General features: G+C 62.5%; 48 protein-coding genes and 1 other RNA gene. 32 read left to right on the top strand and 17 right to left on the bottom strand.

The genetic code is table 11. The annotated features are described in order from the left end of the window. The first annotated feature begins 232 nt into the window (after window positions 1-232). The 6 genes from ACVOMB_RS05680 (at window position 233) to ACVOMB_RS05705 (ending at window position 9,135) form a co-directional block, all read left to right on the top strand. On the top strand, window positions 233-1,711 hold the full coding sequence (locus ACVOMB_RS05680) for a ribosomal protein uL16 3-hydroxylase (protein ID WP_481530291.1): 1,479 nt from the start codon (window positions 233-235) through the stop codon (window positions 1,709-1,711). After that, entirely contained in the window at window positions 1,708-2,613 is a 906-nt protein-coding gene (locus ACVOMB_RS05685) for a GNAT family N-acetyltransferase (protein WP_481530292.1), read from the top strand. Before ACVOMB_RS05680 ends, ACVOMB_RS05685 begins: the two co-directional genes overlap by 4 nt. 174 nt (window positions 2,614-2,787) lie before the next feature. After that, on the top strand, window positions 2,788-5,619 hold the full coding sequence (locus ACVOMB_RS05690; RefSeq protein ID WP_481530293.1) for a 2-oxoglutarate dehydrogenase E1 component: 2,832 nt from the start codon (window positions 2,788-2,790) through the stop codon (window positions 5,617-5,619). 43 nt (window positions 5,620-5,662) lie between these two features. Then, entirely contained in the window at window positions 5,663-6,862 is a 1,200-nt protein-coding gene (gene sucB / locus ACVOMB_RS05695) for a dihydrolipoyllysine-residue succinyltransferase (RefSeq protein ID WP_481530294.1), read from the top strand. Window positions 6,863-6,991: 129 nt separating this feature from the next. After that, window positions 6,992-8,416 carry a dihydrolipoyl dehydrogenase gene (gene lpdA / locus ACVOMB_RS05700; protein ID WP_481530295.1) on the top strand — a complete coding sequence of 475 codons (1,425 nt, stop codon included), beginning with the start codon at window positions 6,992-6,994 and terminating at the stop codon, window positions 8,414-8,416. 125 nt (window positions 8,417-8,541) lie between these two features. Further along, window positions 8,542-9,135, top strand: a complete 594-nt coding sequence (locus tag ACVOMB_RS05705) for an LOG family protein (RefSeq protein ID WP_481530296.1) — start codon at window positions 8,542-8,544, stop codon at window positions 9,133-9,135. 355 nt (window positions 9,136-9,490) lie between these two features. Here ACVOMB_RS05705 and ACVOMB_RS05710 read toward each other — a convergent pair whose 3' ends face one another. Further along, window positions 9,491-12,418, bottom strand: a complete 2,928-nt coding sequence (locus ACVOMB_RS05710) for a bifunctional diguanylate cyclase/phosphodiesterase (protein WP_481530297.1) — start codon at window positions 12,416-12,418, stop codon at window positions 9,491-9,493. Window positions 12,419-12,571: 153 nt separating this feature from the next. Here ACVOMB_RS05710 and ACVOMB_RS05715 point away from each other — a divergent pair, with 153 nt between their 5' ends. The 5 genes from ACVOMB_RS05715 to ACVOMB_RS05735 all read left to right on the top strand — a co-directional run bounded on the left by ACVOMB_RS05715 (window position 12,572) and on the right by ACVOMB_RS05735 (window position 16,898). After that, a complete protein-coding gene (locus ACVOMB_RS05715; protein WP_481530298.1) occupies window positions 12,572-13,129 on the top strand; it encodes an RNA polymerase sigma factor in 558 nt (185 codons plus the stop codon). Beyond that, window positions 13,126-14,181 (top strand): hypothetical protein, encoded by a 1,056-nt coding sequence (locus tag ACVOMB_RS05720; RefSeq protein ID WP_481530299.1) that lies wholly within the window; start codon window positions 13,126-13,128, stop codon window positions 14,179-14,181. Before ACVOMB_RS05715 ends, ACVOMB_RS05720 begins: the two co-directional genes overlap by 4 nt. A gap of 46 nt (window positions 14,182-14,227) precedes the next feature. Then, entirely contained in the window at window positions 14,228-14,824 is a 597-nt protein-coding gene (locus ACVOMB_RS05725; protein ID WP_481530300.1) for an IMPACT family protein, read from the top strand. Beyond that, entirely contained in the window at window positions 14,817-16,586 is a 1,770-nt protein-coding gene (locus tag ACVOMB_RS05730; RefSeq protein ID WP_481530301.1) for an ABC transporter transmembrane domain-containing protein, read from the top strand. The genes ACVOMB_RS05725 and ACVOMB_RS05730 overlap by 8 nt, the downstream gene beginning before the upstream one ends. Before the next feature lie 99 nt (window positions 16,587-16,685). Beyond that, window positions 16,686-16,898: a hypothetical protein gene (locus ACVOMB_RS05735; RefSeq protein ID WP_481530302.1), complete on the top strand. Its 213-nt coding sequence runs from the start codon at window positions 16,686-16,688 to the stop codon at window positions 16,896-16,898. 562 nt (window positions 16,899-17,460) lie between these two features. Here ACVOMB_RS05735 and ACVOMB_RS05740 read toward each other — a convergent pair. The 5 genes from ACVOMB_RS05740 to grpE all read right to left on the bottom strand — a co-directional run bounded on the left by ACVOMB_RS05740 (window position 17,461) and on the right by grpE (window position 23,582). Continuing rightward, window positions 17,461-18,576: a prephenate dehydrogenase gene (locus ACVOMB_RS05740; RefSeq protein ID WP_481530303.1), complete on the bottom strand. Its 1,116-nt coding sequence runs from the start codon at window positions 18,574-18,576 to the stop codon at window positions 17,461-17,463. After that, a complete protein-coding gene (gene pdxY / locus ACVOMB_RS05745) occupies window positions 18,573-19,481 on the bottom strand; it encodes a pyridoxal kinase (protein ID WP_481530304.1) in 909 nt (302 codons plus the stop codon). Before pdxY ends, ACVOMB_RS05740 begins: the two co-directional genes overlap by 4 nt. Window positions 19,482-19,746: 265 nt before the next feature. Next, window positions 19,747-20,871 (bottom strand): molecular chaperone DnaJ, encoded by a 1,125-nt coding sequence (gene dnaJ, locus ACVOMB_RS05750; protein ID WP_481530305.1) that lies wholly within the window; start codon window positions 20,869-20,871, stop codon window positions 19,747-19,749. 133 nt (window positions 20,872-21,004) lie between these two features. Further along, window positions 21,005-22,921 (bottom strand): molecular chaperone DnaK, encoded by a 1,917-nt coding sequence (dnaK, locus tag ACVOMB_RS05755; protein WP_481530306.1) that lies wholly within the window; start codon window positions 22,919-22,921, stop codon window positions 21,005-21,007. Between the two features lie 145 nt (window positions 22,922-23,066). Then, the gene (gene grpE, locus ACVOMB_RS05760) at window positions 23,067-23,582 is read right to left on the bottom strand and encodes a nucleotide exchange factor GrpE (protein WP_481530307.1); all 516 of its coding nucleotides are present in this window, start codon (window positions 23,580-23,582) and stop codon (window positions 23,067-23,069) included. Between the two features lie 185 nt (window positions 23,583-23,767). Here grpE and recN point away from each other — a divergent pair, with 185 nt between their 5' ends. Next, the gene (recN, locus tag ACVOMB_RS05765) at window positions 23,768-25,435 is read left to right on the top strand and encodes a DNA repair protein RecN (protein ID WP_481530308.1); all 1,668 of its coding nucleotides are present in this window, start codon (window positions 23,768-23,770) and stop codon (window positions 25,433-25,435) included. 293 nt (window positions 25,436-25,728) lie between these two features. Here the strand turns inward: recN and fur are convergent, their stop codons facing one another. Next, window positions 25,729-26,139 carry a ferric iron uptake transcriptional regulator gene (gene fur, locus ACVOMB_RS05770; RefSeq protein ID WP_481530365.1) on the bottom strand — a complete coding sequence of 137 codons (411 nt, stop codon included), beginning with the start codon at window positions 26,137-26,139 and terminating at the stop codon, window positions 25,729-25,731. Between the two features lie 104 nt (window positions 26,140-26,243). On the opposite strand from fur, the gene ACVOMB_RS05775 reads away from it, so the two are divergent. Continuing rightward, on the top strand, window positions 26,244-26,633 hold the full coding sequence (locus tag ACVOMB_RS05775; RefSeq protein ID WP_481530309.1) for an outer membrane protein assembly factor BamE: 390 nt from the start codon (window positions 26,244-26,246) through the stop codon (window positions 26,631-26,633). 21 nt (window positions 26,634-26,654) lie between these two features. On the opposite strand, the gene ACVOMB_RS05780 is transcribed toward ACVOMB_RS05775, so the two are convergent. Further along, on the bottom strand, window positions 26,655-26,912 hold the full coding sequence (locus ACVOMB_RS05780; protein ID WP_481530310.1) for an RnfH family protein: 258 nt from the start codon (window positions 26,910-26,912) through the stop codon (window positions 26,655-26,657). Between the two features lie 3 nt (window positions 26,913-26,915). Next, complete coding sequence (locus tag ACVOMB_RS05785) at window positions 26,916-27,344, bottom strand: type II toxin-antitoxin system RatA family toxin (protein ID WP_481530311.1); 429 nt, start codon at window positions 27,342-27,344, stop codon at window positions 26,916-26,918. A gap of 56 nt (window positions 27,345-27,400) precedes the next feature. Between ACVOMB_RS05785 and smpB the strand changes: the two genes are divergently transcribed. Then, on the top strand, window positions 27,401-27,904 hold the full coding sequence (gene smpB / locus ACVOMB_RS05790; RefSeq protein ID WP_481530312.1) for an SsrA-binding protein SmpB: 504 nt from the start codon (window positions 27,401-27,403) through the stop codon (window positions 27,902-27,904). Continuing rightward, entirely contained in the window at window positions 27,904-28,323 is a 420-nt protein-coding gene (locus ACVOMB_RS05795; protein WP_481530313.1) for a GNAT family N-acetyltransferase, read from the top strand. Before smpB ends, ACVOMB_RS05795 begins: the two co-directional genes overlap by 1 nt. Here the strand turns inward: ACVOMB_RS05795 and ACVOMB_RS05800 are convergent. Next, window positions 28,320-28,994 (bottom strand): hypothetical protein, encoded by a 675-nt coding sequence (locus ACVOMB_RS05800; protein ID WP_481530314.1) that lies wholly within the window; start codon window positions 28,992-28,994, stop codon window positions 28,320-28,322. The genes ACVOMB_RS05795 and ACVOMB_RS05800 overlap by 4 nt on opposite strands. A 90-nt stretch (window positions 28,995-29,084) precedes the next feature. Here ACVOMB_RS05800 and ACVOMB_RS05805 point away from each other — a divergent pair, with 90 nt between their 5' ends. Further along, complete coding sequence (locus ACVOMB_RS05805; protein WP_481530315.1) at window positions 29,085-29,240, top strand: DUF6713 family protein; 156 nt, start codon at window positions 29,085-29,087, stop codon at window positions 29,238-29,240. Between the two features lie 163 nt (window positions 29,241-29,403). On the opposite strand, the gene ACVOMB_RS05810 is transcribed toward ACVOMB_RS05805, so the two are convergent. Further along, window positions 29,404-31,017 carry a CsgG/HfaB family protein gene (locus ACVOMB_RS05810; RefSeq protein ID WP_481530316.1) on the bottom strand — a complete coding sequence of 538 codons (1,614 nt, stop codon included), beginning with the start codon at window positions 31,015-31,017 and terminating at the stop codon, window positions 29,404-29,406. A gap of 929 nt (window positions 31,018-31,946) precedes the next feature. On the opposite strand from ACVOMB_RS05810, the gene ssrA reads away from it, so the two are divergent. Together ssrA and ACVOMB_RS05820 are read left to right on the top strand one after the other, a co-directional pair. Beyond that, window positions 31,947-32,300, top strand: a transfer-messenger RNA (tmRNA) gene (gene ssrA / locus ACVOMB_RS05815). Window positions 32,301-32,602: 302 nt separating this feature from the next. Beyond that, complete coding sequence (locus ACVOMB_RS05820; RefSeq protein ID WP_481530366.1) at window positions 32,603-33,994, top strand: site-specific integrase; 1,392 nt, start codon at window positions 32,603-32,605, stop codon at window positions 33,992-33,994. A 19-nt stretch (window positions 33,995-34,013) separates the two neighbouring features. On the opposite strand, the gene ACVOMB_RS05825 is transcribed toward ACVOMB_RS05820, so the two are convergent. The 3 genes from ACVOMB_RS05825 to ACVOMB_RS05835 all read right to left on the bottom strand — a co-directional run bounded on the left by ACVOMB_RS05825 (window position 34,014) and on the right by ACVOMB_RS05835 (window position 37,762). Then, window positions 34,014-34,220 (bottom strand): hypothetical protein, encoded by a 207-nt coding sequence (locus ACVOMB_RS05825; protein WP_481530317.1) that lies wholly within the window; start codon window positions 34,218-34,220, stop codon window positions 34,014-34,016. Window positions 34,221-35,181: 961 nt separating this feature from the next. Continuing rightward, window positions 35,182-35,718 carry a hypothetical protein gene (locus ACVOMB_RS05830; protein ID WP_481530318.1) on the bottom strand — a complete coding sequence of 179 codons (537 nt, stop codon included), beginning with the start codon at window positions 35,716-35,718 and terminating at the stop codon, window positions 35,182-35,184. 175 nt (window positions 35,719-35,893) lie between these two features. Next, window positions 35,894-37,762, bottom strand: coding sequence for a MobA/MobL family protein (locus tag ACVOMB_RS05835; protein ID WP_481530319.1), 1,869 nt, complete (start codon window positions 37,760-37,762; stop codon window positions 35,894-35,896). A gap of 469 nt (window positions 37,763-38,231) precedes the next feature. On the opposite strand from ACVOMB_RS05835, the gene ACVOMB_RS05840 reads away from it, so the two are divergent. Next, window positions 38,232-38,597, top strand: a complete 366-nt coding sequence (locus ACVOMB_RS05840; RefSeq protein ID WP_481530320.1) for a conjugal transfer protein TraD — start codon at window positions 38,232-38,234, stop codon at window positions 38,595-38,597. Then, the gene (locus tag ACVOMB_RS05845) at window positions 38,594-40,345 is read left to right on the top strand and encodes a type 4 pilus major pilin (RefSeq protein WP_481530321.1); all 1,752 of its coding nucleotides are present in this window, start codon (window positions 38,594-38,596) and stop codon (window positions 40,343-40,345) included. Before ACVOMB_RS05840 ends, ACVOMB_RS05845 begins: the two co-directional genes overlap by 4 nt. A 12-nt stretch (window positions 40,346-40,357) precedes the next feature. Here the strand turns inward: ACVOMB_RS05845 and ACVOMB_RS05850 are convergent, their stop codons facing one another. After that, on the bottom strand, window positions 40,358-40,924 hold the full coding sequence (locus tag ACVOMB_RS05850) for a hypothetical protein (protein ID WP_481530322.1): 567 nt from the start codon (window positions 40,922-40,924) through the stop codon (window positions 40,358-40,360). 342 nt (window positions 40,925-41,266) lie between these two features. Here ACVOMB_RS05850 and ACVOMB_RS05855 point away from each other — a divergent pair, with 342 nt between their 5' ends. The 4 genes from ACVOMB_RS05855 to ACVOMB_RS05870 all read left to right on the top strand — a co-directional run bounded on the left by ACVOMB_RS05855 (window position 41,267) and on the right by ACVOMB_RS05870 (window position 44,049). Next, on the top strand, window positions 41,267-42,535 hold the full coding sequence (locus ACVOMB_RS05855; RefSeq protein WP_481530323.1) for a tyrosine-type recombinase/integrase: 1,269 nt from the start codon (window positions 41,267-41,269) through the stop codon (window positions 42,533-42,535). Between the two features lie 91 nt (window positions 42,536-42,626). Then, window positions 42,627-43,376, top strand: coding sequence for a hypothetical protein (locus ACVOMB_RS05860; RefSeq protein ID WP_481530324.1), 750 nt, complete (start codon window positions 42,627-42,629; stop codon window positions 43,374-43,376). Window positions 43,377-43,510: 134 nt separating this feature from the next. Beyond that, window positions 43,511-43,708: a helix-turn-helix transcriptional regulator gene (locus tag ACVOMB_RS05865; protein WP_192288159.1), complete on the top strand. Its 198-nt coding sequence runs from the start codon at window positions 43,511-43,513 to the stop codon at window positions 43,706-43,708. Next, window positions 43,708-44,049, top strand: a complete 342-nt coding sequence (locus ACVOMB_RS05870; protein WP_481530325.1) for a helix-turn-helix domain-containing protein — start codon at window positions 43,708-43,710, stop codon at window positions 44,047-44,049. The genes ACVOMB_RS05865 and ACVOMB_RS05870 overlap by 1 nt, the downstream gene beginning before the upstream one ends. Before the next feature lie 734 nt (window positions 44,050-44,783). Here the strand turns inward: ACVOMB_RS05870 and ACVOMB_RS05875 are convergent. Then, on the bottom strand, window positions 44,784-45,620 hold the full coding sequence (locus ACVOMB_RS05875; RefSeq protein WP_481530326.1) for a surface-adhesin E family protein: 837 nt from the start codon (window positions 45,618-45,620) through the stop codon (window positions 44,784-44,786). Window positions 45,621-45,698: 78 nt separating this feature from the next. On the opposite strand from ACVOMB_RS05875, the gene ACVOMB_RS05880 reads away from it, so the two are divergent. The 6 genes from ACVOMB_RS05880 (at window position 45,699) to ACVOMB_RS05905 (ending at window position 55,919) form a co-directional block, all read left to right on the top strand. Continuing rightward, window positions 45,699-45,971 carry a helix-turn-helix domain-containing protein gene (locus ACVOMB_RS05880; RefSeq protein WP_481530327.1) on the top strand — a complete coding sequence of 91 codons (273 nt, stop codon included), beginning with the start codon at window positions 45,699-45,701 and terminating at the stop codon, window positions 45,969-45,971. Between the two features lie 546 nt (window positions 45,972-46,517). Further along, window positions 46,518-48,935 (top strand): type I restriction-modification system subunit M, encoded by a 2,418-nt coding sequence (locus ACVOMB_RS05885; RefSeq protein ID WP_481530328.1) that lies wholly within the window; start codon window positions 46,518-46,520, stop codon window positions 48,933-48,935. Then, a complete protein-coding gene (locus ACVOMB_RS05890) occupies window positions 48,926-50,146 on the top strand; it encodes a restriction endonuclease subunit S (protein WP_481530329.1) in 1,221 nt (406 codons plus the stop codon). The genes ACVOMB_RS05885 and ACVOMB_RS05890 overlap by 10 nt, the downstream gene beginning before the upstream one ends. 28 nt (window positions 50,147-50,174) lie before the next feature. Beyond that, complete coding sequence (locus tag ACVOMB_RS05895) at window positions 50,175-52,127, top strand: GmrSD restriction endonuclease domain-containing protein (RefSeq protein WP_481530330.1); 1,953 nt, start codon at window positions 50,175-50,177, stop codon at window positions 52,125-52,127. Continuing rightward, window positions 52,120-55,221, top strand: a complete 3,102-nt coding sequence (locus ACVOMB_RS05900; protein WP_481530331.1) for a type I restriction endonuclease subunit R — start codon at window positions 52,120-52,122, stop codon at window positions 55,219-55,221. The genes ACVOMB_RS05895 and ACVOMB_RS05900 overlap by 8 nt, the downstream gene beginning before the upstream one ends. Beyond that, window positions 55,221-55,919, top strand: coding sequence for a M48 family metallopeptidase (locus ACVOMB_RS05905; RefSeq protein WP_481530332.1), 699 nt, complete (start codon window positions 55,221-55,223; stop codon window positions 55,917-55,919). Before ACVOMB_RS05900 ends, ACVOMB_RS05905 begins: the two co-directional genes overlap by 1 nt. 142 nt (window positions 55,920-56,061) lie before the next feature. On the opposite strand, the gene ACVOMB_RS05910 is transcribed toward ACVOMB_RS05905, so the two are convergent. After that, window positions 56,062-56,349 (bottom strand): hypothetical protein, encoded by a 288-nt coding sequence (locus tag ACVOMB_RS05910; RefSeq protein ID WP_481530333.1) that lies wholly within the window; start codon window positions 56,347-56,349, stop codon window positions 56,062-56,064. On the opposite strand from ACVOMB_RS05910, the gene ACVOMB_RS05915 reads away from it, so the two are divergent. Together ACVOMB_RS05915 and ACVOMB_RS05920 are read left to right on the top strand one after the other, a co-directional pair. Continuing rightward, a complete protein-coding gene (locus ACVOMB_RS05915; protein WP_481530334.1) occupies window positions 56,337-56,612 on the top strand; it encodes a type II toxin-antitoxin system Phd/YefM family antitoxin in 276 nt (91 codons plus the stop codon). The genes ACVOMB_RS05910 and ACVOMB_RS05915 overlap by 13 nt on opposite strands. Continuing rightward, window positions 56,612-57,028, top strand: coding sequence for a type II toxin-antitoxin system RelE/ParE family toxin (locus ACVOMB_RS05920; protein WP_481530335.1), 417 nt, complete (start codon window positions 56,612-56,614; stop codon window positions 57,026-57,028). Before ACVOMB_RS05915 ends, ACVOMB_RS05920 begins: the two co-directional genes overlap by 1 nt. Window positions 57,029-57,092: the final 64 nt, after the last annotated feature.

A 57,092-nucleotide genomic window follows, 5' to 3' on the forward strand; every position in this document is an offset into this window, starting at 1 on the left:
ATGCTCGGCAGAGGCTTTCCCGGTAAGGCGTCTTGCCGAGCATGGCTCGGCACTACATTTGCATTGCTGGTAAGACCCCCTGCCGAGCATGGCTCGGCACTACGGGTGCATTTTCTCTGCTGAATTTGATCCAGATCAGTCGCCTACGGTGCGCATTGCCGCCAACAAGGGGACAATGGAGGTCTGCGCGCTATCCGCGCCCCTGTTCGACCTCCGTTGCAAAGGACCCCCCATGGCTGCACGCAAGCAAAAGACCTATCCGATCGAAGTCCAGGCCAAGCCCGGCCTGCCGCTGGGCATGAGCCCGGCCACCTTCCTGCGCGATTACTGGCAGAAGCGCCCGCTTTTGATCCGCGCCGCCTTCCCGAATTTCGAAACCCCGGTGCTGCCTGAAGACCTCGCCGGCCTGGCCTGTGAAGAAGGTGCGCTGGCACGCATCGTCAGCCATGACCGGGCCACCGATGGCTGGGAGCTGCGTACCGGCCCGTTCCAGGAAGAAGACTTCCCCGGCATGCCCGACCACGACTGGACCCTGCTGGTGCAGGACGTGGACAAGTGGGACCCGGAAGTGCGCGCCCTGACCTCCTACTTCAACTTCCTGCCGCGCTGGCGCATGGACGATGTGATGATCAGCTTTGCCGCCACCGGCGGTTCGGTTGGCGCCCATGTCGACCAGTACGACGTGTTCCTGCTGCAGGCCCATGGCCAGCGCCGCTGGCAGATCGATGCCAGCGAGTCGACCAAGGGCAAGCGCCCGTCGCTGGAGTTCCGCCCCGACGTGGAACTGAAGCTGCTGAAGAAGTTCAAGGCAACCCATGATTGGGTGCTGGGCCCGGGCGACATGCTGTACCTGCCGCCGAACGTGCCGCACAACGGCGTTGCCGTGAACCCCTGCCTGACCTTCTCGTTCGGCATGCGTGCGCCGTCCTCGGCCGAGCTGATCAGCGATTATCTGGACGATCTGGTCGCCGATGCCGACGAATCGATCCGTTTCCAGGACCCGGACCTGAAGCTGCCGGAAGACCCGAACGAGATCGATGCCGCCGCGATGAAGCGTGTGGTCGCTGCACTCAATGCGCTGCGCATGAACGACCCGGATCGCCTCGGCAACTGGTTCGGCCGTTTCATCACCACCTACCGCGCCGCTGGCGACATCCTGCCCTCGCAGGCACCGCCGTCGCCGGAAGAAGTGACCGCTGAGCTGGAAAACGGCGGCGTACTTGAGCGTCACCCGTGGGCCCGCCTGGCCTGGCGCCGCGCCACCCGTGGCGCCTCGCTGTACTGCTCCGGCCTTGCCTTCCAGCTGTCGATCAAGGACGCGCAGACCTTGGCCGGTACCGAACAGATCGATATCGCCCTGTTCAACAAGCTCGGCAACAAGGGCCGTGATGCGCTGATGGAACTGATCGTCGGCGGCCATTACCAGTTGCTGGACGTGGAAACCATTGCCGCCATGCTCGCCGAACAGGATGCGCTGGAAGCCATGGAAGACGTGGCCGAGGAAGATTTCGAGGACGAGGACTTCGATGACGAGGCTGATGCCCCGGAAGTCGAGATCGAAGTCATCGAGTACAGCGAGGCCAGTGAAGGCGAGCCGTCCGTTGCCAGCATCGAGACCGTCCTGGTCAACGAGGAAGGTGTCGAAGTCGTGGTGATCTGCGACGACGGCGAGGAAGAAGACGAAGACGACGCGGAAACACCGTCGGCATGAGTCAAACCGCGATCTTCCATGTAGAGATCGCCGACTACGCCGTGCAGCAGACCTTGCTGCACGGCGTGCGTCATACCGTATTTGTCAGCGAGCAGAACGTCCCGGCCGAGCTGGAGATAGATGCACTGGATCCGCTCAGCGACCACGCACTGGCGCTGGATGAGCATGGCCAAGCCATCGGTGCCGCCCGCCTTACCCCGGATCAGCGCATCGGCCGCATGGCGGTACTTGCCGCCTGGCGCGGTAAAGGCGTGGGCCAATCTCTACTGAATGCGCTATTGGCCGCTGCCCGCAAACGCGGCTGGGGCGAGGTCAGCTTGCACGCCCAGCTGCATGCCCGCGACTTCTACGCCTGCAATGGCTTTCTGCCGGAAGGTGTTGAATTTGAAGAGGCCGGCATCGGTCACCAGACCATGCGCCGGCGTCTGGACGGGGCAATGCGGGTGCAGGACCCGGATCAGGCCCGCGCCGCAACCGCAGCCGTGATCCACGCCGCACGCCGTCACCTGCACCTGCAACTGCGTGGCAATGACGCCCTGCTCGGCCAGCCATTGGTGCTGAACACCCTGCGCCGTTTTGCCACCGCGCGCCATGACAAACAGGTCAAGGTGCTGCTGCACGAAGCCGACCTGCCCGCCCTGCCCGCCGCCTTCGTCGCGCTGGTGCAGCGCCTGCCCAGTGTGTTTCAGCTACGTGAGCCGGTGGACCCGCTGGACTGCGAAGTGGTCTCGGCCGCCATCAGCAACGATCAGGGTGACTGCTACTTTCGTCCAATGGGAGCCCGCGTCGAAGGCGAACTGTCGCTGGACAGCCCCGCCCGCGCGCAGCAGCAGGAAGCGCTGTTCAAGCGCATCTGGGAGCGTTCACGTGATTGCAACGGGCTGCGCGTACTAGGTGTCTGAGCACTGACCGGGGCAGGACAAGCCGCAGTCAGGTATTAATGCGCGGGACAGTGTAGATGCCCCTTCCTGTCCAGTGAGGGGTATAATTTCGTGGTTAGAACACGCCCGCGCGGGACGCTGTAGCAGGTCCGCCGGTTCCCAGAACTACCCCACAAGTGAATCCGACTCTCCATCGTGGACAATCTACTGAAGCAGTTTGCGCAATCATCGCAGCTCGCCGGCGGCAACGCCTCCTATGTCGAGGACCTGTACGAACAGTACCTCGTCTCCCCGGACAGTGTGGACCCCAAGTGGAAGTCCTACTTTGACGGCTTCAAAGGCCGCGAAGCTGGCGATGTGCCGCACTCTGCCGCCATCGCACACATCACCGAAGCCGCAAAGAACGCTGGCAAGGTCGGCGGCAACGCCGGTTCCGGTGACGAGCGCGAGCGCAACGTCGGCCGTCTGATCACCGCCTACCGTTCGCGTGGCCACCTCGGCGCCAACCTCGATCCGCTGGGCCTGACCCCGCCGGTCAACCCGCCGGACCTGGGCCTGCCCTTCCACCACCTCAGCGATGCCGATCTCAACGACGAGTTCAGCACCGGCGGTGTTGGCGGCCAGCCGCGAATGAAGCTGCGTGATCTGCTTGCGCGCCTGAAGGCGACCTATGCCGGCTCGATCGGCGCAGAGTTCATGTATATCGCCGAAGTCGAGCAGCGCCAGTGGCTCTACCAGCGCCTCGAAACCGCCGGTGGCAACTACAACCTGGATGCCGACACCAAGCGTCGCACCCTGGAGCGCCTGACCGCTGCCGAAGGCCTCGAGCGTTACCTGCACACCAAGTACGTCGGCCAGAAGCGCTTCTCGCTGGAAGGCGGCGACTCGCTGATCCCGATGATGGATACCATCATCCGTGACGCCGGCAAGGAAGGCGTCAAGGACGTGATCATCGGCATGGCCCACCGCGGCCGTCTGAACGTGCTGGTCAACACCCTCGGCAAGAACCCGCGCAAGCTGTTCGACGAGTTCGAAGGCAAGTTCGAGCACGACGACCGCGCCGTTGCCGGTGACGTGAAGTACCACATGGGCTTCTCGGCCGACGTCGCCAGCGATGGCGGCCCGGTGCATCTGGCCCTGGCCTTCAACCCGTCCCACCTCGAAATCGCCGATCCGGTGGTTGTTGGCTCGGTGCGCTCGCGCCAGGAACGCCGCAACGACACCGCACGCAAGCAGGTGATGCCGGTCCTGATCCACGGCGACGCTGCATTCGCCGGCCAGGGCGTGGTGATGGAGCTGTTCCAGATGTCGCAGGCCCGCGGTTTCGCGGTCGGCGGCACCGTGCACATCGTCATCAACAACCAGGTGGGCTTCACCACCTCCAACCGCGACGACTCGCGCTCGACCCTGTACTGCACCGACATCGCCAAGATGGTCGCCGCACCGGTCCTGCATGTGAACGGCGACGATCCCGAAGCCGTGGTGTTCGCGGCCAAGCTGGCTTATGACTTCCGCCAGCAGTTCAACAAGGACGTCGTGATCGACCTGGTCTGCTACCGCCGCTGGGGTCACAACGAAGCCGATGAACCGGCGATCACCCAGCCGCTGATGTACCAGGTGATCCGCAAGCACAAGACCACCCGCGAGCTCTACGCAGAGCAGCTGGAAGCCGCAGGCGTCATCGCTGCCGGCGCCGGCAAGGACATGGTCGACGCTTACCGCAACAAGCTGGACTCCGGTGAAGTCACCACCGAGCTGGCCAAGGTCGAAAAAACCCCGGCCACCAGCAAGATGTACGTGGACTGGTCCAAGTACCTGTCGGGCAAGCTGTCCGATCCGGTCAGCACCAAGGTCGAGATGGGCAAGCTGACCCAGCTGGCCACCATGATCAACACCATTCCGGAAGGCGTGGAAGTGCATTCGCGCGTTGCCAAGGTGTACGACGACCGCCGCAAGATGGCCGCCGGTGAAATCCTCGGTGACTGGGGCTTTGCCGAAAACCTGGCCTACGCAACGCTGCTGGACGAAGGCAACGCACTGCGCCTGGTTGGCCAGGACGTGGGCCGCGGCACCTTCACCCACCGCCACGCGATCCTGCACGACCAGAAGACCGACAACTACTATCTGCCGCTGCGTCAGCTGGTCGAGTCGCCGGAACAGGCCACCATCATCGATTCGCTGCTCAGCGAAGAAGCCGTGATGGCGTTCGAGTACGGCTTCTCCACCACCGATCCGAACACCTTGTGCATCTGGGAAGGCCAGTTCGGCGACTTCGCCAACGGCGCCCAGGTGGTGATCGATCAGTTCATCGCCTCCGGCGAAGCAAAGTGGGGCCGCATCTCCGGCTTGACCCTGCTGCTGCCGCACGGTTATGAAGGGCAAGGCCCGGAACACAGCTCGGCGCGCCTTGAGCGCTTCCTGCAGTTGTGTGCGCTGGAGAACATGCTGGTCTGCGTGCCGTCGACCCCGGCGCAGGCATTCCACATGCTTCGTCGACAGATGCGCATGGCTACCCGCAAGCCGCTGGTCGTCATGTCGCCCAAGTCGCTGCTGCGTCACAAGCTGGCCGTGTCCAGCCTGGACGAAATGGCCAATGGCGAGTTCCAGCACCTGATCGGCGACGCCACCGCGGACGTCAAGAAGGTCAAGCGCGTGGTTGTCTGCTCGGGCAAGGTCTACTACGACCTGCTGGAAGACGTGACCAAGCGTGGCCAGGATGACGTTGCACTGCTGCGCGTCGAACAGCTCTATCCGTTCCCGCGCACTGCACTGGCTGCCGAACTGAAGAAGTACGGCAAGGCCACCGACGTTGTGTGGTGCCAGGAAGAGCCGATGAATCAGGGTGCGTGGTACCAGATCAAGCACCACCTGCAGGCATGCGTGGCCGATGGCCAGGCACTGCACTATGCCGGTCGTCCGCGTTCTCCGTCGCCTGCTGTTGGCCACATGTCCGATCACCTGCGCGAACTCGCACAGCTGCTCGCCGACGCGCTGGTCAACAAGATCGACGACAACTACGCCGAATAAGCCCCCTTTTCCACAAGAATAACGAAACCAGGAAATCAGCCAAATGGCCACCGAAGTCAAAGTACCGGTACTGCCCGAATCCGTCTCCGACGCCACCATCGCCACCTGGCACAAGAAGGTTGGTGATGCGGTCAAGCGTGATGAGAACCTGCTCGACCTGGAAACCGACAAGGTCGTGTTGGAAGTACCGGCGCCGGTTGATGGCGTGCTGAAGGAAATCAAGTTCCAGGAAGGCGACACCGTCACCTCGAGCCAGCTGCTGGCGATCATCGAGGAAGGCGCGGTTGCCGCTGCCGCTCCGGCCGCTGCTGCTGAAGCACCGAAGGCTGCTGCCCCGGTCGCCGCCGCTCCGGCTGCTGCCGCTGCACCGGCCCCGGCTGCCAAGTCGGCTGCCGACGGCCTGCCCCCGGGCGCCCGCTTCTCGGCCATCACCGAAGGCGTGAACCCGGCTGACGTGTCCGGCACCGGCCGTCATGGCGCCGTGACCAAGGAAGACATCGTCAACTTCGCCCGCAACGGTGGCGTCGGCAAGGCCGGCGGTGCACGTCCGGAAGAACGCGTGCCGATGACCCGTATGCGCAAGCGCATTGCCGAGCGTCTGATGCAGTCGAAGAACTCGACCGCCATGCTGACCACCTTCAACGAAGTCAACCTGTCCAAGGTTTCGGCTGCGCGCAAGGAACTGCAGGAAGAGTTCGTCAAGGCCCACGGCATCAAGCTCGGCTTCATGAGCTTCTTCGTCAAGGCTGCCGCCAACGCACTGCAGCGCTTCCCGCTGGTCAATGCCTCGATCGATGGTGACGACATCATCTATCACGGCTACTCGGACATCTCGATCGCCGTGTCGACCGAGAAGGGTCTGGTGACCCCGGTGCTGCGCAACGTCGAGCGCATGTCGTTCGCCGACATCGAGAAGGCCATCGCCGACTACGCCAAGAAGGCCCGTGACGGCAAGCTGTCGCTGGAAGAACTGCAGGGCGGCACCTTCACCGTGACCAACGGCGGTACCTTCGGCTCGCTGATGTCGACCCCGATCGTCAACCCGCCGCAGAGCGCCATCCTCGGCATGCACGCCATCAAGGACCGTCCGATCGCCGAGAACGGCCAGGTCGTGATCGCCCCGATGATGTACCTGGCCATGTCCTATGACCACCGCATCATCGACGGCAAGGATTCGGTGCAGTTCCTGGTGGACATCAAGAACCAGCTGGAAAACCCGGGCCGCATGCTGTTCGGTCTGTAATTGCTCTGAGCCCCTCTCCCGCTCGCGGGAGAGGGGTTGGGGTGAGGGCAAGCCTCACCCGCACCCTCATCCGGCGCTACGCGCCACCTTCTCCCGGCGGGAGAAGGGACAGGCAACAAGGAATCTCAAATGGCTGAACAATTCGACGTCGTCGTCATCGGTGCTGGTCCGGCCGGCTACCACGCTGCCATCCGCGCCGCACAGCTGGGCCTGAAGACCGCCTGCATCGATGCAGCGCTGGGCAAGGACGGCAAGCCGGCACTGGGTGGCACCTGCCTGCGCGTGGGCTGCATCCCGTCCAAGGCGCTGCTGGACTCCTCGCGCCAGTACTGGAACATGGGCCACATCTTCGATCAGCACGGCATCAGCTTCAACGACGCCAAGATCGACGTGAACAAGATGGTCGGCCGCAAGGACGCCATCGTGAAGCAGTTCACCGGCGGCATCGCCCAGTTGTTCAAGGCCAACAAGGTTGCCACCTACTACGGCTTCGGCCAGCTGCAGGCCGGCAACGTGGTCAAGGTCAAGCAGCACGACGGCTCGGAAGTCGAGCTCAAGGGCACCAACGTCATCATCGCCGCCGGTTCGGATTCGATCGAACTGCCGTTCGCCAAGTTTGACGGCAAGCACATCGTCGACAACGTCGGCGCGCTGGACTTCACCGAAGTGCCCAAGCGCCTGGCCGTGATCGGCGCCGGTGTGATCGGCCTGGAACTGGGCAGCGTGTGGAAGCGCCTGGGTTCGGACGTCACCATCCTGGAAGCACTGCCGGAATTCCTGGCCGCTGCCGATGCTGAAGTCGCCAAGGTTGCCGCCAAGGAATTCAAGAAGCAGGGCCTGAACATCCTGCTCAACGCCAAGGTCTCCAAGACCGAGATCAAGGGCGAAGAAGTCATCGTCAGCTACACCGATGCCGAAGGCGAGAAGAGCCTGACCGTCGACAAGCTGCTGGTGGCCGTCGGCCGTCGCGCTGCCAGCAAGGGCCTGTTGGCCGATGGCACCGGCGTGCAGATCAACGAGCGCGGCCAGATCGTGGTCGACGACCATTGCCACACCGGCGTTGACGGCGTGTGGGCAGTGGGCGACTGCGTACGCGGCCCGATGCTGGCCCACAAGGGCTTTGAAGAAGGCGTCGCCGTGGCTGAGCTGATTGCTGGCCTGCCGGGCCACGTCAACTTCGACACCATCCCGTGGGTCATCTACACCGAGCCGGAACTGGCATGGGTCGGCAAGACCGAAGCCCAGCTCAAGGCCGAGGGCATCCCGTACAAGGCTGGCAGCTTCCCGTTCGCCGCCAACGGCCGTGCTGTTGCCATGGTGGAGCCGGCTGGCTTCGTCAAGGTGCTGGCACACGCCGAAACCGACCGCGTACTTGGTATGCACCTGGTCGGTGCCAATGTCTCCGAGCTGGTGCACGAAGGTGTGCTGACCATGGAGTTCAACGGCTCGTCCGATGACCTGGCCCGCATCTGCCACGCCCACCCGTCGCTGTCCGAAGCAGTACACGACGCGGCGATGGCGGTCAGCAAGCGCGCCATCCACAAGGCCAACTAAGCTCCCCGGCCTGTGACCTGAAGGCTCCGCCAAGGCGGAGCCTTCTTGCTTTTGTAGTCCCCGGTCTGCATGCGCATTCATCGGCAGCAGAACGACCACCTCTTCCCATCCATCAGGAACAACACATGAAGTCCATCTGCGTCTATTGCGGCTCCAACCCCGGTGCCAAGCCCATCTACGTCGAACGCGCCACCGAACTGGGCACGCGCATCGCCAACGAAGGCCTGCGTCTGGTCTATGGTGGCGGCCGTACCGGCCTGATGGGCGCGGTGGCCGATGGCGTGCTGGCCGCGGGTGGCGAAGTCACCGGCGTGATCCCACAGCACCTGGTGGACATGGAAGTCGCGCACAAGGGCGTGACCTCGCTGGAAATCGTCAGCTCCATGCATGAGCGCAAGTCGCGCATGTTCGACCTGTCCGACGCCTTCGTCGCCCTGCCCGGCGGCTTCGGCACTGCCGAAGAGATCTTCGAGATGCTGACCTGGCGTCAGCTCGGCATCGGCCACAAGCCCTGCGCCTTCCTCGATATCGACGGTTTCTACCAGCCGCTGATCGGCATGATCGACACCATGGTCAGCGAGCGCTTCCTGCACCCGGAGCAGCGCGAAGACCTGTGGTACGGCGACGACGCGACGCAGATGCTGGAGTGGATGCGCAACTACTCGCCGGCCCAGGCCGACAAGTGGTTCGACGAGAAGAAGCGCAACGCGCTGCGTTGAGCCGCGAACGCGCTTTTGTAGCAGCGGCGTGAGCCGCGAAGCTCGTACCAACACCGCTTGCCAGTACCCCAAGCTAGCAACGACCAACGCGCATCGTGCAATCCAAGTCGATGCGCAGCCGGAAGCAACTCCGGCTGCGCGGCTGACGCCACTCCCACAAAAACCCGACCGACCGGTTGCGGAAGCGGCGTCAGCCGCGAAGCTCGTGTCCTGCACAGATCGCAGGCCTTTGAAGCAAGCAACAGCAACGGCCAACATGCATCGTGCAATTGCAGCCGATGCGCGGCGGAGACATTGCCGGCTTCGCGGCTTATGGCCCGAGGCCACCCAGCGCCGCTCCTACAAAAGCCGGCGCTTATGCGCGCTGCAGGGTCTGTTCGCGTGGGGCCGGGTAACCCAGCAGGTAACCCTGGCCGAAGTTGCAGCCCAGCTCCTTGAGCGTCTGCAGTTGGCGCTCGTTTTCGATGCCCTCGCCTATCGTCTCGATGCCCAGCGTGCGCGCAAGTGACAGCACGCCCTGCACCAGGGTGTGGGTGCTGCTACTGCCTTCATCGTGCAGGCCGGCAACAAAGCTGCGGTCCACCTTCAGCGCACTGATCGGGAAGCGGTGCAGATAGGACAGCGCCGAATAGCCGGTACCGAAGTCATCCAGCTGCACCACCACGCCACGCTCGCGCAGCTGGTGCAAGGCGCGCAAGGTGCGCGGCTCGTCATCCAGCAAGGCCATCTCGGTGATCTCCACGCGCAGACGCTCCGGGTCGGCCCCCGCCGCGTCCAGCATCCCCAGCAAACGCGGTGCAAACTCAGCCGAACGGAAATGCCGCGGCGACACGTTCACCGAAATGTAGCCGACAGCCGAAGCGGCCATGTCCTGCATCACCTGCTCGTAGATCTGCCAATCCACCTGTTCGATCAAGCCGCTTTCTTCACCGAGCGACAAGAACTCCCCCGGCAGCAGTACACCGCGACGCTCATGTCGCCAGCGCAGCAGCGCCTCATGGCCGACCACCTGACCATCAAGCAAGGACACGATGGGCTGGTAATACGGTAGGAAATCGCGCTTCTTGATCGCGCGGCGTAGATCCGCTTCCAGCTCCAGACTGCGCATGGCCTCGTCGTGCATCGCGCCATCGAACATCACGCAGCGGTCCTGGCCCTTGAGCTTGGCCCGGTACATCGCTGCGTCCGCGTCGCGTAGCAGGTCCGCGCCAGAGGTATAGCGCGGGTCCCATACCGCGATGCCGATGCTACCGGACGGGAACAGCTCGCGTCCGTCCACCCACATCGGTGCCTCCAGTGCCTTGAGCAGACGCCGACCCAGGTCCATCGCTGCATTCGAGCCGCGATCGGAATGCACAAGCAGAGCGAATTCATCGCCGCCCAGCCGCGCCACCACATCCTCGCCACGCACCAGCCCCACCAGCCGCCGCGCAACCTCGACCAGCATCTGGTCGCCAGCGGCATGACCAATACTGTCGTTGACCCACTTGAAGCGATCCAGATCGAGGAACAGCAAGGCGAAATGCGGGGCGATACCCAACTCCGCGTTCTCGATCGCACGCTCCAAGCGATCCTGCAGGTGCAGGCGATTGGGTAGCCCGGTAAGCACGTCATGCATGGCCAGGTGGGTCAAACGCTGCTCGGCACGCATGCGTTCGCCGATTTGTCCCAGCAGCTTCTGATTCACCTCGCCCAGCTCACGGGTGCGCTCGGTCACCCGCAACTCCAGGTCGGCATGGGCTTGCACCAAGCGCTGTTGATCGCGCTGGCGGGCAAGGCTGTTACCGATTGCGCGGGCAACAAACACCAACAAGCGCTGATCATCGGCAGTAAACGCGACCTCCGGGTTGTAGCTCTGCACCGCGATGACGCCCACCACTTCATCATCACTGAACAAGGGCACGCCCAGCCAGCACTGCGACTTGGCGCCGAACTCCTTCAAGGTCCCAGCCGCGATCAACGTGTCGATATCGACGCGTGTCAGCAGCACCGGTTCGCGGCGTTGCAACGCGTACTCGGTCAAGCCATCGCTGAAAATCCGGGTTGCGCGTTCGCGGTTGAAGCGATCCACTGAATAGACGAACTCGATACCGGTCGCATCCGCGGTCACCATCGCCACGTAGAAATTGCTGGCATCCAGCAGACGGCCAATGATCTCGTGTACCTGCGCATAGAAATCGCCAGTGGCTTTGCCACTCATCGCCAGCTCGGAGATGTTGAACAGCGCCGCCTGCAGCAGTTCCGCGCGCCGCCGCTCGATGATCTCGCCCTGCAGGTGATCGTTGATGTGTTCCAGATCCTGGGTGCGCTGCCAGACCCGCTGTTCCAGCTGCGCATGCGCCTGATGCCGATCCATCGCGGTGAGAATGTGCTTGGCGACAAAGTTCAGCAGCGCCAGCTCTTCCTCGCCATAACAGGCATCGGCGACATAACTCTGCACCACGATCGCACCGCACACCCGGTTGTCCCGCCACATCGGCACACCCAGCCAGTCGGTACTCTCCTCGCCTTCCGACACCTCGTACGGCTGCTCCAGATACTTGGCCAGCTCACGCGACGGCCCGCTCAGTGCCCGACCATTGCGCAGCACCGCGAAGGTCAAACTTGCCGGCATTTCCTCGTAACGATAGCGACGCCCGGGGTCAGGCAGATAGCTGTCGTGGGTATCAACGAAATACAGGAATTCCAGGCTCTGCTGATTCTCATCGCACTCAACGATGTAGCAGTTCTCGGCGTACATCAACGAACCGAGGATGCGATGGAAATGCGCCATCATCTCGGTCATCGCCAGATCGGCGCCGGCCAGATCGGCAATTTCGAACAGGGCCTTCTGCAGCTGTTTGGAGCGCTGCAGTTCTTCTATCTGGATGCGCTGGCGCATCAGTTCCATGGCCGAGCAGATCAGCACCCGCGCCGTGCCCTGCCATGCTTCGCGGCGTGCAACCGGCAATGCATCCTCGGGATCGATCAGCAGCACGTAATCCGCGTCGCTGTCGTGACTCCATTCCAGCAGATGGACGGAGCCTGGAAGATCTCTGGTGTTGCCTGCAAGGCAGTCACGCGCCATCCGGCACAGACCATCGGCTGATTCCGGGAAACTACAGCTACCCTTGCCCAGCAAACCATCGCGCCACGCCAGCGCAACCGTGCTGCCGGGAGGCAACAAGCTCTGCAATGTCGCTACCACTTTGGTGACCGGCGAAAATGTATCGGCGCGCTGGGCTTCGACCCTTGCGTCAAGCTCGCTATACGACATGTATCCGTTCTCTCTGGGTCCCGGCATCCCGGAACTCCCCCCTGAACCTGCAGCATACCTTTCGCAGCGGTCAAGAGCAGTGCGTCGCAGAAAAAGATTCCGGTTCACGATTATGAATGCGCGTTGCCGATACCTCCTGTGGAGCTAGGCAGAACCCAAGCCAGCCACTACGCTTGGGAGGTGGATACCGCTGTCCAAACCCCTACCGATGAAGTGCTGATGTTGGCCTATGCCGACGGTGACAGCGATGCGTTCTCCGAGCTCTACGCCCGGCATCGCGCGCGGCTGTTCCACTATCTACTGGGCCAGCTACGCGACCGGCCTTTGGCCGAGGAGCTGTTTCAGGACGTCTGGCAGAAGATGATCAATGCCCGCGCTGGCTGGAAGCCCGATGCGGCGTTCGCCACCTGGCTGTTCCGTATCGCCCACAACCGCCTCAACGACCATTGGCGGGCCGCCCGCCATCGTCCTTCAGCACCAGAAGACGCCGACGAGCGCACCGCGCGTCTGGCCGACAACTGCACGCCGGAACTATTGGCAGACGAACAAGCTCAGCGCCTGCAACTGCGCCAGGCCCTGGCCGAGTTGCCGCCGGAGCAACAGGAAGTCGTGATCCTGCGACTGGAACAGGAACTCAGCCTGGAGGAGATCGGGCAGATCACCGGCGTAGGCCGGGAAACCGTCAAGTCGCGGCTGCGCTATGCGATGGACAAGCTGCGCGCGAGGTTGAGCGAATGAACATCTCAGACATGCTGACTCCCGAAGAGCGTGAGCTGGCCCGACTACTAGGCCGGCCGGGCGCTGATGTCGCAGGACCCAGCGCGCAGCTGGACGCCCGGATCCTGGCCATGGCCAAGGGCAAGCCGCAGGCCCCGGCTCAACCCCAATCAGAGACACGGGCTGCGCATCGCGAAGCGCCCACAGCCAACCTGCCCCCGGCATCGCGTAACCGTGGTTGGGGACGCCGCCGCGGACTGGTGTCTTCATTCGCTGTGGCAGCGTCACTGGTGCTGGTGGTTGGTCTGGCCTGGCAGCTGCGCCCGCTGCCGCCTCAGCCAGCAATGCAGCACGCCGAAGTGACCGCGCCTGCTGCCGATATGGCAGCCGCAGAGGTAGCTGCTGTTCCGGCTGCTGCGCCAATGCCGAACCAGTCAGCCGAGGATGCTGCCGCTGCCTCGGCACCCGCAGCACCGCAAGCCCAATCCGTGGCAAGCGCGAAGGAACGTCGTGCCGATGCGCCGCAAGCTCCTCAGGCAAATGTTGCGCGCAACGACGAGACGAACGTCATCGAAAAACCCAGTACCCGCAACGCAGGGCAATCACCACGCGCCTTCTCCACCGCGCCGGCCACACCCCCGGCACCGCCCGCACCTCCCGCTCCGCCAATGCCGATGATGGCGCCGGCACCGATGGCTGCCCCGGTTCAAGCCGAGCAGACCATCAGCACCGCTGGCGCGCAGGCTGACCTCTATCGCAGCGAAGCCGCGCCAGCGCTTTCAGCGTCACAGCGCCCTGCGTTTTCTGGCGCCACACCGATTCCCCATGCCGGCGCCAAGACCGTCAGCAAGGCCGCCGAGGCGCGCCGCCAGCGTGCCGAAGCCATCGCCGCCGACAGCACTCCGGACATCGAGGCCGACGCCACGCTGTCACGCCACCAATGGATCAAGCGCATCCGCGAACGCCACGAAGCCGGTGATCTGGAAGGTGCGAAGGCCAGCCTGCGGCGCTTTGCCCACGACTACCCGGAAGCGCGCATTCCACGCGATCTGCGGCCGCTGCTCAAGGATTGAGCTGCATCTGCTACCGCTTTGCAGCGCTGCCACTAGAATGACGGCAATGCTCGACACTCTCGCCGCACCCGCCAGCCACGAACTGGAGATCAAACACAGCCGCTTCCTCGCGCAGGCGGCGCCGATCAGTGATGCCGCGGCGGCGCTGACCTTCATCCAGTCGGTCTCGGATGTTGATGCCACCCACAACTGCTGGGCTTACCGGCATGGCAATGACTACCGCTCCAGCGACGATGGTGAGCCGGCAGGCACCGCCGGGCGCCCGATTCTGGCGGCAATTGATGGCCAGGGTTACGACCGCATCGCTGTCGTGGTTACACGCTGGTACGGCGGCATAAAACTTGGTGCAGGCGGTCTGGTCCGGGCCTACGGCGGCACCGCCGCCGAATGCCTGCGGCTGGCCCAGCGCAGCCCATTGGTGCCGATGACCGAGCGCATCCTGCAATGCGGCTTTGAGGACATGGGTATCGTGCATACCCTGCTCGGTGCCACCGGTGCTGAAAAGCTTGAAGAACAATTCCTGCCCGAAGGCCTGCGCCTGCATGTGCGCCTGCCGGCAGATCAGATCGATGCGCTGGCACTACGCCTGCGCGACGCCACCCGCGACCGCCTACGCCTGAGCGAACCCGTCGACCATGACTGAAGCCCCTTCCACCCCGCCACAGCGCAAGCTGCAGAAACTCGGCAGCCTGAAAACCCTGTGGCCGTTCGTGCGCCGCCACGCCGGCCTGTTCACCGCTTGGCTGGTGGCCTTGGCGGTGTCGTCGACGGCGACCTTGAGCCTGCCGATGGCGGTCAAGCAGATGATCGACCATGGTTTCTCCGGGGGCGGCGAGATCAACCGCGCCTTCATGCTGCTTTTCATCGTTGCCGTAGTGCTGGCATTGGCGACAGCCGCGCGCTTCTTCTTTGTGTCTTTGCTGGGTGAGAAAGTCGTCGCCGACCTGCGAGGCAAACTCTATGCACACCTGATCGGCCTGGACGCTGGCTTCCACGACCGTACCCGCAGCGGCGAGCTGGTGTCGCGACTGACCGCCGACAGTGAACTGCTGCGCAGCGTGATCGGTTCAACCATGTCGGTGGCACTGCGCAGCAGTGTCACCGTGGTCGGCGCGATGGTGATGCTGTTCGTCACCAGTCCGCACCTGGCGGTGTACTCGCTGATCGGCATTCCGTTGGCGGTGCTGCCGATCGTGCTGGGCGCACGCAAGCTGCAGAAGATCTCCCGCGCCAGCCAGGACCGCGTCGCCGACGCCAATGCCCTGGCCTCGGAAACACTGGGCGCGGTACGCACCGTGCAGGCACATGCCCGCGAGCCGTACGAACGTGGCCGCTTCGAGGCCGCGCTGGACATCTCCGTGGCCACCGCAAAGCGCCGCATCCGCACACAGTCTTTTGTCACCGCCATCGCCATCGTGCTGGTGTTCGGCGCAATCGTTGCGGTGCTGTGGTCGGGCGCGCATGACGTGGTCGACGGCCGCATGACTGCCGGTACGCTGGGCCAGTTCGTGCTGTACGCCTTGATCGGCGGCGGTTCGGTCGGTGCCTTGGCCGAAGTGTGGAATGAGCTGCAGCGCGCCTCTGGCGGCATGGGCCGCATTGGTGAACTGCTGGCCGAGAGCCCGCAGATCACCGCACCCGCACAGCCACAGCCGCTGCCCTCACCGGTCCGCGGCGAAATCCGTTTCGAGCATGTGTCGTTCCATTACCCGCAACGCCCTGATCACCCGGCACTGGACGATTTCAGCCTGACCGTGGCGCCGGGCGAAACCGTAGCTTTGGTCGGCCCCTCAGGTGCCGGCAAAAGCACAGTGCTTTCGCTGCTGCTGCGTTTCCATGACCCGGACAGTGGCAGCCTGCGTCTGGACGGCATCGATCTGCGCGAACTGGACCCGGCACAACTGCGCCAAAGCATCGCACTGGTGCCGCAGCAACCTGCCCTGTTCGCAGCCAGCGCCGCCGACAACATCCGCTATGGCCGGCTCGAAGCCAGCGACGAGGAAGTTCGCGCCGCCGCCCGCTCGGCCGAGGCTGACGACTTCCTGATGCAATTGCCGGAAGGCTATGCCAGCGACCTTGGCGAGCGCGGTGCGCGCCTGTCTGGTGGCCAGCAGCAGCGCGTGGCGATCGCTCGCGCCCTGCTCAAGGACGCGCCGGTATTGCTGCTGGACGAAGCCACCAGCGCGCTGGACGCACAGAGCGAACGCGCCGTGCAGCAGGCACTGGAACGGCTGATGGCTGGGCGCACGACCCTGGTCATCGCGCATCGCCTGGCAACCGTGCTCAAGGCCGACCGCATCGTGGTGATGGATCATGGCCGGATCGTCGCGCAGGGCACGCATGCTGAACTTTTGGCACAGGACGGCTTGTATGCCGAGCTGGCGCGGCTGCAATTCATAGATTGAGAACACTGCGGTAACGCATTGCTAACAACGCCGGCGGCAAGCTCACACGGCGGTCGCACTGATGCACTGCGGCCACCTTCCCAGCATTGGAGGCGAGCTATGGCGTTCCGACAATTTCCTGCAACCACCCGCGATGGCGAAAGCTGCATCGTCATCGAGTTTCTTGATGAGCCGAGCAGCACCCAAGCCAACACCAACCGTCCGCCGCGTTATGAACTTGCCGACGGCCGGCCGCTGCTTCGTCGTGGCAGCAACCTGTTCAGTGCCGATGGCGAAGTCAGCCTGTCGATGAACCAGCCTTACCGGGCCTGATTCCCTGCTTCTGCAGCGCGCCGTGATCATTGCCGGCGCGCATCAGGAAGACCCCGCTGGGGGCTGGCCGGGTAATTCTGAATACGCTTTGCCGATCCGGCCTGCGACTGATCAATTTTTCACCAACCATCTTGACAGCCTTGTGCCCCAAGGGATGCAAGCGATTATCCACATGCTTGCACACACGCCGCTGTGGATTAAGTCGCAGCGGGTGAGACGCAGATAGAGTTGACCCCCTCCCTTTTGCGTAGCAAAGGGGGAGGGTTGGGGAGGGGTGCTTTGGCTGCCTTGGCTTTTTTGTGGGAGCGGCGTAAGCCGCGAAGCTGATGATCTCGGCCGGGAAGGGCATCTCGGCAACTGCAATGCGCTATCGGCTTCGGCCAGTGATGTGGCTTCGCGGCTGACGCCGCCCCTACAAGTGGCGGGGATTTTGTGGGAGCGGCGTAAGCCGCGAAGCTGGTGATCTCGGCCGCGGAGGGCATCTCGGCAACTGCAATGCGCTATCGGCTTCGGCTGGTGATGTGGCTTCGCGGCTCACACCGCTCCCACAAACGCTGCAGACTTATCGCTCCAGCACACGACCTATGCCGCTACTGTTGATCTCGTCGCTGGCGGCTGAAATCACTTCAGGTTCATAAGTCTGCACAAACCCCATCCGGAAATGCACTTCACCAACAGGTGTCCGCGATGAATGAATCGAAGCCAGGCTGATGCCGTGCCGCTCGAACACATGCAGCAGCTCGCGCAAGGAACCGGCGCGGTCCTCCGGCAGATGTACGCTCATCGCGCTCTGGTCGGTCAGATCCGCCAGCAGATAACCGACCCGCTCGAAGCTGTAGTTGCCATCGCGCAGGGTCTGCTCGTCCACCGCCGCCTTGTTCTCAGCCAGGTATTGCGTGCGGAACACCGCACGCGCAGCGTCGTCGCCCTGCCCCACCAGCCCACGCAGCTGCTGCAACTGCTGCAACAGGTGGTCCAGCACTTCACCGGCATGCGGATTACCGAACTGGATGTCTTCGTAGATGGCCGGATTCAACGACAGGATCCGTGAGATCACCGCCGCATCCAGTTCAAATGCGGCCGAGCGATACGGCATCAATTCGCTCAGCGAGCCCAGCATCGGCGCGTACTCCCGCAGCACGCCGGCCTGGGCCAGGTGGGTGGCATGCACCATCGCCTGCACCAGCGCCATTACCCGATCGTGATGCTCGGCAGTGCCGCGCACGCATTCGGCCTGCAGGGCGATGCACAGCTCATCCAGCCATACCTGCCAGCGCGCATCCAACCGCGCTTCGCAGACCACCATCACCCTGCCCTTCAAGGTCGGCGCCTTGGGCGGCGCAGTCATCGGATGCAGGCCGGCGACCGATGCCTGTGATTCCAGCATCGCCGCGACCGGCTCGGCCTTGATCGAGGTGACGTCCAGCCACAGCTTGCCGCGCTCACGCCCGGCCGATTGCCGGACGTAGTCACGGATCAACGCAGGCGTATGTCGGATCGGCGCAGAGAACAGCAGCACGTCGGCCTGTTCCAGCAACTGCTCCGGCGTCTGCGAGTCCGCGTCAACGGGATCGTGACCGATCACCTGCAAACCCATACGTGATTCGAAGAAACCACGCAGCCAACGTCCAAAGGCACCGCCGCTACCGACGATGCCGATGACCGGACGCAAACTCACGCCAAACGCTCGGCGCGGAAACGGTACGGCGTACCCAGCGCGGCCGGTGCAGCCGCCAGTACGTCGAACTCTTCCACACCGGTGGCCAAGGTCGCTTCCAGCGCGGCATGCACGCCGGCGATGGCGCGGCTCACACCGTCTTCAAAGCTATGGCCCTTGAGCAGGAAGGCGACCAGCAGCGACATCAACACGTCACCGGTACCAGCCACATCCACCGGCAGATGCGGTGAGGTCCAGCGCCAGATCTGTTCGCGGCCAATTGCCAAGGTCACCAGCTCGCCCGGATCGCCAGATACCGAATGTGCGATCACCCATTCCGGCCCGCGCTCCAACAACTTGCGCGAAGCGGCGATGGCGTCGTCCTGTTCCAAGGCAGGCATGCCGGTCAAGCGGCCCAGCTCGAAGGCGTTGGGCGTGACCAACCAGGCATGTGGCAGCAGACGTTCGATGAAGATCTTTTCCAGCCCCGGCTCCACGTAAGGGCCGGTGTGGGTATCGCCGATCACCGGGTCCAGGCAGTAACGCAGCTGCGGCGATTGCGGCAGCACGTCGTCCAGCCAATCGGCAAACGCGGCGCCGTTGGCCACGCTACCGAAGTAACCGGAAACCAAGGCCCCGGCACGCTGCGGCAGACCACGCTCGGTTGCGCCCAACAGCAGCTCAGCGAACCAATCGGCAGGCAGCACGCGGCCACGCAGGGTCTCGTAGAACGGCGCGTTGCTCAGCAGCGTGGTGGGAATTTCGGCGACGCGCAGGCCCAAGGCACGCAACGGCGGCACCGCCGCGCTATTGCCGGCATGACCGTAGACCAGCTGGGATTGCACGGAAATCACGTCCACCGGCGACGGCCCATCCGGGCGTTGCCGACGACCGTGCACGAGATGGCTATGGTCGACTTCGTTCATCGCCCTATTCTACGTCCGCAGGACAAGGCGCGACTGCATACGCTTGCGCGCGCAACCAATGGAAGATGGCATAACGAATCAAAGCCGCAGCAAGCTGCGGCTTTGATTCATGTAGTGCCGAGTCATGCTCGGCAGGGGCCTTACAAGCGATCCATGTAGGCAGGGCGTTACCGGTAAGGCCAATGCCGAGCATGGCTCGGCACTACAGGTGACATTTTCCCGGTAAGGCCATTGCCGAGCATGGCTCGGCACTACAGGTGATGCTTTAGGACTTCATGCGTTCCCAGAAGCCCTTCACGCCGTCGATGAAGGTTGCCGACTTCGGCGAATGCTTGCGCGCTTCTTCGCCGCTGAAGGTAGCTTCGAACTGCTCCAGCAACTTGCGCTGCTCGGCCGTCAGGTTGACCGGGGTTTCCACCACGACACGGCAGTACAGGTCGCCTTCGGTACGGCTGCGCACCGACTTGACGCCCTTGCCACGCAGGCGGAACAGCTTGCCGGTCTGGGTCTCGGCCGGGATGCGGATTTCCGCTTCGCCGCCCAGGGTTGCGACACGGATTGCATCGCCCAGCGCTGCCTGCGAGATACGCACCGGCACTTCGCAATGCAGGTCATCGCCATCGCGGGTGAAGATCGCATGCTCGCGCACACGCACTTCCACGTACAGGTCTCCGGCCGGTGCACCGGCCGGACCGGCTTCGCCTTCGCCCTGCAGGCGGATGCGGTCGCCAGTGTCCACGCCTGCCGGCACTTTCACCGACAACACCTTGTCTTCTTCGATGCGACCGTTGCCGTGGCAGGTCTTGCACGGCTTGCTGATGATCTGACCGCGACCATCACAGTTATGGCAGGCCTGCTGCATGGCGAAGATGCCGCGCTGCACGCGTACCTGACCGCGACCACCACAGACATTACAGGTCTCTACCTTGCGGTCTTCCGAGCCGCTGCCGTCGCAATCACCGCACTCGGCCAGGGTCGGAATCTCGATGCGGCGTTCAACGCCAGCTACCGCTTCCTCCAGGTCCAGCTCCATCACGTAGCCGATGTCGGCACCGCGACGCGGCTGACGCGGACCGCCGCCACCTCCGCCAAAGATATTGCCGAAGATGTCGCCGAAAATATCGTTCATGTCCGGACCGCCCGGACCGCCACCACCGCCCATGCCGTGTTCAAACGCAGCGTGGCCGTGGGCGTCGTACATGCGCCGCTTATTGCCGTCGGACAGGGTTTCGTACGCCTCCTTGCACTCCTTGAAGGCGGATTCAGCGGCAGCATCGCCCGGGTTGCGGTCCGGGTGGTGCTTCATCGCGCAACGGCGATAGGCCTTCTTCAGCTCTTCATCGGTTGCGGTGCGGGCTACGCCCAGTACTTCGTAATAATCGCGTTTCATCGGCACATGAGGTTCTGGAATCGGGGTTGAAAATCAGGGACGGAAAGCCTGGTATTGCAGATACCGGAAGGGGATCCGGAAGCCGGAACGTCAGTTCCGGACCCCGAATCCCCAGGCACAACTCCGGCCTTGCTTACTTCTTGTCGTCTTTGACTTCGGTGAACTCAGCGTCCACTACGTCGTCATTGGACTGGGCGCCAGCATCGGCACCCGCAGCCGGGCCCTGCTCACCGGCAGAAGCGGCGGCAAACAGCGCCTGACCGGCTTCTTCCAGCGACTTCGACTTGGCTTCGATCTGCGCCTTGTCGTCGCCCTTCATTGCGGTTTCCAGATCGGCCAGTGCGGCTTCAACCTTGCCGATCACGTCGCCGCCAACCTTGCTGCCATGCTCGGTGATGGCACTGCGGGTGGCGTGGATCAGACCGTCAGCCTGGTTGCGGGTCTGCACCAGCTCCTGGAACTTCTTGTCTTCTTCACGGTTGGCTTCCGCGTCGGCGACCATGCGTGCGATCTCTTCCTCGGACAGGCCCGAACCGGCCTTGATCTCGACCTTCTGTTCCTTGTTGGTCTTCTTGTCCTTGGCCGACACATGCAGGATGCCGTTGGCGTCGATGTCGAAGGACACCTCAACCTGCGGCATGCCACGCGGTGCCGGCTCGATGCCGGACAGGTCGAACTTGGCCAGCGACTTGTTGTAACGGGCCTGCTCGCGCTCACCCTGCAGCACGTGCACGGTCACGGCCGACTGGTTGTCCTCAGCGGTCGAGAAGGTCTGCGAGGCCTTGGTCGGGATGGTGGTGTTCTTCTCGATGATCTTGGTGAACACGCCACCCATGGTCTCGATACCCAGCGACAGCGGGGTCACGTCCAGCAGCAGCACGTCCTTGACGTCGCCGCCGAGCACGCCGCCCTGGATCGCAGCACCCAGTGCCACGGCTTCGTCCGGGTTGACGTCCTTGCGCGGTTCCTTGCCGAAGAACTCGGTCACGGCCTGCTGCACCTTCGGCATGCGGGTCTGGCCACCGACCAGGATCACTTCGCTGATGTCGCTCGAACGCAGGCCGGCGTCATTCAACGCAACGCGGCACGGCTCGATCGACTTCTTGATCAGCTCTTCGACCAGGCTTTCCAGCTTGGCGCGGGTCAGCTTGATGTTCAGGTGCTTCGGACCAGAAGCGTCTGCAGTGACGTACGGCAGGTTCACTTCGGTCTGCTGCGCGGTCGACAGCTCGATCTTGGCGCGCTCAGCGGCGTCCTTCAGGCGCTGCAGAGCCAACGGATCCTTGCGCAGGTCGATGCCCTGGTCCTTCTGGAACTCTTCAACCAGGTACTCGATGACGCGGTTGTCGAAATCTTCGCCGCCGAGGAAGGTGTCACCGTTGGTGGCCAGCACTTCGAACTGCTTCTCGCCGTCGACGTTGGCGATCTCGATGATCGACACGTCGAAGGTGCCGCCGCCCAGATCGTACACAACGATCTTGCGGTCCTTGTTGTCACCCTTGTCCAGGCCATAGGCCAGGGCAGCCGCGGTCGGCTCGTTGATGATGCGCTTGACGTCCAGACCGGCAATGCGGCCTGCGTCCTTGGTGGCCTGGCGCTGGCTGTCGTTGAAGTAAGCCGGCACGGTGATGACCGCTTCGGTGACCTTTTCACCGAGGAAGTCTTCGGCGGTCTTCTTCATCTTTTCCAGCACGCGGGCAGAGATTTCCTGCGGTGCCATCTTCTTGGCATCGCTGGTCTGTACCCATGCGTCGCCGTTGTCATGCGCCAGGATGCCGTACGGCACGTGGGCGATGTCCTTCTGCACTTCGGCGTCGGTGAACTTGCGGCCGATAAGGCGCTTCACCGCGTAGAAGGTGTTCTTCGGGTTGGTGACGGCCTGACGCTTGGCCGAGGCACCCACCAGTACTTCGCCGTCCTTGGTGTAGGCGACGATGGAGGGCGTGGTGCGATCGCCTTCCGAGTTTTCAATGACGCGGGCCTTGCCGCCGTCCATGATCGCCACGCACGAGTTGGTGGTGCCGAGGTCGATACCAATGATCTTGCCCATGGGGGACTCCTGAGTATTCGTTTGCCGGCAGCCGCCGGGGATGAATGGGATATGGGGAAGGACCTGATGACATTCAAGTCATCCCCGGAACACTGTTTGCCGGCGGCCGCGCCTGATTTAGGCAGCGGCCAGCCAGCGCGGCCGATCAGTCGGCCTGGGCCACCACAACCAGCGCCGGCCGCAGCAGGCGCTCGTTGAGCAGGTAGCCTTTCTGGAACACGGTCACTACCGCGCCCGGGGCCACGCCTGCCGGTGCCGGCACCTGGCTGATGGCCTGGTGATGCTCCGGATTGAAGGCCTGGCCGGCCGGGTCCAGCAGGACCAGACCGTTGTCAGCGGCTACTTTGAGCAGCTGCTTGTAGGTCAGCTCCATACCTTCGCGCAACGGATTGGGCTCGCCGCCAGCGGCAGCCAAGCCTGCATCGAGGCTGTCGAACACCGGCAGCAATGCGCCAAGCAGCTTCTCGTTGGCGAACTTGCGGGCCTGGTCGATGTCGCGGGCCACACGCTTGCGCTGGTTTTCCAGATCGGCGCGTTCGCGCAGCGATTCGGCCTTGACCTGCTCCAGCTCAGCGCGCAGCGCCTCGATCTGGTCGTGGTGCGCGTCGTCACCGCCCATGGCGGCGTTCTCGGGGTCGAATTCAGTGTGCTCTTGGTTCATTTTCGGTTCCTTGGCGGATGTTCTGCCGCCTACCCCGACCCGTATGTGGGCCTGTACCGAAAGTTTCAAGGCTCCGGCTCACTCCATGAGACGCATTGTTCCTAATCTGGGCCGGCCATCGCCTGTCCTACATTGACCTGCCCGGCCCGCATGCTAGCTTTGCGCGGCCCCTAGACCTGCCAGCCATGCTCAGACATCTATCGATCAAGGATTTTGCCGTTGTCCGCGCCACCGAACTCGAGTTCGGCCCAGGCATGACTGTCGTTTCCGGTGAGACCGGCGCCGGCAAGTCATTGATGGTGGACGCTTTAGGCTTTCTGTCCGGCCTGCGCGCCGACTCCGGCGTGGTCCGCCACGGCGCAAGCCGCGCCGAGCTGTCGGCCGAATTCAGCCTGGACGACGACGCCCCGGCGCGCAGCTGGCTGCGCGACAACGAGCTCGACGACGAGGAACAATGCCAGCTGCGCCGGGTGATCCGCGCCGACGGCGGCTCCCGCGCCTTCATCAACGGCCGTCCGGTCCCGGTATCGCAACTGTCGGAATTGGCCGGCTTCCTGGTCGAAATCCACGGCCAGCACGACCAGCAGGCGCTGCTGTCGCGGCCCAGTCAGCTAGCCCTGCTCGATGCCTTCGCCCGCAATGAGGCCGAACGCGGCGCCGTGCGCAGCGCCGCCGCACAATGGCAGGCGCTGCTGGACGAGCGCGACGCCCTGTCCCAGCAAGGCGACGTGTCCGACCGAATCGGCTTTCTCGAGCACCAGCTCGGCGAGCTGCAGCGCGAAGATCTGGAGCCAGCGGCAATCGTCGCACTGGGCGCCAGCCACCGCCGCCAAGCCCATTCCACCGCCCTGATCGAAGCCTGCCAGCGCGCCAGCGGCCTGCTCAATGGCGACGAGGACGATCCTTCCCTGCTCTCGCTGTTGCAGCAGGTGCGCCACGAATTGGGCCGGGTCAGCCAGCATGACGCCCGCTTGGGCGAAGTCGACGCGATGCTGGATGCCGCCGGGATCCAGTTGCACGAAGCGCTTGCCCAGCTGGATCGGGTACAGGACGACTTGGACAGCGACCCGGAAGCCTTCGAAGACATCGAGCGCCGGCTGAGCCGCCTGCACGACCTGGCCCGCAAGCACCGCGTGCCGATGGAAGAGCTCGCTACCACCCGCGACCGCCTCGAAACCGAGCTGGAGCAGCTGCGCGGCGCCGACGAACGCCTGGCCAAACTGGCCGGCGAGATCGACAAGGCCGCCGCCCGCTGGCAAGCCGTGGCTGCGACGCTTTCCAGCAGCCGCCAAGCTGCTGCCGCCTCGCTCTCGGACACCACCACCACACTGATCGGCGAGCTGGGCATGGGCGGTGGCCAGTTCCAGATCGAACTGGAGCCGCAAGCGCAGCTGCGTCCGGACCCGAATGGCGCCGAACGGGTTGAATTCCTGGTCGCCGCCAACGCCGGCCAGCCGGCCCGCGCCCTGCGCAAGGTGGCCTCGGGCGGTGAGTTGTCGCGCATTTCCCTCGCCATCGAAGTCGCCGCACTGGGCTTGGATGCCGTGCCGACCATGGTTTTCGACGAAGTGGACTCCGGTATTGGCGGCGCGATTGCCGATATCGTCGGCAAGAAGCTGCGCGCCCTGGGCGAACGCCGCCAGGTGCTGTGCGTGACCCATCTGCCACAGGTCGCCTCCAAGGGCCACTCCCACTACCGGGTGAGCAAGGCGCCGGTGGAAGGCATGACCCAGAGCGCGGTTGAGCTGCTGGATGCCAAGGGCCGCGAGGAAGAGCTGGCGCGGATGCTGGGCGGTGCTGAGGTCAGCAAGGAAGCGCGGGCTGCGGCGCGAAAGCTGCTCACGGAAGCCTGACGCCGGGAGGCTTTGGCTTTGGCTTTGGCTTTGGCTTTGGCTTTGGCTTTGGCTGTGGCTGTGGCTGTGGCTGTGGCTGCGGTTCTAAAGCCCCTCTCCCGCCCGCGGGAGAGGGGTTGGGGTGAGGGCAGCTCTTGGCTCTGTAGGTTCCGCTCCAAAAACACCCCTCCCCACCCCTCCCCTTCGCTGCGCGAAAGGGAGGGAGCAGAAGCAACCGCACAAACAAAAACACCGGCCATTGGCCGGTGTTTTCAATTCAACAGCAACAGCCCAAGGGCCGCGCCGCCAAAGCCTTACTTGCGCTTTTTACGCACGTACAACACCAACGAGTGCTCTTCCAGCTCGAAACCGTGCTCTGCCGCGATTTTCCGCTGCAGCTCCTCGATTTCAGGGCTTTCGAACTCGATGATCTTGCCAGTGTCCACGTCGACCATATGGTCGTGGTGGCCACCACGGTCCAGCTCGTAAACAGCCTGGCCGCCTTCAAAGTTGTGCTTGAGCACCAGGCCTGCCGCTTCGAACTGGGTCAGCACACGGTAAACCGTGGCCAGCCCGATCTCATCGCCGCAATCAAGCAGCTGGCGATAGATGTCCTCGGCGGTGAGGTGGTGTTTATGGGGGGTGTTCTGTTCAAGCAGGGCAAGGATGCGCATCCGCGGATGCGTAACCTTCAGGCCGACTTTGCGCAGGTCATTGGATTCCATAGCCATCGTGTTCATTGGCGGTTTAACGCCAGTTATCTCCGGTCAGATCGCGCTGGGTGCCGGGGAGTGTATCATCGACCTGATTTCCTCAACTGCCCTACCTAATGCGCAACCTCCTGTTGATCGCCGTTGTCGCCCTGTCCACTACTGGCTGCGGCATCATCTACAAGCAGCCCATCTATCAGGGCAACCTGATCCGTGAACAGTCCGTGGCGCAGTTGCAGGTCGGCCAAAGCAAGCAGCAGGTCAACGCGCTGCTGGGCACGCCGTCCATCGCTGACCCGTTCCATGCCCAGCGCTGGGACTACACCGCCAGCCAGCGCGTGAACCGTCTGGGCAAGACCGAGGTGAAAAACTTCGTCGTGTTCTTCGACAACGACCAGGTCACCCGCTGGGAAGGCGACTACTTCCCGACCCAGGACGGCGACCTGGCGCGCAACAGCGTGCGCCAGTTCGGCCGCAACCTGGCCAAGGACAAGAAAAAGGGCCGCTGATCCAGCGCACCCGCCGCAAGATCAATCGCCGCCGCGCGCTCGCCGGCGGCGATTTTCTTTGGGGTCGGCCAGCAACGGACGCAGCAGCTCCACCCGGTCACCGTCCTGCAACAGCTGCTGCGGGCGCGCCAGCACGCCGTGCACCGCCATTGCCACCACCTCGGCAGCGCCATCCAGCGCAGCCTCGGTCACCGCATCGGCGACCGTGCAGCCCTCAGGCAGCTCCAGTTGCCGCTGCTGGTAACGGTCCGGCCAAGCCAGCACCACCTCTACACGCATCGCTCAGGTTTCCTGATCGGCCACACGCACGAAGTCGTTGACCATACGATCGGCCAAACCCTGGAAGCCCAGCGCCAAAGCCGGCCCCAGCAGCCGCGAGGTCGGTTCGAACTCCAGCTCCAAGGTGACCTTGCAGGCACTTTCGGACAGGGAATGAAACTCCCAGCGGCCGTGCAGGCGCTTGAACGGGCCTTCGCGCAGCTTCATATCGATGCTGTGCGGGCGCTGCAGCGTGTTTTCGGTCATGAACCAGGTCCGGAACGAACCCAGCCCCAGATCCAGCCGGGCAACCAGCCGCTCCTCGCCCTGCTCCAGGATTTCCGCCTTGTCACACCAGCGGAACCGGCCAGGATAGGCGGCGACATCGTTGACCAGATTGAACATGCGCTCGGCGGAGTGTTCGACCAGCGCGCTGCGACGAATGGTTGTCATGGCGATACAGATACAGAAAGTGTTCGGGAAGCCCCCGAATCGGAGACAATACGGAAATGAGCACGAAACAAAGCAAGGATAAAGCAAAGAACGGGACGGCCGACAAAACCATCTCGTTGAACAAGCGCGCGCGCCACGAATACCACCTGGAAGAACGGGTCGAAGCCGGCTTGGTGCTACAGGGCTGGGAGGTCAAGGCGATCCGCGCCGGCCGCGGCAACATGACCGACGCCTACGCCTACGTGCGCGATGGCGAGATCTTCCTGATCGGCGCGCAGATCACCCCGTTGATCCAGGCCTCCACCCACACCGTTCCGGAAGACCGCCGCCAGCGCAAGCTGCTGCTGCACCGTCGCGAGATCGACAAACTGATCGGGCGGGTCGAGCGCGAAGGCTACACGCTGGTGCCCACCGCGATGTACTGGAGCAAGAACAAGATCAAGATCGAGATCGCGCTGGCCAAGGGCAAGCAGAATCACGACAAGCGCGACACCGCCAAGGAACGCGACTGGGACCGCGAAAAGCAGCGCGCGATGCGTGCCCACAACCGCAACGCTTGATGTCTGCACAGCACGCGCTGCATGCAGCCAGCGCGCAGGATGTGCAGGCGCTTTGTGCACAGCTGCTGGCCTTCAATCGCAAGGCCAGCGGCAATAGTTTCGATGAGCTGCCACTGCAGCTGGCCAGCCACGACCAGGACGGAACGCTGCGCGGCGGATTGCTCGGCGACATCTGCGCCGGCTGGCTCACCATCCATGTACTCTGGGTTGATCCCGAGCTGCGCGGCCAGGGATTGGGCAGCCAATTGCTGGTGGAGGCCGAACGACAGACCAAGGCCGCAGGCGCGCACAGCGTGATGCTGGATACCTTCGATTGGCAGGCCGAAGGTTTTTATCTGCGCCACGGCTACGAGGTTTTCGGCCGACTGCCCGACTTTCCACCCGGCCATGAGCGCATCTATCTGCGCAAGATGCTTTAACCCATCAGTATCCGGCGCAGATTGCGCCGCTGGGCACCGGGCGACTGCAAGGCCGCGTACAGCACACTCAAGCTGACCACTTCGCTCAACTCGGCAGCTTTGCGGTCATCACCGCCCAGCCATTGTCGTGCGTCCTCGGCAGCCTCCGGCGGCAGCAAGGCAAGAATCGCGGCATCGTCCAGACCATCAACCTTCAACTGCAGCGCGCGCGCGAACCGCAACACCCGCGCGGTATGGACCAACAACTGAGCCAAGCCCAGGGTCATTGCGACAACAGCTACCCGCTCCACCCCGGCAGCGGCAAGCCCCGACCAAGGCGACTGCAGCAACAACAGCAACACAGCCGCCAACAGATAGACGCCAAGCCAGCGTCGACGCACCTGCCGCACCCAGCCCAGCAACCCACCACAAAGCAGCAGCACCAACGGCGCAAGCTGCGGCCAATGGCTGCGGCCAAGCCACGCCATGATCAACACCACAACTGACAGCACCAGATACAACAACACGGGTGCCAGCGCGCGCCGCCGAAACCCGGCCCCGACGCCAGCCGCCAACAATCGCAGGCTGCGCAAACCGCGCTGCTGCATGAGCACCTCATCTTCACGAACTTGATGGCGGCCATGGTCCAGCGACAAACGTCGCAGAAAGGTCGGCGCGACGTTAAGCCTCACTCGGCACCTTCAAGTGATACGACGTCGCAGCCGCAAGTAGTTGTGCAGATAGTTGACTAGACTGCGGCCCCACCCAGGAGCTCTTTGACGATGGATCGCTGGTACACCGCAACACTGCTGTCGCTGATCGTTCACCAGATAGATACTGCCTACTGGCACGAATGGGACATGTTCCATGTATCCGGCGGCATTCAAGTGTGTTGCCAGCGAGGTCTTGGTCAGAACATCGCCCACAGCGCCAAATGAATCAATGAATCAACGCCTTTCCGCGGGAGGCACTGTCGCCGACAGGCCGACTCCCAGCCCCCCGACGAAAATACAAAAAAAAGCCCGCCAAGCACTTACGCTCGGCGGGCTTTTCCGTTCTGTAGTACCAAACGGAGATGTTCTGGAAGCGCTTGGCCAGCTTTTACTGTTTGACGCCAAGCACCGCCGACGGCAGCCAACCACGATTGCCCATTTCATCGTCGACTTCGATCATTCCGCCATTGCGTCCCCCTGTGGGGTAAGCGAGCATGCCGGGCTTGAGTTCGGCCACAACGGTCGCCTGACTGTCCGGCTGGGCCAGCAATCGAGCCATGCGATGCAACATCATCGTCCCCGCGGCTGCGGCCATCTGGCCACCGGCGACTACATTCTGGCTTACAACCTGCTGCGCCACCTGCCCCGCTGCACCGACCATGCCGCCCTGCTGGGCAGCCAGGCCCATCGCTGCCTGCGCCACGCCTGCACCGATGCCCTGACCTGCAACCTGCTGTGCCACCTGCCCCGCTGCACCCATCATGCCGCCTTGCTGGGCTGCCAGGCCCATCGCAGCCTGCGCCACACCTGCACCGATGCCCTGACCTGCAACCTGCTGTACCACTTGGCCGGCAGCGGCCAACATGCCACCTTGCTGCGCCACAGCTCCCATCGCAGCCTGCGCCACGCCGGCACCCATTCCCTGGCCTGCAACCTGCTGCAACATCTGGCCCGCAGCACCAGCGATGCCGCCAGATTCGGTCATCGCGCCCATTGCGGCCGACGCCCCATTGCCGCCAACAACGTGATCCACGCCATGCTGTGCCATCTGCCCCGGCATACCGCCGATCGCACCCCGGTTTGTAGCATCGGCATGTACCGCCAACGGCGCCGCAGGCCCTCCTTGCAACCTTGCTGCGGCGGCATTGGCCAGCCGGGCTTGCGACGCGGCCAGCGTCTGGTACGCATCCGGTGGCGCTATCGGCGCCACTCCACGGGTTGCCTGCGGCACATTGCGATTGGCCAAAACACCGCGCTTTTTGCTGACCTCCTCAACCATCCGCTCATAGGCCTCTTCGTAGGCCTCCTTGATGACCTTGCCGATCTCGGTGTTGTCCCAGCTGCCAGCATTTACCCCCGCGCTGCCCTGCACGTTCGAGGCAGACACCGCTGCCGCCCATGCCTTGTCGGTGATTTTGGCTTCGCCGGTCACACTGACGAGCTGCTCGGACGTGCGTACATCAACCAGGGTCAGCACCACTTCGGCGGTCTGTCTTTTCGTCGACAGTTTGCCTGCCACGCCCAAGGTGGCAACGTTCATCATCGCCCCCATCAAGCCCCGCTTGCTACCGCCATTGGATGCGCCTGCGCCGATGCTCATGCCACCGGCATTGGGATTCTGCGACACGATATCCGGTACCAGCACGAAGTCCGCGCCACGCATCTGCCCACCGCCGATATTCTGACCTTCCTGCAAATGCCCGCCCATGGCCAGCTCGCGCTCAGCCTGCGCTGCGGTAAAGCCGGCACCGCGATCAAGCACGGTAAAGCACTTGGAATCGTTGACCAGCACCCGCAGCATGCGGGTAGGTGCAGGTAGACCATAGGTCGCCCAGATTCCCATGCCGTCATCCGGCTCGACGATGCGCAGACTGCCCTGCGGCGCCTTGCATTTATCCGATGACATGCCCAGAAAAGCGTGGCTTGGAAAGCTTGCCGTCGCCGACACGAACGCAATGAAACCGGCTGCCAGAACGGCAGGCCGATGGATGGTGGTCTTCATGTTTATCCCCCTGTTTCCGCACTCCATGCGAAGTTGCGGATATGAATCGTCCGAACCAAATAAAAGCCCGCATTAATCTGCGCGCTCACATTTCCGTCACATATGTTAACAATTTATAAGTATAAATGGGGACCGTAAGAGCCGACCCGTCAACCCCAACCGTGGGACCGGGGGCATTTCGCATAGCGCGCAGACAGTTCCAGCGCGAGCTTCCCCGCCCCGCTTTTTAGCCACTGCCCAGCCATTGCTCCCCGGTTTTCTCTTCAGGCGAGCACAGGTTCTTCACGTCAGCACAGAACTCAAGGATCAAGGTCTACAGCGGCCACTTCGGTCGCCATAGCCACGAACGCGAGCGCGAAGAGACACTTGAAGCTGGTCACGCGGTGCTGGCCCCGCTCAAGGCACAGCGCGCGCACGCTACTGGCTGACGAGCTTGCCCCCCCCTAAGCCCAGTGCGCACCGGGCCCCTGACCAAACCATCGCGTCGACAACCAACAGCGGGCATTGACGAATGCCGGGATCCGATACCCTTACCAGATGCGCCACCTTGTTGAGCCAGGCACTGAACGCCGGCGAGAACGTGATGTTCGCGGCCAAGCCGATGGGCCAACGAGACTGGACGATTTGGCTTCTTGTTTGGTAGCGGCTAGGTTGCAGGCCTCACGACCAGCCTGGACGACGAGCTGCCCTTGATTGTTCAGTACCAGCCAGTGGCTGCTGCTCGGGGCAATGATCGCCACCACTACTACGTCTACGGGCTGGCGGAATAGAAAGGCGCCATGATGGTCGTCTCTGCCCCCTGATCGCCGTGCATCCCTCGCATGCGTGACTGTTCAGCTCTTTGGCTGTAGCATTCACTCCGTCAGCGAGACTTTTGGCAGCTTTTCGTCACGTTTCACCCAAAAGTCCTTACAGATCAACGCTTAACCGGGGGTGCACTGGTTTCGACGGGGGTTGTGAAGTCGCTTGGCGCATGCCGAGGGGGTAGCTTTCCTCGTAAATCCAGCTGCAAAACTCTAGTTGCCAACGACGACAACTACGCTCTCGCCGCTTAAGGCGTAAGCCCCGAACCCACTTGTGCCCGTGCTCGTGGATGTAGGGTCATTATCACGGAACCGGCTGTGACGGCTGCCTGTCAGTCATGGCTTAACCAAAACAGGCTGGTCCTGGGGTGCGTTTTGCACACCGTGCTGCCACAGGACGAGACCCAACGGTGAGCTAAGCATGTAGTGCCGGGGATGGAGTGCCTTCGGACGGCGGTTCAATTCCGCCCACCTCCACCATTCTCACCTGCAAAACTAGCGTAAGTAGCTTGATTTTGCAAGGTTTATTGGTGATTTACGAGCCTCAAACGATACCCCTTCAAGGTATCGTTTGAGGTATCGTTTTGCCCAAACCCTTTCTGTTGAAGCGCGCCAGCGGGCTCTATGCCCGCTTTCTTGTGCCTGTTGACCTGCGGCAGAGCTTGGGCTGCCGCTTCCTCGTTCGTGCCCTGCCCGGCCGAGGCGACGCCGCCCGGCTGGTCGCGGCACGCATGGCAATGGCACTATCGGAGTCCTTCAAGGCGCTGCGGACAGGGACGATGGTGAACGACGACATCAAGGACATCTTGCGCCGGGTGCGCGAGAACGGGCATCAGGACCTGACCATCCAACAAGTGCGCCTACCCAACGGGCTGACCCTCGGCGGCGTGGAAATCAACACGGCCGAGGACCGCCGCCTGTTCCGGCAGACCGTTCAGGACTTGAACGCCTTGGCAGCAAAAGACCCGCTCATGGCGGGCATGCACGGGTGGGAACCACCACGGCCCCCAGCACCACCTGCGCCTCCCGCCGGGCCGCTGCTGTCAGAGCGCATTGACGTCTACCTCAGCGACATGAGGCGAGCCCAGCGGGCCGTGCGCAACGTCATGGACACCGAATACACGCTGCGCCTGTTCCTCGCCCTCGGGGGCGACAAGCCGATTGAAGAGGTCACGGCCACGGACGTGCGTGCCTTCCTGGATGCCCTGGCGGTCTACCCGGCCAATGCCAGCAAGAAAGCCGTGTTTCGTGGCCTGACGCCCCTGGAAGTGGTGCAAAAGGCCAAGGGCGGCGGCCACCCCACCCTGCTGGAACGCACCCAGGAAAAGCGCCGCGACCACTTGGCCGCGTTCTTCAACGCCCAAGCCGATGAAGCCCTCATCCCGAAAGCGCCACACAAGGCCATCATGAACCGCTCCAAGTCCAAAACCGATGCCCCAACCCGCGAACCCTTCACGCCGGAAGAGCTGGCCGCGCTGTTCGATTCCGAAGCCTTTCCTGAGTGGGCCAGCAAATACCCGCACCGCTGGTTCGGCTCCATCCTGGGCGTAGCCACGGGGGCGCGCGTCAACGAGGTGGCCCAGCTCTACGTGGACGACGTTGCAGAGGTGGGCGGCCATTGGGGCATCCATATCCGTGCCCAGCGCCCGGACCAGCGGCTGAAGAACGCGCATTCTTCGCGCTTCGTTCCCCTGTCCGATACCGTGCTGCAGGCCGGGTTCCTGACGTTCGTCGAGGACGTGAAGCGGGCCGGGTTCGACCGCCTGTTCCCGCACCTCCAGCATTCGGAAGCCGGCGGCTACGGGGACACGATGGGCGACCAGTTCCGCGCTTACGCCATCAAGCGCGGCCTGACCGGTCGGCTGAAGTCCTTCCACTGCTTCCGGCACAACGTGGCCAACACGCTGGTCAACGAAGTCGGGACGGCCATCCAAGTGACCCAGGAAATCACCGGGCACGACTTGACCTTGCCCAGCGGCCTCAAGCATTACGTCAATCCGGGCACCATCCCGAAGCGCTTTGACGCACTGAACGCGTATGGCCCGCCGGTAACACTGCCCGCCTACACGGCCGGCCAGTTTGACGTGGCGTTCAAGCAGGTTCGCCACATCGAGCGGCGCAGGGAGCAAGCCGCCAAGACGCGGCAGGCCAAGAAAAGCAAAACCCCCGCATGAGCGGGGGCTTGGCCGCCGACTACGATTTGGCTTGTTTTTCGCTGGCGCGTCGGTTGCCTTCGTCAATCATCCTACGGACGGTGCTGTTCAAGTCTGCCTGCGACTGCGCAAGCGCATCGGCCCTCTGGTGCGCGCGCCGCACGCCCTCCGGGTCAAAACGTCCATTAACCCAGTTCGCAGGGTTCTCTTCAGGAAAGTCCTCGAAGTAGTCCGACCATTCGCCCACGTCATGCCTCCTAAAGCAGGGTGTGAGCGAACGATACCCCGCCCAAGGCGCGGCCGCTAGCGCCGCCGCCAGGCTGGATGGGCCTGGACGGGGCTGCCGACGGAGCAAGAAAAGTTGGGTGAATCTGAAAGAGACTGGTGGCCGGCGCGCCCGATATGCTTTGCAGTAACAGAAAAGCACTCATGCGTTTGCCTTCTCAGGGCCTAAAGCTTTGCTAAGGCTCCCCTGCTTTTGCCCTTCGGCTCTCGGGTCCCCTCCGGGCCCCTCCAGCCGAAGGGCAAAGTCTCCCCTTACCCGCTGACTAAAACGCGGTGGGGTGACTTGGCCCGTGCGTTAGTCCCGTGACGGCGACCCCCAGCACTCAGGGCGTGGTGATTCTCTGCTCTGCACCACTACGACAGGTTCACGCGAGCAACCGCGCCGGGTCCGGGTCCTGTCACCAAGGTTCTCTTGGCGTCTCTCCGGTGTTGCTTTACTTTTCCCGTGCCCAGGCGCGTTTTTCCTGGGGCTTCTCCTAGCAACAAACCATTGGTAACGGGACCGCGAATGGGAGACGCTGCTGGGGCCAGATTGAGCACTCCCCAGTTACCATCGACATCTGCGTTACCTGGCTGGCGCGAGTTTCCCCCCCCTCGCTTTACTGCCTGCGCACCCGGTGACGGTCAGTCCAAGCCCGCAATGGGCTCCCGGAAACCGTGCGCACCCCAACTCAATGGGTCGTCGTGATACGGCTACCAACGGCCTTCGGGGCTGGGCAGATTCGGGGGCGAGGAAAGGAGGGGGGCTTGCGGGTCCGTCCAGGCTTGTTAGAGTGGCCTCAAGGGGCCTTGCCTGGGCATGTCGTAGCTGATTCCTACATTTGCTCGCCCTCGAGTCGGTCAAACTCGGGGGCCATAGATTCAAAATAAGCCACCCTCGGCCGTTGTCAAGCCGGGGGTGGCTTTTTTCCGATTGACGCTTTTCAAGAAGAAGCCTGGCCGTCGGCGACGACCGCATTGAATGCCTCCCCAATCGCCTTTTCCGTCGCTTGGATTTGTTCCAGGGCGTGATGAACATGGTCATGTAGCTCCTTCTCATCCACTCCGTCCGGGATGTCAGCGGCGAGCTTCCACGCCGTATGAAGGCGGCTTGTTTGAGAGAGCGCCAGCGCGAGGCGGTTTGAGGTCCGCTCGCCGAATAAGTCCGCCTTCTCAAGAAACTGCGACGGCAGCTCTAGCTTCACCTCAAACGCCTTTGCCGCGAACGCTGCCCTGCATGCCTGACTGTCAATCAGGTTCAGAACGTTTGTCGTATCCCCGCTCGACGGCACCACAGAGACGCGGAAGCGAGCGATATCAATCTGGGCTACTCCCACTGGGGTGGTCATGATTTGCGCGAGCAGCCTGCGCGTTGCTGCCCGCTCCCTACGCCTACGCCATCCATCCACGAGCCAAATACCAAGCGCGATGAGCGCAGCGATTGCCGTCCAGTCAATGCCTGAATCCTTGGAGAGCCACACAGTTGAACCATCCTTAGCCAGTTGAAAGCTGGATGATGGACGAGCAATACACGCTGGACAACAAGCTAGCGGCGGAGCAGTCCCTTCCTAGCCGAGGACGAAGCGATGGCCGACGCGGTGTTGGCGCTTGCTCAGTTGTCTCCGGAGCAACGCGCCAAGGCCGTCGCGGCCCTGCTCAAGGCCGCGGGGACGGACGGCGGGGCGGACTGACCGACTCCGGTGGCCGCAAGGCCCGCTCCGGGGTCTGCGGCACTGGGGCCACGCCCTGCGTCGGCGCGAGCTCGGCAGTGGGTTTGACGGGCGGGAAGTGCTTCGGGAACTGCACCAGAAAATCCGCTTTGGCCAGCTCGAACGCCACCTCGGCCTGGTTCCTGGCCTCCCTGGTCGTATCGCGAACCTTCCGAGCCTGCCGCTCCTGCGCCTTCGCCTCCCGCTTCTGTTCCTGCGCCGCCTGTGCGGCCCTGTCTTCGGCGGTAGGCCGTCCCACCTTGCGCAGCGCCGTGGAAAGGAAATCCGTGGGCACCGGGGACATGTTGGCGTCCGCGTCGGCTCTGCTTCGTTTCAACCCCGCCTGGTGCCGGCTCTCTTTCGCTTGCGAGTAAGCCGTGCGTTGCTCGTCCAGGTCCGTATGACACCTGATGAGCGTGCGGGAAACCGAACGTTGCTCGGGCGTGGCGCTGCTGGACTGAAGAAGGGACCGGCGTGCCACCTTGAACATCTGTTCAATCATTTCTTCTACATTCTTCGCCGCCTGGTCTCCGGCCATGATTTCCGCCTGTCTGTTCTGTGTGTGTTTGCGTGAAGCGCGCTCGATGCCTGCCGCCCCCTTGCCCTGCTGACCGCCCCCAACGGGGGCCGGCCGGGGCATGGATGACCCGGCTTTGTGCGCAGCGGGACGCTGTGCACGCGCCTGGACGGCGGCCCCTGCCCTGGGTGTCAGGGCTTGGGCTGGAATCCTGAGCACCGCTGGACGAGTGTCGTGATATCGCGGTGCATCTGGCCGCAGAACACGACTAAATCCGCCGGCTTCGGGCGCTCGTCGTCCCCCCGTGGCCAAGCAAGGGTTAAGGCTGTGGAGTGGGCGCAGCGCAGGCACGCGCTCGTCGCCAGTTCCGGGTTTTCGGACTCGGAGAGCATCAACGCTATTTCGGGTGAGAGCCGGTGCGCGTCGACGCTGGGGGTTGGTTGGAACTCGGTCATGGCGTGGGGCCTCATTGGGGGATGGCTGGGCAGCAGCGCGCAAGCGCGCCGCCGATTCTTTGCGACGTTCCAAAAGCGCTTGCGCGTGCAATGCCTGCTCGTCCACGTGAGCCAAACGGCCCTCCGCAGCGGCCTGGGCCTTGAGTGCTTCGAAGCGTTCGGTGTGGGCGGTGACGCGGCTATCAGCCGCTTGGCGGACGCGGTCGTTCCGCCTGGCGCGCGGCAAGCGCTCGCCACGGCGGCGGGCTTGCGTGACCGCTTTGCCTTCGTGCTTGGTCGCCGGGCGGTCCAACTTGGCTGCCGTGGCGAAATCATCTTTCTGGACGGCGTCCGCCTGCTGGCTCAATAGCGAACGGTGGTCCACGCGGTCCGCCACGCCTTCGCTGGCCAACATGCGATTGACGGACGTGGCCCAGAACTCGCGCTCCGTCTCCGCCAAGGTGGGTTGCTTGGCTCGTTTGCAGGCAATCGGGTCCAGCGCCACAGCCTTTTTCCCCAAACTTCCGTCCGGGTTGACGCTGCATGCACTGAGCAGAATGTGGGCGTGGTGATTGCGCTCGTCCCCGCCCTTGCTCGGTTCGTGGATGGCCACGTCAGCGGCCACGCCGTAGCGCTCGGCCAAATGGCGGGCAAAGCCATGCGCCAGTTCTTGGCGCTTCTCGGCAGAGAGCTCGGCAGGAAGCGCCACCTCCACCTCCCGGCAAGTGATTGCATCCCCGCGCTTGTGGTGGGCTTCGACCCGATTCCAGAACTCGGCCCGGTCTGCGGTCTGTTCGCCGGGAAGGCAGAGCGCGGAAAACGCGACGCCAAGGCGTCGCGTGTAATCGTGGACTGTTCCGGTCAAGGCGTCTTCAATCCGCACCCCTGCACGATACGCAGCGCCAGCGGTGGACGAATGTCCTCCTTGGCGCGAGTAAGCCTTTGCAGTGAGGTGGTAAATCGCCAATCCGGTCTCCAATCGCAGCCCCCTGGGGGGCGAGAAATGGGGGGAGAGGCGTCACGCGAAGCGTGGCGTTGGGGTGTCGGGGGCGTAGCCCCTGACCGCACGTAATCCCGAAGGGATTACTCTAAGTGCGCTCTTGTTGTTTTCTTTGGGCGCTCCGCACCCGCATCAAACTCAAGAGAACCGGGGCTGCTCGCTGCGCTCGCTGGCCCCCTGAATCAGATTTACATGCACAACGGAACTGTCAAGTTTTTAGCCAAAAGCAAAAGCGGCGCTCGCTGCTCGCTCGCGCCAGAAAATGGGCGTTTCCCCCTTGCGCTCCGCGCGGAATCTGCTTGCATGGTTTATCAGGACTTTATGCAGGCGTGTCGTGGCAGATATCGAAAAGCAAAAACTAAAACTGGCGAAGATGTTGGAAGCCGCAGCGAAGGAGAAAGCAAAAATCCTGGTCGCTGAGAAGCAAGAGAAAGAGCGGCAATCCCGCCAGGCCGCGCGCGACAAAGCCAAGGAGCGCGCCAAGCTATTCCGCTCGGCCGACGCGCACCGCAAGATTGGCTTGGGCGGTCTGGTCATCGCCGCCGGTGCAGACGGCTGGGATGAGGCAGAGATTGTGGGTGCCCTTTTGGTCATCGGCGGCCAACTCGAGCGCGAACCACAGAAGCGGAACCAACTGCGCGAGCACGGCCTCAAGCACCTAGAGGAACGTGCCGCTGCGCGTGAGGCGGCCCGGTCATGAGCGACGAGAAAAAACCCACGGACCCGCTGCTTGAAAAACAGACGGAAGGCTTGCGCGCCCACTTCCTGGGCTCGCTGAGCGACCTGCTGGACGCCCGCCGCAAACGTAAGGCGGAATGCCCGACGCCCCCGCCAAGTGCGCCACGCGGCCCGCAACCGGGCGGCTATACGCTGGTGGAGGTGCTGTTGGTGCTGGGCGTGTCGTCCGCAATAGCGGCCGCCGGCTGGCTGCTGTTTGGCCCGACAAGCGTGGCCGCAGATGTGAAACAGACGCAGTTGGATTTCAGCGAAACGGCCAACGCCATCGACCGTAGCCTGGGAATCGTGGGCGGCTACTCGGGCTTGTCCACCTCGCTCGTGCAAACCGATGGCCTGGCCGCACAGCGGCTGAGGCAAAGCGACGGCCTGCGCAATGCGTGGGGCGGCTCTGTGTCGTTTTGGCCCAACACCGTGAAGCGCGGCAACGACTCTTTTTTAGTCGAAACCCGCGACGTTCCTAAGGCGGCTTGCGCCAAGCTGATTGCAGCGATGGCCGGCGACCCGGCGGTTTGGGATGCGCAGGTCAATGGCAAAAGCGTTTACTTGAATAGCCAATACGACCCGGCCAACGCTGCTACCGCGTGCGAAGAGCACGGCGGGGACCAGGTGAGTTTTGTGTATTTCTCTGGGGTGGCGTCTGGCTCGTCAGTCGCAACGCCGCCGCCGACTGTGCCCAATGCTCCGCCATCGGTGGACCCGGTCAACCCTAGCACTCCGGTGGGCCCAGTCGATGGTGCCCCCAACGTGGACGACGCCACGCCTGGAACGCCTGGCGTGGTGCCGCCCGGGCCGCCCGTTGCACCGCCGCCTGCCGTGCCTACGGCCCCGCCAGCACCAGCAACACCGACGAACCCACCGCCCACGCCTAGTGTGCTGCCTCCCAGCAATCCGCCGCCGCTGACCCGCTGCACCGTGCCGCCGACGCAGACGCAAAACGTGAACTGCCCCGCAGGACAGATTGGGACTGTGACGCAGCAGCGCGTGGGCTACTGCGGCGAGGTAGGTGGGCCCTACGAGGCCTGGGCTACTGGGGTCTATGGACCTTGGGCCACCATTTCCAGCACCTGCGCGCCCGCGTGCGTGCTGCCTAATCCCAGCACGCAGACGAATACCGAGACCCGCACGGCGTCGCAGACGCTGGCATGCCCTGCTGGTCAGGTGGGAAGCGTGACGCAACAGCGGCAGGAGCGGCGGACGCAGACACGGGCCGCCTCCTGCCCGGCACCAACGGGTTCCTATGTGTGGGCCGGCTGGTCGGCGTGGTCGGCCTGGGCTGGCACTACGGCCTGGGTCACCACCTCCAACACCTGCACGACCCCAGCGCCCCCCGCAAGAACGTATCCGTCCTACAGCGGGAAATCGTGGGTTTCCTGGGGCGATGGCGGCCTATACGGCTGGGGCGTCTTTTGCTCCCCCTCCCAGTATTACGCGGACCAGACCCATTGCACGCAAAGCGTGAACACCAACGATGACGCCACGTTTTCCCCCGTCCTACCTCAAGAACAGGCGCTGACGTCAGAGCGCCGGGCCTGCGTCGCCGCACTTCAGCAGAGGCTGACCCCGATGCCAGGATTCGGCTACACCCCCAGCAATGGGCCGGTAGATTGGCCGTCGGAATGCGCTTGCGAAGTGGTCGGAGCTGGCTCGGCGTTCTACTGGCAGATCACTGGTGCTTCTGACTGGTCCGCGTATGAGTTCAAATGCCCTTAAGCGGCAAAGGAGTCAGTTGGAGGAGACCGGGCCATGGCGCTCGGTCTTTCCATTGACGAGATGCAGCAGTGCACCACCCGCCACCAGCCAGCCGTCTCCGTTGGCGCGGTCAGCCTTGCTAAAGCCGGTAGCCCCGTCGTTGCGCAGCGTCGGGGCCCCGGCGTTGCCGTCCTTGTAGAGATGGCTCCACGCCCTCGCAGCCGGCGTCATCGTCAGCACTTTTTGCCACGGATGGCTGTGGATGGTTTCGCCAGTGAAGGCAAACCCTTCCAGCACCTCGCTGGTCCGAATGGCACAGCCGTGGGGCACGCCATCCGTGTAGAGGCGCAGGGAAAACCGCTGCCCGTCGCTGGCAATCGCGCCACAGGCCTCATGCCCGCTTTGACGAGTGAAGTCGTGCAGCACTCGGCCAGTGCGTCGGAGGAAGTCCGGCAAAGCCTCGCCGGGTTCGCTGACATAGTCGGCGAGATGCTGGCGCTCCCAACCCTGTTTGATTCCGGTGGGCGGAATCGAACCGCCGTGCGCCCACGCCGGACCGTTAGCCACCAATGCCACCACCGCCAAGAGTTTCCACAGCATGCCGTCCTCTTTCGAGAACGGCCGCCCACGAGTCCCTTACCGTGCCTGCATGCTACGATTGGGTATCGTTTGAGGTATCGTTTTGAGGGAGCAGGTCCGGCAACTTTTCCTTGCAGTTCAACTGCTTAGAAAGAGGTGCTGGGACGATCCGCCCACCTCCACCATATGAACGTACCGCAAGGTACTAGAAAGACCAAAAACCCCCGAGAAATCGGGGGTTTTTCTTTACCTGTTGTCTGGCGACATCCTTGCATGTCACTGGCGATCACCCAAATTTGCGGGTACAAGTACGGGTACACGGCTACGCGCAACGAGCCGTACCCTCAAACTAGATGCCTCCCCATGCCCAGGCTGACCTCCAAGCCGCTATCACCCTCTGAAGTCGCAAACGCCAAGCCCGGCCCCAAGCCGTACAAGCTGCCTGACGGCGGCGGCATGTTCCTGTTGGTGAACCCAGACGGCTCCAAGCTGTGGCGCTGGCGCTATCGTCGGCCTGTCATCGGGACGGAGAACATGCTGGGGCTCGGCACCTACCCTGAGGTGAAGCTGGCGCAAGCCCGCCATCGGCGCGAGGAAGCACGCACACTGGTCGCCCAAGGCACCGACCCCGGCGCGCAGCGGAAGGCAGAGAAGGCGGCCGGGGCCGAGCGGGCAGCAAACAGCCTTGAGGTGGTGACTCGCGCCTACCAGGAGATGAAGGCCCGCGAGCGAACCAAGGGCACTTCCGATCGCTGCAAGGCGTGGATGGAGACACATGTTTTCCCCTACGTCGGGGCGCGACCAATAGCCGAGATCGAAGCCCCAGAGTTGCTGGCCTGCCTGCAACGACTGGTCAAGGCCGGCAAGCTGGAGAGTGCAGACCGCATCCGTTCGGAACTGTCTGCCGTATTTCGCTACGCCATCGCTGCAGGAATAGCTAAGCGCGACCCTGCCCATGATCTGCGTGGGGCCCTACCTAAGGCCGTCAAACGGCACTTCGCCTCCATCACCGACACCGGCCAGATCGCTGACCTATTGCAGGCAATGGACGGCTACACCGGCGATCCCGTGACACTGGCCGCCCTCAGGCTCTCGCCAATCTTGTTCCAGCGACCGGGCGAGATTCGGCAAATGGAGTGGACGGAGCTAGACCTAGATGCTGCCGAGTGGCGCATCCCGGCCGTCAAGCAGAAGTTGAGCCGGGCCGAAAAGGAGAATCCGCGCACCCCCGCCCACGTCGTCCCCCTGCCATCGCAGGCCGTCGCTATCCTGCGCGACCTGCACCAACTCACCGGGCGTAGCGTGTACGTTTTCGCGGGGAAGGTTTCGAGCAAGCGCCCCATGTCCGAGAACACAGTGCGACAGGCACTGCGGCGGCTCGGCTACGGCAACGAACAGATGACCCCGCACGGCTTCCGGCACATGGCATCAACCCGGCTGAACGAAATGGGCTGGAACCCAGACGCCATCGAGCGTCAGCTATCGCACCGGGACGGCAACAAGATTCGCGGCACCTACAACCAAGCACAGTACCTGACCGAACGCCGGAAGATGATGCAGGCATGGGCGGACTACCTAGACGGCCTGCGCACGGGGGCGAATGTGGTCTCGCTGCGTGCCAAAGTGAGTTGAGCAAATGGTCTCCCTCGGCATAGGCAGGCGAAAACCCTCAGCCTCATTCCGCTGGGCGCAGTGGACCCCCTCTTTAGGGCGAGGGTGAACGATGAATAGTGACGATGAAACAGCGGCCAGCATGACAGCGGCCAACGAAGCTTGGCTTAGTGAACTGCTGGCGAGCCTGCGGGCATGCAATCTGAGCGACACACTTATTTACTACCCATCCTTCTTAGAGCTGAGCACCTTCGGCCCTGAGCACACGAATAGCGACCGTCCCTGGTACAGGCTGCACGAGGATGAGAAGGGTATCGAAGTCGAGATTTCAGCAGGCGCAGCTCTTCCTTTGGACCTCCACGACTGGACCAAAGAAGAAGCGGCCATTGCTGCTGAATTTCGCAAGAGTGCTTACATCAAGCTGCCAGCGTCTGCGGAGCTCGTGGCATGTTGGATCTACAACCAGGCTGGAGACATTGAGTTCGCCGTTGGAGGTGAGCCCGGCGCGACGACTACGCATTGGGTTGATGCCATTTCCGAGATAGCCGACGGGTTGACCTCGGTTGACACGTCCGGTTTGATCAGGACCGAACCAAGCATGACCTCTGCCGAAGTGCGCAGTGCCGGTGCCCGACACGCCGCCAAGGCAAAGATCAAGCTGGACAAGGACGGAAAGCAGGCTGCGAAGGCCCGGGCGAAGGAGCTATGGAAGGAGTGGAAGGGCGGCCGGCATCCGAAGTTGCGCACGACTGAGCATTTCGCGACGGAGGTCATGCGCCGATGGCCTGTACTGAAGAACGCGGAAACCATTCGCAAATGGTCTGCCGCATGGAGAAAGGAGCTAGAGCGGGCGCGCCTGTGACTCTGCGCGCAGCTTCCTGATTGCGCGCGCTGGGTAGCGCGCTACCCAGTTCTTCCAGCCAATCATCCCCATCGCTGCATTCCGCAGTACCGCAAGGCATCTGGCCTACGGTCACTTACTGCTGAGGTACATCGATGGAAACTCAACCCTTACTCACACCTGGCGACCTGCTGGACGAAACAGAAGTGGCAGCCCTGCTGGCGCTGAAAGTTGCCACTCTGCGGAACTGGCGAGCCAAAGACGAAGGCCCGCGCTATGTGAAGCTGGGTAAGCGAGCCGTCCGCTACCGCCGTGCCGACTTGGAGAGATTCGTTTCCGGGAAGGTGGACTGATGAACGCCTTCGTCCAAAGCGAACGAACTCCGGCAAGCAGATCAGGGCTCAGGATGGAACACGGCTCTGACGACTCATCGCAACTCCAGTGCAAGCGTCCGGTCGAGGGTACGGCTCGTGCGGCCGTCCTCGCGACCCTCGAGGCCGGCCAGAGCCTTACGCAGGCAGAGGCGCTGCGCGAGTTCGGCGCGTTCCGCCTCGCCGCCGATGTGCATGCATTGAAACGCGCGGGCTGGCCCATCATCACCACCGAAGTCGAGGTCTCGACCCGGCGCGGAACTTCACGTGTTGCCAGGTATCACCTGACGGAGGGCGCGGGCGGTGGCACAGTCGCGACTTAAGGCCAAAGGGCGTAGCGGGATCGGGCATGAGGCACATGTGCGGCTATATGCGCACGAACTGACCTGCCCCGCCTACTGCACATTGAACCCCGATGCACGCGCACTGCTAGTAGAACTTCGCGCACTGTATCGACCCTCGAAAGGAAACGTGGTTTTCCTGAGCCTGCGGGAGGCGACAAAGCGAATTGGGGTGGGCCAGCGGCGCGTGCAAGCAGCGTTCGCCGCGCTAACTGAGCGCGGGTGGATCACGGTCGAAACTCCAGGCGGCTTCACGTACAAGACCCGACACGCCACGAGCTACCGACTGGAGAACGAAGCCGGGGCCGCCCTGGACGCAAAGCCATCCAAGCCATACATGCGATGGCAACCGGATGCCGGGCTGGAGGCAAAACCATGAGGACTCGCCCCCATACGCTCTCGCATGCCAAAAAAACACGGCAGCTGAAATGACTACCGACAGTAGTTGCTACAGCTACAGTGGCGGCAGAAAATTCACCACTCTGGGTCTTCACGGCAGCCAGAATGACTACCGTCAGGCCAATTTTTGGGCGCTCACGGTAGCCAAAACAGCTACACAGATATAGTTACCAAGTGGGGGGATTGCGGGGGAACGTTTTTGAGCGCGCTGCTCATTAGTTACCGGCTATGCCGGCAGCCGCCCTGAGCTGCTGGCAGCCAACATGGGCGCTGGTCTACATGAACGATGAGTTTCTCTCAAAAGAATCCGTCTTGTTTTAGAGCTTACATAGGGCCTCATAGGCCGGAACATACAGCGAGTCTGCCGAAAAGCTGTCCCGCTTCAAGTCGGCGCCGCTTTGCTCGTCCACAAAGAGTTGCTTGCCTTGGTAGAACGAAACTAGCTTTACCAAGGAGGTTTGGCGGGATAGACAATGGAAGGTCGTTAGTTCTTGCACTTCATCAATCATTACCCCTCCAGGTCCAGGGCCAAAGGCATGGGGGAACTGGACCTTCAGCCAGGCAGTGACGTTGGAACCGCGTTTGTTGACGGATTCCGGGCTGATGAAAATTTGTCCACCATCAATTGATGTCGAGATTTTTTCCCATGTCATTTGCTGGCTTGGGATGTTGGATGTGGTGGCTCCGGCCTGAGCCGTCGGTGGCCGTGCTACCGCCCGGGACGAGGACACTGACTTCGACCATCCCAATTCGGACATACAGCCCTTGTGGACGGCCCTCTGTTGGCGTCGAGCGGCGATTAATGCACCAGCTGCTGCTCCTTGAGCAAAGCCACCTGCGAACGCGTCACCAACACTTCGGGCTGGAGTGGTCGTTCCTGAATACGTACTGCGGTAGGTACTACCGTTCGGACCATAGGTGATCGAGCTGCCGGAGACATGAGCGCCTTGTCTCTGAGATTGCGGCATGTTCACGGAGGGCATAGGGGCCGCTCCAACTGCGACCCGATTGCAGTATGCGTCGTCAATGACCAATTGATGTTCTTGCTGTGCCGGATCGGCGATTGAAGGGTTCTGCCATTTTGCTCCCGTCAAAGCGACGACACAGAGTGCTGCCAAGCCAGCGAGATATCGCCTGGAAGGGTTGTTGTCCATCGTTCCCAAGTCGTAGCCCTACGATTTGATGAATATATTCCGTGGACCAGGGGTCTCGTCAAGCGGGAACCTATCCCCATGAGTCGCCCCTTTGAAGCCGTCAGACGAGAACTCGCGGGTAATATTCGCGAGTTGCGTCTTGCTGAGGGGCTCTCCCAGGAAAGGCTGGCTCTTGAAGCGGGCATCGACCGCACGTACATCAGTCAAATCGAGCGCTCAGTCGGAAATCCATCGCTGTTGGTGTTATGCAAGCTTGCTGACAGGCTTGGCGCGGATGTGGCGACCCTGATGACTGCCCTCGCCCCCAAAAAAGCCCCCGCCCTGGTAAAGGCGAAGTCGGTCAAAGATTGATCGGTAGCGGATGTAAGGTCTTATGAGGAGGTCGCTGTCGTTATCGGATAGCCGCCCCCGACCTCCATCAAACCGAGCTACCACCAGATTATCGCGCCAACACGGCAACCACATCGATCCGACAAACACCATAAGTAATCGCTCCCACAGCCGATGGCACGGTCTTAGTTTGATCGCACCGTGGCGACAGCTTTAGCAACAGCGCTGCTCAGCGTGGCCGTCCGTTGCTTGAATATCGAATCCGCGAACTGGCATTTACCATCCAGAAGATAGTCATGCCCCGCCGATGGCGCTTGGTCGTACTGATTTGGGACACCATCCTCCGGTGGCGCGGCCACGCTAACATTGGAAGCTGAAGCGGAACACCTGTTGCCCGCCTTGGGCCACAACGTCAAAGCAGCGCGAAGTTTTTGCAATGGAAAAAAGCAGTTCGTCATAGCATCCTTGGAGCCAGCGCTTGCGCCAGTGACGGCCTGACACCGCCGCGCTGCACCCCACCGGCCCGCCCATACAGGGCGGGCCTTGCTATTCCAACCCTGATCAACCATGCCCATCAAAAAGTCTGACCTCTATTCCTCCCTCTGGGCCAGCTGTGACGAGCTGCGCGGCGGCATGGAGCCGTCCGAGTACAAGGACTACGTCCTGTTCATGCTGTTCATCAAGTACGTCAGCGACAAGTACGCCGGCGACGATCTGGCGCCGCTGGTGATCCCGGCCGGGGCCAGCTTTGCCGACATGGTGGCCTTCAAGGGCAAGCCGGACATCGGCGAGCGCATCAACACCCGGGTCATCCAGCCGCTGGTCGAAGCCAACAGCAGCAGCCTGTCACTCAGCGACTTCCCCGACTTCGACGACCCCAAGAAACTGGGCGAAGGCAAGGAACGCCAGGACAAGCTGACCAACCTGGTCGCCATCTTCGAAGACCCGGCGCTGGATTTTTCCGAAAACCGCGCCGAGCACGACGACATCCTTGGCGATGCCTACGAATACCTGATGCGCCACTTCGCCCAGGATTCGGGCAAAAGCAAAGGCCAGTTCTACACCCCGGCCGAAGTCAGCCGCACCATCGCCCAGCTGATCGGCATCGGCCCGCACAACACCAACCGCCAGACCACCGCCTATGACCCGACTTGCGGGTCAGGGTCGCTGCTGCTGAAGGTGGCCGCCGAAGCGGGCAAGCCCATCACCCTCTACGGGCAGGAAATCTCGGCCACCACCGCCGGCCTTGCGCGCATGAACATGATCCTGCACGACTTCCCGGATGCGTCCGTGCAGTCGGGCAACACCCTGGCCGATCCCAAGTTCAAGGACGGCGAGCGGCTCGGGACCTTCGACTACGTGGTTGCCAACCCGCCGTTCTCGGACAAGGCCTGGAGCAGCGGCCTCACTCCGGATGCCGATCCCTTCCAGCGCTTCGCCTGGGGCGTGCCGCCGGCCAAGCAGGGCGACTACGCCTATCTGCTGCACATCCTCCGCAGCCTCAAGGCCAGCGGCAAAGGCGCCTGCATCCTGCCGCACGGTGTGCTGTTCCGCGGCAATGCGGAAGCCCAGATCCGCCGCCAGCTGGTCGATAGCGGCTACCTGACCGGCATCGTCGGCCTGCCGGCCAACCTGTTCTACGGCACCGGCATTCCCGCCTGCATCCTGCTGCTGGACAAGGACAACGCCAGCGCCCGCCGCGGCATCTTCATGATCGATGCCAGCAAGGGTTTCCTAAAGGACGGCGCCAAGAACCGCCTGCGCGAGCAGGACATCCACCGCATTGTCGACACCTACAACAAGGCGCAGCACGTGCCCGGCTATGCGCGCATGGTCGGCTTCGACGAGATCCGAGACGCCAGGAACGACTACAACCTCAACCTGCCGCGCTATATCGACAGCAGCGCCGCCGAAGACCTGCAGGACATCGAAGGCCATTTGCTCGGCGGTATTCCGCAGCGCGACGTGGACGCACTGGCGACCTACTGGGCCAGCATGCCAGCCCTGCGCGAGGCCCTGTTCGAGGCTGCGGGCCGCCCCGACTACCTGCAATTGAAGCTGCCGCAAGCCGAGGTGAAGCAAGCCATCCTTGGCCACGCCGAGTTCCGCGCATTCCAGGCCATGGTGGCCAAGCTGCATGCCGACTGGGAAAAAGCCATCCGGCCCCAGCTGATCGGCTTCGGCCAGGGCGGCCAGCCCACGCAGTTCATCCACGAGGTTTCCGAAAGCCTGCTGGCCGCCTATGCCAAGGCGCCGCTGCTCAATGCCTACACCATCTATCAGCACCTGATGGACTACTGGGCGCAGACGATGCAGGACGATGCCTACCTGCTGTCTGCCGATGGCTGGACGGCCGAGCCCGCGCGCATCATCGAGACCAACAAGAAGGGCCAGCGCAAGGACAAGGGCTGGACCTGCGACCTGGTGCCCAAGCCACTGGTCGTGGCGCGTTACTTCGCTGCCGAACAGCAGGCGCTTGATGCCGCCAGCGCCACGCTGGACAGTGCCGGCAGCGCGCTGGAAGCACTGGAAGAAGAGCACGGCGGCGAGGACATGGCCTTTACCGGGTTCGACCGTATCACCGCCGCACAGGTGAAAGACCGCATCCGCGAAATCGGTAAGGACAGCGAAGCCGCCGAGGAGCTCGCAGTGCTGAAGCAGTGGCTGGCACTGACCGAAGAAGTGGCCGCACTGAAAAAGCAGCTCAAGGCACTGGACGCCGAACTCGACGCCAAGGCGCTGGCCAAGTACCCGCAGCTATCAGTGGCCGACATCCAGGCCCTGGTGGTGGATGACAAATGGCTGGCCACGCTGTCTGCCGCCGTGCAGGGCGAGGTGGAGCACGTATCGCAGGCGCTGACCCGGCGGGTGAAGGAACTGGCCGAACGCTACGGCGTGCCCTTGCCACAACTGGCAGGACAGGTGAAAGAACTGGAAAGCAAGGTGGCCGGGCATCTGGCAAAGATGGGGTTTGCGTGGAACTGAAGGCCGGCTACAAGCAGACCGAGGTTGGTGTGATTCCTGTGGATTGGGAGGTGCGAGGGGTCGCTGATTTTTCAAAAATAATTACCGGACCATTTGGCACGTTGCTAAAAGCTAGCGAGTACACGAGCGGAGATGGCGTTCCCCAAATTTCAGTTGGAGAAATCGGAGATGGCTATTTTCGAGTGAACGAACATACGTCGCGAATTCCAGAGCATGTTGTAAAGAGGTTGCCGCAATATTTGCTCCGTGTCGGGGATGTGGTTTTTGGCCGAAAAGGAGCAGTGGAGCGATCAGCGCTAGTGACAAAAAGCGAGAGCGGATGGTTTCTTGGCTCGGACGGAATAAGTGTTCGCCCAACGGATAATTGCCACCCTCCATACTTGGCCGCGCAATTCAGAAGTAGAGCAGTTAAGACCTGGCTTCTGAACAACGCGGTCGGCACAACCATGCCCTCTTTGAATCAGGGTGTACTGGGGCGAGTGCGAGTTCCTTTCGCACCTGCAGCCGAACAATCCGCCATAGCCACCGCTCTCAATGACGTGGATGCGCTGCTGGCTGCGCAGGATGCGCTGATCGCCAAGAAGCACGCCATCAAGCAAGGTGCGATGCAGGAGCTGCTCACCGGCAAGCGCCGCCTGCCGGGGTTCAGTGGGGAGTGGGAGGTGAAGCAGCTGCATACGGTATTGCGATTCCAAGTTGGGTTCCCTTTCAGTTCTTCGTATTTCAACAGAGCTGGGGATGGGGTTCGTTTGGTGAAGAACCGTGATTTGAAAGCTGACGACCAAGTTTTTCACTACAGCGGCGGGGTTGGTGCAGATTTTTTAGTGAAAAATGGCGATGTCTTGATTGGCATGGATGGAGATTTCTTGCCATGCCTCTGGGACAAGGGCGAGGCTTTGCTCAATCAGCGGGTCGGGCGAATAGTCCCGTCGAGACATCTGGATCTGACTTATGCCTACTACCGTTTGCAAGAGCCATTGAAAGCCATCGAGGCGATCACATCGAGCACTACGGTCAAGCACTTGTCACACGGAGATCTTGAAGAAATTGAACTTCCTCTGCCGCGAGTTGAGGAACAAGCCGCCATTGCGAGGGTGTTGAGCGACATAGACGCCGAACTCACCGCCCTCGAAACCCAACGCGCCAAAACCACCCAGCTCAAGCAAGGCATGATGCAGGCACTGCTGACCGGCCGGATCCGGTTGGTTTAAATCAAGGACGACAGGGGGAGTCCACCACATGAAAATTTCGACCATTCTCGATCACATCGACAACGGCCATATGGCCCTGCCGGAATTCCAGCGAGGCTACGTCTGGAATGGCGATCAGGTCCGCGGATTGTTCGATTCCATGTACAAGCGCCACCCGGTGGGTGGGCTGCTGGTCTGGGCCACTGAATCAACGGGCGCCACCCATCGCGGTGACGGCGCGCTGGCACCGGGCATCGTCAAGCTGTTGCTCGACGGCCAGCAGCGCATGACCTCGCTGTACGGCGTGATTCGCGGCAAGCCACCCAAGTTCTTCGACGGCAAGGCCAAGGCCTTCACCGGGCTGCAATTCCATCTGGAAACGGAGACCTTCGAGTTCTATCAGCCGGCCAAGATGAAGGACAACCCGCTGTGGGTGGATGTGTCCGAGCTGATGAAGGGCGGCACCGATGGCCTGGGGGCCTATATCAGCAAGCTGTCCACGCCTGAATTGGCTCCCAGGATTGGCGACTACGTGGCACGCCTGAGCCGCGTGCTCGGCATTGCCGAGATTGACCTGCATATCGAGGAAGTTACCGGCGCGGACAAGTCGCTCGACGTGGTGGTGGATATCTTCAATCGCGTCAACAGTGGCGGCACCAAGTTGTCCAAGGGCGATCTTGCCCTGGCCAAGATCTGCGCCGACTGGCCAACCGGGCGCGACGAGATGAAGAAGAAGCTGAAGGAGTGGCACAACAGCGGCTACGACTTCAGCCTGGACTGGCTGCTGCGCTCGGTGAATACCGTACTGACCGGAGAGGCAAAGTTCCTGTACCTGCACGAACATGGACCAAAGGACGTAGAAGACGCCCTAAAGCGTGCCTCCAAGCAGATCGATGCCTGCCTGAACATGATTGCCGACCGGCTCGGCCTGGATCACGACCGGGTGCTGTTCTCCCGCGGTGGTTTCCCGGTGATGGCGCGCTACCTCGACCAACGCCAGCAGAAGAAGCTCGGGCCGCCGAACGAGAAAGAGCGCGACAAACTGCTGTTCTGGTATTTCCAGTCCGGCATGTGGGGCCGGTTCTCCGGTTCGGTCGAGTCCTTCATCGACCAGGATCTGGGTGTAATCGAAGAAGGTGATCTGGATCGCCTGCTGGAGCAACTGCGCCTGTGGCACGGCGGGCTTCGTGCCGAGCCAGCCCATTTCACCGGCTGGAGCCTGGGGGCCCGTTTCTATCCCGTGCTGTACATGCTGACCCGGGTGGGCGAAGCGCGCGACTGGGGATCGGGCATCGGCCTCAAGGCCAACATGCACGGCAAGATGAGCAAGCTGGAAGTGCACCACATCTTCCCCAAGGCGCAGTTGTACAAGCGCAAGTTCAAGAAATCCGAAGTCAACGCACTGGCCAACTACTGCTTCCTGACCAAGGACGCCAATCTCGACATCAGTGACACGCTTCCGGAGATCTATTTCCCGAAGATCGAGCAGGCGCATCCCGGTGCATTGGCCTCGCAGTGGATCCCGATGGATCCCGAGCTGTGGAAGATCGAGAACTACAGAGAGTTTATGGAGGCGCGCAAGGTTTTGCTCGCGGCCGAATTGAACAAGCGCTTGGAAGACCTGTTGCACGGCGATACGCGCTGGCTGTCCGGGGCTGTCGCGCCAATCGTCAGTACCGTCATTGGCAACGGTGTGGAAAGCGAGACGGAAGAGGCCGAACTGGAAGCGCTCAATGATTGGGTCGTGGATCAGGGCTTGCCAAGAGGCATGATTGATTACGACTACGCAGATCCCCAGAGCGGTGAACAGATTGCGGTGTTCGATCTGGCATGGCCAACCGGGCTGCAGGAAGAGTTGAGCCAGCCGGTGGTTGTGCTTCTCAACCAGGAAGCGGCTGTCATAACGCTTGCCAGCCAGGCCGGATACCGTTGCTTCACGGATGTCGCTGCATTCCGCAGGTACGTGGAAGCGGAGATCCTGTCGGAGGCCGCCGATGCATAACCGCCCACGTGCCGAACGCACCACCCAGAACCGTGTGGCCAGGCTGTTCACTGACCCCTCGCGTGCGGACTGCCTGGGCTACGACAACCTGGGCGACTGGAGCAAACGCGAGGGCAATCGTAATATCGAGCCGGAGTACCTCAGCGCCAACCTGAAACGGCGCGGCTACACCGATGCGCAGGTATCGGCGGCGTTGCGCCAGCTGCAAGCCACCTCGGAGATCCGCGGCAACACCCTGTACGACGCCAACTTCAAGACCTATGGCCTGCTGCGCTATGGCGCCGACGTGCAGACCGCACTGGGCGAGCAGACCCGGAAGGTCCACTTCATCGACTGGGCCAACCCGGACAACAACGATTTCGCGCTGGCCGAGGAAGTCACCCTGCGTGGAGGTTTCGAGCGCCGCCCGGACATGGCGCTGTACATCAACGGCATCGCCATGGCGGTGATCGAGCTCAAGCGTGGCGGCAAAGATAAGGCCGAAGGCATCCGCCAGCTGATCAGCAACCAGGAGCCTGCCTTCAACCAGGCGTTCTTCAGCACCGTGCAACTGCTTTTGGCCGGCAACGATGCACAAGGGCTGTACTACGGCACCGTGGGTAGCCCGGAAGCGTTCTATGTGCAGTGGAAGGACGAGGCCGGCCTGGCCGCTGGCGAGGCCGGCGTGCTGCTGGACCGGCCGCTGGCGCAGATGCTGGACAAGGCGCGGCTGCTGGATTTCCTCTACCACTTCGTGATCTTCGACGCAGGCATCAAGAAGGTGCCGAGGCAGCACCAGTACGCCGGCATCAAGGCCGCGCAGGATCGCACCCGCAGACGCGAAGGCGGGGTGATCTGGCATACCCAGGGCAGCGGCAAGAGCATCCTGATGGTGTTGCTGGCCAAATGGCTGCTGGAGGACGACGCCAATGCCCGCATCCTGGTCATCACCGACCGCGAGGAGCTGGATGACCAGATCACCAAGGTATTGAAGAACTCCGGGCTGGACTCCACCCGAGTGGGCTCACGCGCTGACCTGGTGGACAAATTGGGCGCAACCACGCCACGGTTGTTGTGCGCGCTGATCCACAAGTTCGACACCAGCGACCTCACCGCCCTACCGCCGCACGCGCACGGGCGCTTCTACGTATTCGTGGACGAAGCCCACCGCACCCAGGGCGGCGACATGAACAAGCAGATGAAGCGCTGGCTGGGCGATGCGATCTTCATCGGTTTTACCGGCACACCGTTGCTGCGCAAGGACAAGAAGACCACGCAAGACGTATTTGGCACCCCCATCCACACCTACAAGTTCCCCGAGGCGGTGGCCGACAAGGTGGTGCTGGATTTGAAGTATGAAGCCCGAGAGGTACCGCAGGCCCTTGGCAACCAGAAGAAGATCGAGGAGTACTTCGCCAACAAGACCAAGTACCTCAACAACTTCCAGAAGGCGGCACTGCGCAAGCGCTGGGCCACGATGGAAGAGCTGCTCAGCTCGGGCGAGCGCAAGGACCGCATCATCCGCAGCATCCTGGAGGACTTCGACACGCGCCGCCGCCTGAACGACGGGCGTGGCACTGCGATCCTGGTGGCCGACGAGATCTACGACGCCTGCCACTATTTCCGGCTGTTCCAGAACACCAGTTTTGGCCGGCATGTCGGCATCATCACCTCCTTCGAGCCAGACAAGACCCAGTATTCGAAGGAGCCAGCGGGCAGCGACTACCGCTACAAGTACGACACCTACCGGGATTGGGTGCTCAAGGATTTCGACAGCACCGACAAGTACGAGGCGGAGATGAAGCGGCGCTTCAAGGATGAGCCGGCCAACTGCAGGCTGCTGATCGTGGTCAGCAAGCTGTTGACCGGCTTTGACGCGCCCAGTTGCTCCTACATCTACCTGGACCGCAACCTGCGCGACCACGACCTGTTCCAGGCGATCTGCCGTACCAACCGCCTGGATGGCGATGACAAGGACTACGGTTACATCGTCGATTTCAAGGAGCTTTTCGGCAAGGTGCAGGAGGCCATTTCGGTCTACAGCTCCGACCAGCTGGTGGTGGATGGAACGGACGGGCAAGACGGCAATATCACCCTGAAGGACTGGATCAGCGAAGGCGTGAAGAAGCTGGAGGAGAGCCGCGAGGCGCTGTTGCACCTGTGCGAGCCGGTGCTGGCGCCGCGTGAGCTGGAGCAGTTCATCGCCTACTTCTGCGGCGAAGCACAGGACGCCGAGGCGCTGGAACAGGCCGAACCGCTGCGTATTTCCTTCTACAAACTGGTGACGGCTTTCGTGCGGGCCTGGGCGGACATTGGCAGCGAGTTGTCGAACGCCGGCTACGACGAGGCCACGATTGCCCGGCTGGAGCGGGAGGTGGCCTTCTACGCCGAGATGCGCGCGACCATCAAGAACCATTCCGGCGAGGAGTTCGACATCAAGCCCTTCGAGGGCGATATGCGCGATCTGCTCAACCGCTACGTGCGCGCCGATGAAGCCCGTGAACTGGGTGACATGGGCGACCTGTCGCTGCTGGACCTGATCGTCAAGAGCGGCATCCACGACGCCATCGCGCAGAAGCTCAATGCCAAGGGCAGCAGCAACAAGGCGGTGGCCGAGGGCATCATCAACAACATGCGCAGGGCCATCATCCAGGAGCGGCTGACCGATCCGCGTTTCTTCAAGGAGATGTCTAGCCTGCTGGACGAGCTGATCAAGCAGTCGCGCGCCGACGCGGAAAGCTACGCGGAGTTCCTGAGGCAGGCCGAAGCACTGGCCAGGAAGCTGGCGACGCATGCAGCCGGTGGCGAACTGGTGCCCGAAGCGTTGCATGACAAGCCCGAGGCCGCCCTTATCTACCGCAACCTACCGGATATCCTGGCCAGGCCCGTCGATGCCACGCACGTTGCCGATGATGCTCCGCTGCACGGCAGCGAGCTGATCGGCATGGCGGTGAGGATCGACGCGGTCATGCGCACGGATGTACCGGCCGGCTGGAAGGGGGACGCGATCAAGGAACGTGCCGTGCAGCGCGCCCTGCTTGCGGTGGTTGACGGCAACCGTGAGGCCATGATCAAACTGTACGAGCTGGTCAAAAATCAGGCTGGCTACCGTTGATGGACACCTTCCTGCTGGGCGACATCGAAATCGCGGTGACGCGCAAGGACGTCAAGAACGTACACCTGGCCGTGCATCCGCCAGAAGGCCGGGTCACGCTTGTCGCACCCATGCGCTCGCGCCTGGACGTGCTTCGGGCCTATGCCATCACCCGGCTGGGCTGGATCCGGAAACAGCAGGCCGGGTTCCGCGCGCAGGCCCGCGAGGCGCCGCGCCGCCATGTCACCCGCGAGAGCCATAGCTTGTGGGGGCGCCGCTATCTGCTCGATGTGCAGGTCGTCGATGCCAAACCCGGTGTCCGCCTCGATCACAAGCGCATCACGCTCAGTGTTCGCCCCGGCACCGACGAGACGAAGCGCGCCGAAGTGATGCACGCTTGGCACAAGGCGCAGCTGCATGCCGTGCTGCCCGATCTGATCAAGGCCTGGGAGCCCCGGCTTGGCGTCAAGGTGCATGGCTACTACCTGCAACGCATGAAGACCCGCTGGGGCAGCTGCAACCATGCCCGCGGCCATATCCGCCTGAACACGGAGCTGGTGAAAAAGCCGCGGCACCTGCTTGAGTATGTGGTGGTCCACGAGATGGCACACCTTATCGCGCCAACCCACGACGAACGCTTTATCGCAATGCTTGATGAACACTTCCCGCGATGGCGGGAAGCACGGGCTGAGCTCAATAGTCTTCCGCTTTCTGCGTAGTGATGAGGGCATCGGTACGGCCAGATGAAGCAAGTACCTGACCCCGATGCACCAAGGAGCCCACTGAACGGAACGCCGTCATCGCGGGTACTTTCGCTAGCGCCACCAACCTTTGCGGGTATTTTTGAGGGTACGAAATTAATTAATCCAAGAAAAACGCATTAATAACAAATAGATATGCACCTTGTTCAGGTGCGCCCACCTCCACCATATAAAGGTACCGAAAGGTATCGGCAACACGAAAAACCCCTGAGAAATCAGGGGTTTTTCTTTGCGCGATGCCCAGCAAATTCACGCGCCACTCTTGACAGCCGTCAGCAAGTGACCGCACGAGCGTATCTGCCAACGTACCCGCGCCGCGGTGCCAGAGGACCATATAAAAACTATGTTTGGTCCGAATTACCCAGGAGTCAGGCGATGCGTTACTCATCTCAAGTCAAGCCGATCAGCTACCTCAAGGCCAATGCCGCCGAGGTCCTGACGCAGCTCGCTGAGCAGCGCCAGCCGCTGGTGATCACCCAGAACGGCGAGGCTAAAGCCGTCCTCCAAGATGTCGCCAGCTTCGAAGAGACGCAGGAAACACTGGCCTTGTTAAAGATCCTCGCATTGGGCACTCAGAACGTTGGCGCTGGCAAAGTCAAGCACGTGGCCGACGTCGTCGCTCGCCTTCGCACAAAGCGCGCAACCGACTGATGCCTGCTGCATACGTTCTACTCACCCAGGGGGCTGAGCAAGACCTGGAGTCCATCCACGACTACATCTCGGACTCCGACTGTGTAGCCAACGCCGTGCTGGATGCACTGACGGACGTTGTTGATGGCCTTTCCAGGTTTCCAGAGCGCGGTAGCTACACGAAGGAGTTGGCCGGACTTGGTATCAAGAAGTTTCGCCAGACTTTCTTCAAGCCTTACCGGGCGATTTACCGCATCGCTGGCGACCAGGTCATCATCCATCTGATAGCTGACGGCCGTCGTGACATGCAAATCCATCCTTGCCCGTCGCCTGCTTGGTGCTTGAGTCTCGATGCCCAGCTTCGGCTCGCGCTCGTTCCAATTGAGACACTCATTTCTGAGCTGCCCTTCCATAGCGACAAGGATCTTGTCAGATAAATCCTAGTCTCAATAAGGCAAATCCCTCATTGATGTAGTGCTATCCCCGACAGCAACATTGCAG

This window comes from Stenotrophomonas sp. STEN018 (assembly GCF_056760235.1).

What these genes read in the sequence shown, in the direction of transcription:
- ACVOMB_RS05730 (WP_481530301.1), top strand. Translation starts at nt 14,817, where the DNA reads ATGACTGAAGCCCCTTCCACCCCGCCACAGCGCAAGCTGCAGAAACTC.
- ACVOMB_RS05910 (WP_481530333.1), bottom strand. Translation starts at nt 56,349, where the DNA reads ATGAGTAACGCATCGCCTGACTCCTGGGTAATTCGGACCAAACATAGT.
- ACVOMB_RS05915 (WP_481530334.1), top strand. Translation starts at nt 56,337, where the DNA reads ATGCGTTACTCATCTCAAGTCAAGCCGATCAGCTACCTCAAGGCCAAT.
- lpdA (WP_481530295.1), top strand. Translation starts at nt 6,992, where the DNA reads ATGGCTGAACAATTCGACGTCGTCGTCATCGGTGCTGGTCCGGCCGGC.
- ACVOMB_RS05880 (WP_481530327.1), top strand. Translation starts at nt 45,699, where the DNA reads ATGAGTCGCCCCTTTGAAGCCGTCAGACGAGAACTCGCGGGTAATATT.
- recN (WP_481530308.1), top strand. Translation starts at nt 23,768, where the DNA reads ATGCTCAGACATCTATCGATCAAGGATTTTGCCGTTGTCCGCGCCACC.
- dnaJ (WP_481530305.1), bottom strand. Translation starts at nt 20,871, where the DNA reads ATGAAACGCGATTATTACGAAGTACTGGGCGTAGCCCGCACCGCAACC.
- ACVOMB_RS05850 (WP_481530322.1), bottom strand. Translation starts at nt 40,924, where the DNA reads ATGCTGTGGAAACTCTTGGCGGTGGTGGCATTGGTGGCTAACGGTCCG.
- ACVOMB_RS05680 (WP_481530291.1), top strand. Translation starts at nt 233, where the DNA reads ATGGCTGCACGCAAGCAAAAGACCTATCCGATCGAAGTCCAGGCCAAG.
- ACVOMB_RS05860 (WP_481530324.1), top strand. Translation starts at nt 42,627, where the DNA reads ATGAATAGTGACGATGAAACAGCGGCCAGCATGACAGCGGCCAACGAA.
- ACVOMB_RS05920 (WP_481530335.1), top strand. Translation starts at nt 56,612, where the DNA reads ATGCCTGCTGCATACGTTCTACTCACCCAGGGGGCTGAGCAAGACCTG.
- ACVOMB_RS05795 (WP_481530313.1), top strand. Translation starts at nt 27,904, where the DNA reads ATGTCTGCACAGCACGCGCTGCATGCAGCCAGCGCGCAGGATGTGCAG.
- ACVOMB_RS05870 (WP_481530325.1), top strand. Translation starts at nt 43,708, where the DNA reads ATGAACGCCTTCGTCCAAAGCGAACGAACTCCGGCAAGCAGATCAGGG.
- ACVOMB_RS05785 (WP_481530311.1), bottom strand. Translation starts at nt 27,344, where the DNA reads ATGACAACCATTCGTCGCAGCGCGCTGGTCGAACACTCCGCCGAGCGC.
- ACVOMB_RS05865 (WP_192288159.1), top strand. Translation starts at nt 43,511, where the DNA reads ATGGAAACTCAACCCTTACTCACACCTGGCGACCTGCTGGACGAAACA.
- ACVOMB_RS05900 (WP_481530331.1), top strand. Translation starts at nt 52,120, where the DNA reads ATGCATAACCGCCCACGTGCCGAACGCACCACCCAGAACCGTGTGGCC.
- dnaK (WP_481530306.1), bottom strand. Translation starts at nt 22,921, where the DNA reads ATGGGCAAGATCATTGGTATCGACCTCGGCACCACCAACTCGTGCGTG.
- ACVOMB_RS05685 (WP_481530292.1), top strand. Translation starts at nt 1,708, where the DNA reads ATGAGTCAAACCGCGATCTTCCATGTAGAGATCGCCGACTACGCCGTG.
- ACVOMB_RS05875 (WP_481530326.1), bottom strand. Translation starts at nt 45,620, where the DNA reads ATGGACAACAACCCTTCCAGGCGATATCTCGCTGGCTTGGCAGCACTC.
- fur (WP_481530365.1), bottom strand. Translation starts at nt 26,139, where the DNA reads ATGGAATCCAATGACCTGCGCAAAGTCGGCCTGAAGGTTACGCATCCG.
- ACVOMB_RS05855 (WP_481530323.1), top strand. Translation starts at nt 41,267, where the DNA reads ATGCCCAGGCTGACCTCCAAGCCGCTATCACCCTCTGAAGTCGCAAAC.
- sucB (WP_481530294.1), top strand. Translation starts at nt 5,663, where the DNA reads ATGGCCACCGAAGTCAAAGTACCGGTACTGCCCGAATCCGTCTCCGAC.
- ACVOMB_RS05805 (WP_481530315.1), top strand. Translation starts at nt 29,085, where the DNA reads ATGGATCGCTGGTACACCGCAACACTGCTGTCGCTGATCGTTCACCAG.
- grpE (WP_481530307.1), bottom strand. Translation starts at nt 23,582, where the DNA reads ATGAACCAAGAGCACACTGAATTCGACCCCGAGAACGCCGCCATGGGC.
- ACVOMB_RS05905 (WP_481530332.1), top strand. Translation starts at nt 55,221, where the DNA reads ATGGACACCTTCCTGCTGGGCGACATCGAAATCGCGGTGACGCGCAAG.
- pdxY (WP_481530304.1), bottom strand. Translation starts at nt 19,481, where the DNA reads ATGAACGAAGTCGACCATAGCCATCTCGTGCACGGTCGTCGGCAACGC.
- ACVOMB_RS05710 (WP_481530297.1), bottom strand. Translation starts at nt 12,418, where the DNA reads ATGCCGGGACCCAGAGAGAACGGATACATGTCGTATAGCGAGCTTGAC.
- ACVOMB_RS05775 (WP_481530309.1), top strand. Translation starts at nt 26,244, where the DNA reads ATGCGCAACCTCCTGTTGATCGCCGTTGTCGCCCTGTCCACTACTGGC.
- ACVOMB_RS05780 (WP_481530310.1), bottom strand. Translation starts at nt 26,912, where the DNA reads ATGCGTGTAGAGGTGGTGCTGGCTTGGCCGGACCGTTACCAGCAGCGG.
- ACVOMB_RS05885 (WP_481530328.1), top strand. Translation starts at nt 46,518, where the DNA reads ATGCCCATCAAAAAGTCTGACCTCTATTCCTCCCTCTGGGCCAGCTGT.
- ACVOMB_RS05845 (WP_481530321.1), top strand. Translation starts at nt 38,594, where the DNA reads ATGAGCGACGAGAAAAAACCCACGGACCCGCTGCTTGAAAAACAGACG.
- ACVOMB_RS05725 (WP_481530300.1), top strand. Translation starts at nt 14,228, where the DNA reads ATGCTCGACACTCTCGCCGCACCCGCCAGCCACGAACTGGAGATCAAA.
- ACVOMB_RS05810 (WP_481530316.1), bottom strand. Translation starts at nt 31,017, where the DNA reads ATGAAGACCACCATCCATCGGCCTGCCGTTCTGGCAGCCGGTTTCATT.
- ACVOMB_RS05705 (WP_481530296.1), top strand. Translation starts at nt 8,542, where the DNA reads ATGAAGTCCATCTGCGTCTATTGCGGCTCCAACCCCGGTGCCAAGCCC.
- smpB (WP_481530312.1), top strand. Translation starts at nt 27,401, where the DNA reads ATGAGCACGAAACAAAGCAAGGATAAAGCAAAGAACGGGACGGCCGAC.
- ACVOMB_RS05720 (WP_481530299.1), top strand. Translation starts at nt 13,126, where the DNA reads ATGAACATCTCAGACATGCTGACTCCCGAAGAGCGTGAGCTGGCCCGA.
- ACVOMB_RS05735 (WP_481530302.1), top strand. Translation starts at nt 16,686, where the DNA reads ATGGCGTTCCGACAATTTCCTGCAACCACCCGCGATGGCGAAAGCTGC.
- ACVOMB_RS05895 (WP_481530330.1), top strand. Translation starts at nt 50,175, where the DNA reads ATGAAAATTTCGACCATTCTCGATCACATCGACAACGGCCATATGGCC.